At 42.9% G+C, this 57,671-nt stretch carries 40 protein-coding genes and 1 tRNA gene (2 of these 41 cut by a window edge); 22 read left to right on the top strand and 19 right to left on the bottom strand.

From position 1 onward, the window contains the following. The 6 genes from VK179_12640 to VK179_12615 all read left to right on the top strand — a co-directional run. Positions 1-1,474, top strand: partial view of a penicillin acylase family protein gene (locus VK179_12640; protein HLO59585.1) — the 3' portion only. The gene continues 929 nt to the left of window position 1, outside the view; the window shows 1,474 of its 2,403 coding nt (coding positions 930-2,403); its start codon lies off the left edge, out of view; it ends in the stop codon at positions 1,472-1,474. Beyond that, complete coding sequence (locus VK179_12635; protein HLO59584.1) at positions 1,471-2,136, top strand: HAD family hydrolase; 666 nt, start codon at positions 1,471-1,473, stop codon at positions 2,134-2,136. Before VK179_12640 ends, VK179_12635 begins: the two co-directional genes overlap by 4 nt. A 65-nt stretch (positions 2,137-2,201) precedes the next feature. Then, complete coding sequence (locus VK179_12630) at positions 2,202-2,894, top strand: glycosyltransferase family 2 protein (GenBank protein HLO59583.1); 693 nt, start codon at positions 2,202-2,204, stop codon at positions 2,892-2,894. 43 nt (positions 2,895-2,937) lie between these two features. Next, positions 2,938-3,831: an archaetidylserine decarboxylase gene (asd, locus tag VK179_12625; GenBank protein HLO59582.1), complete on the top strand. Its 894-nt coding sequence runs from the start codon at positions 2,938-2,940 to the stop codon at positions 3,829-3,831. A 109-nt stretch (positions 3,832-3,940) separates the two neighbouring features. Beyond that, positions 3,941-4,828, top strand: coding sequence for a PIG-L family deacetylase (locus VK179_12620; GenBank protein ID HLO59581.1), 888 nt, complete (start codon positions 3,941-3,943; stop codon positions 4,826-4,828). A 31-nt stretch (positions 4,829-4,859) separates the two neighbouring features. Next, entirely contained in the window at positions 4,860-7,682 is a 2,823-nt protein-coding gene (locus tag VK179_12615; protein ID HLO59580.1) for an insulinase family protein, read from the top strand. Positions 7,683-7,827: 145 nt separating this feature from the next. Here VK179_12615 and VK179_12610 read toward each other — a convergent pair whose 3' ends face one another. From VK179_12610 to VK179_12600, 3 genes are all read right to left on the bottom strand, one after another. Next, entirely contained in the window at positions 7,828-8,577 is a 750-nt protein-coding gene (locus VK179_12610) for a superoxide dismutase (GenBank protein HLO59579.1), read from the bottom strand. A 250-nt stretch (positions 8,578-8,827) separates the two neighbouring features. Beyond that, the gene (locus VK179_12605; protein ID HLO59578.1) at positions 8,828-9,295 is read right to left on the bottom strand and encodes a hypothetical protein; all 468 of its coding nucleotides are present in this window, start codon (positions 9,293-9,295) and stop codon (positions 8,828-8,830) included. A 31-nt stretch (positions 9,296-9,326) separates the two neighbouring features. After that, complete coding sequence (locus tag VK179_12600; protein HLO59577.1) at positions 9,327-10,223, bottom strand: DMT family transporter; 897 nt, start codon at positions 10,221-10,223, stop codon at positions 9,327-9,329. Between the two features lie 269 nt (positions 10,224-10,492). On the opposite strand from VK179_12600, the gene VK179_12595 reads away from it, so the two are divergent. Then, positions 10,493-12,637, top strand: coding sequence for a hypothetical protein (locus tag VK179_12595; GenBank protein HLO59576.1), 2,145 nt, complete (start codon positions 10,493-10,495; stop codon positions 12,635-12,637). Positions 12,638-12,763: 126 nt separating this feature from the next. Here VK179_12595 and VK179_12590 read toward each other — a convergent pair whose 3' ends face one another. From VK179_12590 to VK179_12565, 6 genes are all read right to left on the bottom strand, one after another. Beyond that, positions 12,764-16,192, bottom strand: coding sequence for an efflux RND transporter permease subunit (locus VK179_12590; GenBank protein ID HLO59575.1), 3,429 nt, complete (start codon positions 16,190-16,192; stop codon positions 12,764-12,766). Between the two features lie 18 nt (positions 16,193-16,210). Further along, a complete protein-coding gene (locus VK179_12585) occupies positions 16,211-17,326 on the bottom strand; it encodes an efflux RND transporter periplasmic adaptor subunit (GenBank protein ID HLO59574.1) in 1,116 nt (371 codons plus the stop codon). A gap of 29 nt (positions 17,327-17,355) precedes the next feature. Next, entirely contained in the window at positions 17,356-18,702 is a 1,347-nt protein-coding gene (locus VK179_12580) for a TolC family protein (GenBank protein HLO59573.1), read from the bottom strand. Positions 18,703-18,728: 26 nt separating this feature from the next. Then, positions 18,729-19,352: a TetR/AcrR family transcriptional regulator gene (locus VK179_12575; GenBank protein ID HLO59572.1), complete on the bottom strand. Its 624-nt coding sequence runs from the start codon at positions 19,350-19,352 to the stop codon at positions 18,729-18,731. Between the two features lie 153 nt (positions 19,353-19,505). Next, complete coding sequence (locus tag VK179_12570) at positions 19,506-20,216, bottom strand: carbohydrate-binding family 9-like protein (GenBank protein ID HLO59571.1); 711 nt, start codon at positions 20,214-20,216, stop codon at positions 19,506-19,508. A gap of 164 nt (positions 20,217-20,380) precedes the next feature. Next, a complete protein-coding gene (locus VK179_12565; protein ID HLO59570.1) occupies positions 20,381-22,468 on the bottom strand; it encodes a S9 family peptidase in 2,088 nt (695 codons plus the stop codon). 367 nt (positions 22,469-22,835) lie between these two features. On the opposite strand from VK179_12565, the gene VK179_12560 reads away from it, so the two are divergent. Next, positions 22,836-23,909 (top strand): PfkB family carbohydrate kinase, encoded by a 1,074-nt coding sequence (locus tag VK179_12560; GenBank protein ID HLO59569.1) that lies wholly within the window; start codon positions 22,836-22,838, stop codon positions 23,907-23,909. A 3-nt stretch (positions 23,910-23,912) separates the two neighbouring features. Here VK179_12560 and VK179_12555 read toward each other — a convergent pair whose 3' ends face one another. Beyond that, complete coding sequence (locus VK179_12555; GenBank protein HLO59568.1) at positions 23,913-25,235, bottom strand: YihY/virulence factor BrkB family protein; 1,323 nt, start codon at positions 25,233-25,235, stop codon at positions 23,913-23,915. A gap of 67 nt (positions 25,236-25,302) precedes the next feature. On the opposite strand from VK179_12555, the gene VK179_12550 reads away from it, so the two are divergent. Both VK179_12550 and VK179_12545 read left to right on the top strand, forming a co-directional pair. Then, positions 25,303-25,683 carry a response regulator gene (locus VK179_12550; GenBank protein HLO59567.1) on the top strand — a complete coding sequence of 127 codons (381 nt, stop codon included), beginning with the start codon at positions 25,303-25,305 and terminating at the stop codon, positions 25,681-25,683. A gap of 62 nt (positions 25,684-25,745) precedes the next feature. Continuing rightward, the gene (locus VK179_12545) at positions 25,746-26,444 is read left to right on the top strand and encodes an amino acid racemase (protein ID HLO59566.1); all 699 of its coding nucleotides are present in this window, start codon (positions 25,746-25,748) and stop codon (positions 26,442-26,444) included. 188 nt (positions 26,445-26,632) lie between these two features. Here the strand turns inward: VK179_12545 and VK179_12540 are convergent, their stop codons facing one another. Beyond that, positions 26,633-27,322 carry a uracil-DNA glycosylase family protein gene (locus VK179_12540; GenBank protein HLO59565.1) on the bottom strand — a complete coding sequence of 230 codons (690 nt, stop codon included), beginning with the start codon at positions 27,320-27,322 and terminating at the stop codon, positions 26,633-26,635. A 232-nt stretch (positions 27,323-27,554) separates the two neighbouring features. Here VK179_12540 and rsgA point away from each other — a divergent pair, with 232 nt between their 5' ends. Continuing rightward, the gene (rsgA, locus tag VK179_12535; protein HLO59564.1) at positions 27,555-28,616 is read left to right on the top strand and encodes a ribosome small subunit-dependent GTPase A; all 1,062 of its coding nucleotides are present in this window, start codon (positions 27,555-27,557) and stop codon (positions 28,614-28,616) included. Between the two features lie 193 nt (positions 28,617-28,809). Here rsgA and VK179_12530 read toward each other — a convergent pair whose 3' ends face one another. Next, entirely contained in the window at positions 28,810-30,186 is a 1,377-nt protein-coding gene (locus VK179_12530; GenBank protein HLO59563.1) for a T9SS type A sorting domain-containing protein, read from the bottom strand. A gap of 191 nt (positions 30,187-30,377) precedes the next feature. Between VK179_12530 and VK179_12525 the strand changes: the two genes are divergently transcribed. Together VK179_12525 and VK179_12520 are read left to right on the top strand one after the other, a co-directional pair. Continuing rightward, positions 30,378-30,908 (top strand): YceI family protein, encoded by a 531-nt coding sequence (locus tag VK179_12525; protein HLO59562.1) that lies wholly within the window; start codon positions 30,378-30,380, stop codon positions 30,906-30,908. Positions 30,909-30,958: 50 nt separating this feature from the next. After that, positions 30,959-32,287 carry a right-handed parallel beta-helix repeat-containing protein gene (locus VK179_12520; protein ID HLO59561.1) on the top strand — a complete coding sequence of 443 codons (1,329 nt, stop codon included), beginning with the start codon at positions 30,959-30,961 and terminating at the stop codon, positions 32,285-32,287. On the opposite strand, the gene VK179_12515 is transcribed toward VK179_12520, so the two are convergent. Genes VK179_12515 through VK179_12505 form a run of 3 tightly spaced genes read right to left on the bottom strand, consistent with a single transcriptional unit; the run spans position 32,271 to position 34,614 of the window. Further along, entirely contained in the window at positions 32,271-33,404 is a 1,134-nt protein-coding gene (locus tag VK179_12515; protein HLO59560.1) for a hypothetical protein, read from the bottom strand. The two genes, VK179_12520 and VK179_12515, sit on opposite strands and share 17 nt — an antisense overlap. Positions 33,405-33,419: 15 nt before the next feature. Beyond that, the gene (gene ribH / locus VK179_12510; GenBank protein ID HLO59559.1) at positions 33,420-33,911 is read right to left on the bottom strand and encodes a 6,7-dimethyl-8-ribityllumazine synthase; all 492 of its coding nucleotides are present in this window, start codon (positions 33,909-33,911) and stop codon (positions 33,420-33,422) included. Positions 33,912-33,924: 13 nt separating this feature from the next. Then, positions 33,925-34,614, bottom strand: coding sequence for a tetratricopeptide repeat protein (locus VK179_12505; protein ID HLO59558.1), 690 nt, complete (start codon positions 34,612-34,614; stop codon positions 33,925-33,927). A 153-nt stretch (positions 34,615-34,767) separates the two neighbouring features. Here VK179_12505 and VK179_12500 point away from each other — a divergent pair, with 153 nt between their 5' ends. Next, the gene (locus tag VK179_12500) at positions 34,768-38,874 is read left to right on the top strand and encodes a PAS domain-containing protein (GenBank protein HLO59557.1); all 4,107 of its coding nucleotides are present in this window, start codon (positions 34,768-34,770) and stop codon (positions 38,872-38,874) included. A gap of 368 nt (positions 38,875-39,242) precedes the next feature. Further along, on the top strand, positions 39,243-39,998 hold the full coding sequence (locus VK179_12495) for a DUF4142 domain-containing protein (GenBank protein HLO59556.1): 756 nt from the start codon (positions 39,243-39,245) through the stop codon (positions 39,996-39,998). A gap of 158 nt (positions 39,999-40,156) precedes the next feature. Here VK179_12495 and VK179_12490 read toward each other — a convergent pair whose 3' ends face one another. Next, positions 40,157-40,780 carry a GyrI-like domain-containing protein gene (locus VK179_12490; protein HLO59555.1) on the bottom strand — a complete coding sequence of 208 codons (624 nt, stop codon included), beginning with the start codon at positions 40,778-40,780 and terminating at the stop codon, positions 40,157-40,159. 221 nt (positions 40,781-41,001) lie between these two features. Between VK179_12490 and VK179_12485 the strand changes: the two genes are divergently transcribed. Next, positions 41,002-41,075: transfer RNA gene (locus VK179_12485), tRNA-Arg, on the top strand. A gap of 230 nt (positions 41,076-41,305) precedes the next feature. Here VK179_12485 and VK179_12480 read toward each other — a convergent pair. Continuing rightward, positions 41,306-42,160 carry a hypothetical protein gene (locus tag VK179_12480; protein HLO59554.1) on the bottom strand — a complete coding sequence of 285 codons (855 nt, stop codon included), beginning with the start codon at positions 42,158-42,160 and terminating at the stop codon, positions 41,306-41,308. A 170-nt stretch (positions 42,161-42,330) separates the two neighbouring features. Here VK179_12480 and VK179_12475 point away from each other — a divergent pair, with 170 nt between their 5' ends. Continuing rightward, the gene (locus VK179_12475) at positions 42,331-42,630 is read left to right on the top strand and encodes a YciI family protein (GenBank protein HLO59553.1); all 300 of its coding nucleotides are present in this window, start codon (positions 42,331-42,333) and stop codon (positions 42,628-42,630) included. Positions 42,631-42,680: 50 nt separating this feature from the next. Here the strand turns inward: VK179_12475 and VK179_12470 are convergent, their stop codons facing one another. Together VK179_12470 and VK179_12465 are read right to left on the bottom strand one after the other, a co-directional pair. Beyond that, positions 42,681-45,362: a PAS domain S-box protein gene (locus VK179_12470; GenBank protein HLO59552.1), complete on the bottom strand. Its 2,682-nt coding sequence runs from the start codon at positions 45,360-45,362 to the stop codon at positions 42,681-42,683. A 6-nt stretch (positions 45,363-45,368) separates the two neighbouring features. Next, positions 45,369-47,171, bottom strand: coding sequence for an ATP-binding protein (locus tag VK179_12465; protein HLO59551.1), 1,803 nt, complete (start codon positions 47,169-47,171; stop codon positions 45,369-45,371). Between the two features lie 254 nt (positions 47,172-47,425). Between VK179_12465 and VK179_12460 the strand changes: the two genes are divergently transcribed. The 5 genes from VK179_12460 to VK179_12440 all read left to right on the top strand — a co-directional run. Further along, positions 47,426-47,872, top strand: coding sequence for a hypothetical protein (locus tag VK179_12460; GenBank protein HLO59550.1), 447 nt, complete (start codon positions 47,426-47,428; stop codon positions 47,870-47,872). Positions 47,873-48,068: 196 nt separating this feature from the next. Then, positions 48,069-55,625: an SDR family NAD(P)-dependent oxidoreductase gene (locus VK179_12455; GenBank protein HLO59549.1), complete on the top strand. Its 7,557-nt coding sequence runs from the start codon at positions 48,069-48,071 to the stop codon at positions 55,623-55,625. A gap of 313 nt (positions 55,626-55,938) precedes the next feature. Further along, positions 55,939-56,493, top strand: a complete 555-nt coding sequence (locus VK179_12450; GenBank protein ID HLO59548.1) for a Crp/Fnr family transcriptional regulator — start codon at positions 55,939-55,941, stop codon at positions 56,491-56,493. Between the two features lie 318 nt (positions 56,494-56,811). Beyond that, complete coding sequence (locus VK179_12445) at positions 56,812-57,276, top strand: DUF4405 domain-containing protein (GenBank protein HLO59547.1); 465 nt, start codon at positions 56,812-56,814, stop codon at positions 57,274-57,276. A 98-nt stretch (positions 57,277-57,374) separates the two neighbouring features. Then, positions 57,375-57,671: the 5' portion of a nuclear transport factor 2 family protein gene (locus tag VK179_12440; GenBank protein ID HLO59546.1), read on the top strand. Its footprint extends 168 nt past the window's final position; only the first 297 of its 465 coding nucleotides appear in the window; the start codon lies at positions 57,375-57,377; its stop codon lies off the right edge, out of view.

Below are 57,671 nucleotides of genomic sequence, written 5' to 3'. Positions count from 1 at the left end.
CGGGCATAATGACAGCATTGCGTGGGGCATGACCAATACATATGTGGACAACCTTGATTTCTACAGGGAAACAGTTAATCCCGGTGATACTGGTGAATATAAATACATGGGCAAATGGCTTAAATTCCTGAATAAGAAGGAAGTTATAAAAATCAGCGATGGCACGCAGGTTGAAAAAACAATCCGTTTTTCTCACAGGGGACCGGTGGTTTCCTCCATTAAAAATTTTGGTACGGATGTAATCACCATGCATTGGGTGGGAGATGAAATGAGTGATGAGTTTAAAACGGTGCTGATGCTCGACAGGGCCAATAACTGGGCTGAATTTAAGGACGCCCTGAAGACATTCAATTCCCTTAGTCAGAATGTGGCTTATGCCGATGTAAAAGGGAATATTGGCTTGTTTTGTGCCGCCGGTATTCCGATCCGAGACCGGGAAATTCCATTCGGCATTTTACCTGGTGATACAGATAAATACGACTGGAAAGGCTATGTTCCTTTTGAAGAGCTACCATATATGTTCAACCCGCTTTCAGGTTTTGTGGCATCTGCCAACAACCGCACGGTTCCAAGGGATTATCCGTATCACATAGGAAGCTGGTATTCGCTGCCCGACCGGTTCAGTCGCATAACCGAGATGCTGACAGCTAAGGAAATACTTTCGGTTGAAGATTTCAAAAATATCCAGCTCGACCAGAAGTCGAAACTGGCCGAAAAATACATGCCTGCTTTTGTCGATGCCCTATCTGGTTTTAAGCCTAAAGATGAGGTGGAGAAGAAGGCGCTTGAAATGCTTAAAACATGGAATTACACCATGGCAGCAAACAGCAGTGCACCGACTGTTTTTGAAACCATGTATCTGCAGCTTTTACACGGAGTATTTTCAGATGAGCTCGGAAATGACCTGTTTTTGAGCCTGAACGGAGTTACATCCATAAGCAGGAATGCTTTTGACCAGATGATGGAGACAAGGGTATCTGCATGGTTTGACGATATCTCCACACCGGATAAAACAGAAACCTTTACTGACATGGTTACCCTTGCTTTCACAAAATCCGTCGGGGACCTGAGGGTGAAAATGGGTGAGGATACCGGTTTATGGCAGTGGGGAAAAATTCATCATCTCTTACTGCAGCATCCGTTGGGTGTGAAGGACATACTGGATAAGGCCTTTCATCTGAACCGCGGCCCATTTCCCGTAGGCGGCAGTTTTCATACCGTATCCCCTTACAGTTATGATCCAAACAATCCGTATGACTCAAAAACAGGTTCATCTCACAGGCATATTTTCGACCTGAGCGATTGGGACAAGTCGCTCACCGTTATTCCTACAGGAAACTCAGGAATTCCGTCAAGTAAACATTATTGCGACCAGACTGATTTATATGTGAACGGGCGTTATCATGCCGATCATTTTACACGTGATAACGTTATTAAAAATGCACAGTACCACATGACTTTCAGTAATAAATGAAGAACAGGAACACTTACGCCGCAATAATTTTTGACCTCGACGGTACCCTGGCCGACACACTTGATGATATAGCCGGTTCCATGAATTATGTACTCAGATTGAACGGTTACCCGGAAAGGCCTGTTAATGATTATAAACTTTTGGTAGGACGGGGGCTCGACAACCTGGTTAAACAGGCGTTGCCTGAAAAGGACAGGCAGGAAAAGGTAATCCGTGATTGCCTTCATGAAATGATTGAGCATTATGATTCCAATTGCATCGTAAAAACCAGGCTGTATGATGGAATTAAGCCCATGCTGCTGAAACTCGCAGGCCGGAATATAAAAATGTCGGTTTTCTCAAATAAGGCTGAACCTCTTACAATAAAAATAGTTGAGCACCTGTTGCCTGATATCGGTTTTCAGCATGTTATGGGCGCTGGTCCTGATTTTCCGAAAAAGCCTGATCCTTCAGGAGCCTTGCATATCTGCCGGAAGATGGCTGTCGATCCCAGGAATACTGTATATGTGGGAGATTCAGATGTCGACATGATAACTGCGAATAAAGCAGGAATGTATGCAGTTGGTGTATCATGGGGTTTCAGGAGCAGAGAGGAATTAAAAACCAATGGTGCTGCAATAATCGTTGATAACCCCGAACGGATATCTCATTTGTTCCTGTGATCCTGCAGTCAATATGAACTGATGCCGTTGATAGATTGTTTCTTTCAGGAAACAAAGGCAACGTTATGCGATCAGGAAAAACCTCATGTATTATTCCCTTCTGGAACGAAGATCTGTATTTATTTGATGTTTTGTATGAAGTTTCAAGGGTTAGGAATATTGATGAGGTGATCTGTGTGGATGACGCCTCAGACAATAATAATTATCTTGAAATCAAACGAAAACATCCCGGTTTTTGTGTCATCCGTCTTCCTGAAAATTCAGGTAAAACCGATGCGATCAGGGAAGGACTTAAATATGCAGACGGCGAATATATTTTATTGCTCGATGCCGATTTGCAGCATCTTGTCCATACTGAAATAGAGCAGGCTGTGAATGCCGTAAAATCAAACCCTGGCATCGATATGCTGATCCTGAGAAGGGTAAGAGCTGACCTCCTGATCCGCATGTACAGGGGTGATGTCTTGTTTACCGGCGAACGTATCCTGCGAAAATCCGATCTTCTGAATGTACTTTCAGGCCAGGTAAAGCGGTGGCAGCTTGAATCAGCTGTCAATACATGGATGTACGAGAAAAATAAAATAGTCTACTGGATGGCCCAATCAGCCATAAATACCGATAAAGCAATAAAATGGGGATTGTTCCGCGGCCTTGTAAATGATGTCCGCACTTTTGGCGATATGATGTTTGCCACGGGATTTAATAATTTTGTGAGACAAATCCTTTTTTATGCAAAGGATGAATTAAAGGTTAATTAGCCGGATTATGTTATTTTTGTGAGCAGTACCCGATCACTGCAACATGATTGAACATAAAGTCTTTAACCGTAGCACTCACCAACTGGAATCAGAAATTTCCGGCAACACAGGCGGTTTGCAATTCCTCTATAATTCCCTTCCCGGGAAAATACTGAACCCGTTTATCGCCCGGCACTTTGTTTCGCAAACCTATTCGAGGTTCGTAAGGAGCAGGCGAAGTACCATGAAAATCGGGTCTTTTATAAAAGAATATAACATTGATATTTCCGAGGTTCAGGATGAATTACATTCTTTCAGAAGCCTGAATGATTTTTTTATCCGAAAGCTTAAACCTGAGGCTCGACCGATAGACCATGAGCGCACACACCTTATTTCACCAGCCGATGCAAGGCTTCTTGTTTTCAACCTGGCTGAAAAAAACACACTTCCTGTAAAAGGGTACTGGTATGAACTTGAGGAGTTCATCCAAAGTAAAAAGCTGGCGGATGATTATGCCGATGGCTGGTGCTTTGTATACAGGCTGGCTCCGTGCGACTATCATCGCTTCTGTTACATAGATGACGGCCGGCAGGAAAGTGTAGTGCGCATCAAGGGTGCTCTTCATTCAGTCAATCCGATTGCCCTGTCTTCTGTTGATGCCCTCATGTCGAAGAATTACAGGGAAATGACAATTCTTCAGACCCGTAATTTCGGGAAAGTCTTACATTTTGAAGTGGGTGCGCTGATGGTCGGAAAGGTGATTCTTTTGAACCGGTCTGCCTATGGGTTTCGAAAAGGAGAGGAAAAAGGCTGGTTTGAATTCGGGGGTTCCACAATAGTACAGTTTTTCAGGAAAACTGTCCTGTTACCTGATGCCGATCTAACTGAATTATCGTCCAGAGGAATTGAAACCCGCGTGAAAGTGGGAGAAAAAGTCGGAATGGCTTTGATTCCTTAATGGCAGCCTCTTAACAGGAGTTTAAAGAGCAAATTAACCTTTTAAATGTTAAATTTGTTTTTCCTTAACTGACCCTATATATTTTCAAATATTCTAAAAAACTAGATCTATGAAAAAAACAGCAGTCATTTTTTTACTTCTGGGATTGGTATTCAGTGTCTCATCAGTATTTTCACAGGCAAAGCCGGAAAATAAGCTCCACGTAATCATAATCGGAGCTCACCCTGATGATCCTGATGAAATGGGAGGTACAGCCTATAAATGGGCACAGATGGGTTATGATGTAATGATGGTTTCTCTTACAAACGGTGATGCAGGGCATCAGAGCATGAAAGCTGATGTGCTGGCTAAAACTCGACGCGAAGAAGCCCGCAGAGCAGGCCAGGTAATCGGTGTAAAGTATATTACTCTTGATAATCATGACGGGCAGCTGATGCCAACCTATGAAAACAGGTTACAGGTAATCCGTCTGATCCGCGAACAGAAGGCCGACATTGTGATTTATCCGCGTCCCTACGACTATCATCCCGACCATAGGTATACCGGTGTTCTTGTAAATGATGCCGCTTATATGGTTACGGTTCCTACCATTTTGCCCGAAGTTCCATTCCTTGAAAAAAATCCCGTATTTCTTTACATGAGTGACGGCTTCACACATCCTGAACCTTTTAAAGCCGATGTGGTTATCGATATTGATGATGTAATAGAAAAAAAGATTGATATGTACCACCAGCATACATCACAAATGTATGAGTGGCTTCCCTTTAACAGGGGGATCCTTGACCAGGTTCCTAAAACCGAAGCCGACCGCCGTGCATGGCTTGGAACTCAATACAAATCGAACTGGGATGCCGAACCTTACAGAGCTAAACTTATTGAAGAGTATGGAAAGGACAGGGGCAGCAAAGTTAAATACTGTGAGGCTTTTGAGGATTCGGAATACGGAACAAGGCTCACCAAAGAAAACATTCATCATTATTTTCCATTTCTTCCGTAATGCATACTGAAATAAATAATTCCACACCTGAATGAAATCATCCAAAAAATATAATGCCGGGCAGATTCTGTCAATCTGCCTGGCTTTATTTGCCTCATTGGCATTTGCATCGGCGCAGGATCGCCTTGATCAGCCGATACCGGTTGATAATAAGATCCGGATTGGTAAACTCGACAATGGTTTTACATATTATATAAGGCAAAATGGCAAACCCGAGAAACGAGTGGAATTGCGATTGGTTGTGAAAGCCGGATCTGTACTTGAGGACGAAGATCAACGCGGCTTGGCCCATTTTACCGAACATATGGCCTTTAACGGCACTAAGAATTTTGCAAAAAATGAGCTGGTGCACTACATGCAGTCCGTAGGAGTACAGTTCGGTCCCGAAGTGAATGCAAGCACCGGATTTAATGAAACCAGCTACATGCTTACTCTTCCTACCGATTCTGCCCATATCCTTGAAAAAGGATTCCAGATTATGGAAGACTGGGCTCACAATCTCACCTTTGATGATGCGGAAATAGATAAGGAGAGAGGGGTCATCACGGAAGAGTGGCGACTGAACCAGGGACTCAGCCAGCGGTTGCAGGACAAGCTTTTCCCTGTTCTGTTTGAGAATTCAAAATACGCAGTCAGAATTCCCATTGGAACCAGGGAAGTTATTCAGGGTGCTCCTCACGCAACACTTAAGAAATTTTATTCCGACTGGTACCGGCCTGACCTGATGGCTCTCATTGTGGTTGGTGATATTGACCCGGATGCCGTTGAGAAAACTATTAAGGATCATTTCAGTTCCCTTAAAAATCCCGAAAACAGCAGGCCAAGAACAACAACTCCCGTTCCTGACCATGAAGGAACTAAAATGCTTATTTTTTCCGATAAGGAAATGCCTGTTGTTCAAACCGTTTTATTCTGTAAGCTCGAACACTTTAACCAGACGCTTCAGAAGGATTACCGCAAAATGATGATGTACCAGATGATTGCCGGTATGCTCACTCAACGGATCAATGAACTCAGGGAAAAACCGGATCCGCCGGTTATGGCAGGCCAGGTCTCCTATGGTTCGATGGTACCCGAAAAAGATATGTTCCAGGTAGCAGCTGTTGTTCCCGAGAATGCAATAACCAGGGGAATTGAGGCCATGGTAACCGAAACAGAGAGGGCTGTACGGTTTGGATTTACTCCGGGGGAAATCAGCAGGCAAAAGAGCGAGATGCTTACTTCTTATGAAAATGCCTATAACGAGAGAGGAAAAACTAATTCAGCCAATTATGCATCCGAGTATGCCCGTAATTTTACGGTAGATGAACCCATTCCCGGGATCGAATTTGAATATGAATTTGTAAAGCAATATATTGACGGAATCACTCCTGAAGAAATCAATGATCTTCTTAAGCAAAGTCTGAAGCAGGATAACCGGGTGCTTGCCATCCTGGCCCCTCAGAAAGAAGGTCTTGTTTTGCCAGACGACAATACGGTTGAGAAGGCCATCGGGCAGGCGCAGAGCGCTGAGTTAACAGCCTACGTGGATAAAATTTCAGGCAGCCAGCTGATTAAGAACCAGCCAAAGCCTGGCCGCATCCTGCTGACAAAGAAGGATGAAGCCATTGGCACGGTTGAAATGAAGCTTTCGAATGGTGCCAGGGTAGTGTTGAAACCCACAGATTTTAAGAACGACCAGGTTCTTTTCAGTTCTTATAGTCCCGGCGGTTATTCACTTTACAGTCTTTCTGACCATGAATCGGCCACAATGGCTGACGATATCGTATCGGAATGCGGAGTCGGGGATTATTCCTCAAGCGACCTGACCAAGTTGCTTGCCGGCAAAAACGTGTCAGCCAGTCCTTATATTGGTGAGTATTTTGAAGGAGTTACCGGATCAGCGGTACCAAAGGACCTTGAAAGTATGTTCCAGCTGGCATACCTCTATTTTACAGCCCCTCGCAAAGACAGCGTAATGTATGAATCGATCATGTCGCTTCAGAAATCGTATTATAAAAATGCTCTTTCTGATCCGGATACCTACTTTGGTGACCAGTTTACAAGGGCAAAAACACAGAATAATCCGCTGGCAGATGTAATTCCTGACGAAAAGGAGTTAGCCACCGTCAGCCTGGATAAGATTATGAAGGTATATAACGACCGGTTTGCAGATGCTTCGGATTTCACATTCTTTATTGTAGGTTCTTTCAAAATTGACAGTATAAAGCCGCTTATCGAAAAGTACCTGGCCAGTCTCCCTTCGCTGAAACGGGGTGAAAACTGGAAAGACATGGGTATCAGGCCACCGTCGAAAAAAACTGACAAACCGGTTTATAAGGGTAATGACCCCAAGAGCCGGATCGGACTATATTTCGAAGTGCCCGTAACCTGGAGTACCCAGGAGGATCATGTTTTTGAATCACTTGGTGATTTGCTCGACATCCGGTATGTGGATGTGATCAGGGAAGAACTTAGCGGAGCCTATACGATCAGTGTAAATGCCGATATGGGAATGGTTCCATATGCAAGGGCGTTTATCAGTGTGATTATTCCATGCGCACCTGAGAATACTGATAAACTTACAAAAGCGGCCATCGATGAGATCAGAAATATTCAGGAGAACGGTGTTAAGCCCGAGGACCTTGTAAAGGTCAAGGAAGCCCAGCGCCGTAGCCTTGAAAAAAATCTGAAGGAGAACGGCTACTGGCTCGGTCAGCTTCTTACAGGATACCGGTATAACGATCCGGAACTCATAACCCGGTATTCAGGCTGGATTGAATCACTCACTTCGGAACAAATACAGGAAGCCGCCAAAAAGATTGATTTGAAAAAGTACGTGAGGGTAGTGCTGTATCCGGAGAAGAAGAAATAAATAGGAACCGTCATTGCGAGGCCCGATTCCTGCGGGCCGAAGCAATCTGCCCGAACATGCATAGCGATGCAAAGATTTATCGCCCTGCCTGTTTTGGCAGATTGCCTCGTCGCAATGAACTTATCAATAAAAAAAATAAGAATTATCAAGCTCCTCGCAATGAAGAGCTTCTGCTAAAGAATCTTCCGCTTGTCACATACCTTTTTGAAACCACTTCTTTATTCAGATGGTTCCAGAAGGCATTAACATACTCTGTAGTATTTGAGTACTGGTTAGCCGCAGTGGCATGATCCCAGGTATCAAGGCAAAGCAAAGGAAAACCCCTTTCTTTGCTTGTATTCATAAGAGGATTATCGTTTCCTGAAGTGGCCGTGACGAAAAGTGAACCGTCTTTTCCGGAAACAAGCCATGCCCAGCCAGAACCGGATACACGGTTTGCGGCATCGGCCAATGCGGTTTGCAATCCTGCTTCAGAATCAAACGACCGGTTGATCATATAGGTTAATTCAGCCGAGAATGCAGTATTCTTCCGGGGTGTTATCACTCTCCAGAATAATTTGTGATTAAAATATCCGCCTCCGTCAAACCGGATGGATTCAGGCAATTTAGAAATCTTTTCAAAAATTTCGTGAATTGTCTTGCCCTGTAAGCCGTTCTCAGAAACTGTCCTGTTAAAATTTGCAGTAATGTCGCTGTATATGGAAAAATGACGATTCAGAACCTCTTTGTTCATAAAAGGTTCAAGTGACACGATGGAATAATCCAATTCAGGTATCCTGAAAATGCCATCCCATTTTTTGCGAACCCCGGCTGCTTTAAGAGGTGAATTGAGACCTTTTGCAGCAACACCCGCAGTGCCCAGCAATAATGACCTTAAAAATGTTCTTTTATCCACTAAAGAATAATTTAATGGTGCAGCATTAAATTATTACAAAACTACTACAAAAAACAATATAACGTTAAAAAGTTATCAATAGTATTGAAAATGAAGGAATGAAGGAATGAAGAAATGAAGAAATGAAGAAATGAAGGAATGAAGGAATGAAGGAATGAAGAAATGAAGAAATGAAGTTATCATTCTTTCATTCTTTCATTCTTTCTTTTCATTCTTTCATTCTTCATTTTTCATTCATTCTTTCATTTCTTCATTCGTTCTTCATTAATTCCCTGTCAATCATCCTGTCTACACGGGCTACCGATTTACGCAGGCCTGAAAGGATAACCGGATTTTCATTCGGAAGTATCACCACCCCATCTTCCCACCATTGAGCAAAGCGGGCAAAGCCTGATTTTTTCCTATATACGATTTTATCCGGTGAATCTATTGTTTTTACATATTGCAGATTTTCAAGTACTTTTTCGAAAACAGCACGGTTCTCGGCAAATGTGCCGTTGAGATGGCGTTTTACACGGGTGAAAGCAACCAGCGGATAAAGAAATGAATAAACAACAATCAGGATCGTCAGCGGCATGTAATGCTTGTCGGTAAACGCCTCAAAAAAATTGACGGTTGGCTTTTCATGTGTAAGCAAAGGAACAACAACCAATACAACTGTAAAGATTACAGCCATATATAAAATGAATTTAATAAATCTTCTCAGGTAATCGCTCATAGTTTTATTATTTAATTTGTCAATACAGTTTTTAAAGGAAGAAAAGGGTCACGCCCGCAAGGCTTATCAGTGTGCCGATGATTTCTCGGAGTGTGATTTTATGTTTAAAATACCACACACTCGGCGGTATGATGAAAATAGGAACCATGGCCATAATGGTTGATGCTATTCCCGTTGAGGTATAGCGGATGGCAATGAGCGAAAAGGAAACTCCCAGGAAAGGCCCGAAAAAAGCTCCGACTGTCACATGTGTCATAGCTTTTTTGTGCTTAAGCGCTTCAAAAACAGGGACCCATTTTTTCATCAGGGTAATGATTATAATAAGTCCGATAATTCCCATAAAAACCCTGATTTGTGTGGCGGCAAATGGACTGTACTGTTCCATGCCGTACTTGCTGAACACAATGCCCAGGGCTTGTCCCAACGCACCGCCAAACGCATACAGAAGTCCCAGCAAAGGTTTGCTCGATTTGAATTTCCTGCTTTCCTTGTCCCTGTGAAGCATGGCTACAACAATACCGAGCATTGTGATCACAATTCCACTGATGGAGATCCATCCCAGATGTTCATCAAGTAAAAACCAACCGAAAATGGCAGCCATGGGAGGTGCCAGGGTCATAACGAGCATGGCAAACCATGAACCGATAATCGTGAATGATTTCAACAGGAAAAAATCGCCGATTACAAAACCGATAAGGCCTGAGATTGAAAGCCAGATCCAGTTGTGGGCTGAGGCATCATACGGGAAAGGAATGCCGCGTACAACCAAGTTCAGCAGGCTTAAAAAAGTAAATCCTATAACCAGCCGGATAATATTTACCGGTATTGAACCTACTTTCCGGCTGGCCGATTCAAAGGCAAGTGCTGTGATCGACCAAAAGAAAGCCACAATGAGAGCGGCAATTTCACCGTAGTGATGAGAAATCATTTCGTTTTCAAAGGCCGTAAAGATATAGAGAATTTGGGGATAGAAGGAAAGGATTCGTTATCTTTAATTCGACGAATTGAGAATTGATTTGTTAGTATAGGCTATATATGCTGGATGCTGGATACTGGACGCTGGATACTGGATACTAGATACTGGATACCTGCGGTCCCTATAGTCCCTATCGTCCCTAAGGTCCCTGAAAATCAACACCGAACGCCGAACACTGATTTACGATTTAAGAAGTTTTACCAACAGACCAACAGACTAAAATGACCATTGTAAAAAATATACCGATCTTACTTTTCACTTTTTTCACCGCTTGCACCCACCTTCAGCCCGTTGAAAAAATCGATCGCAAGGCGCTTGTAGAAAGACATATTGTGAATATAACCACGGTCGATTCAGTGTCTTCACTTACTGTGGGCAATGGCGGATTTGCATTTACAGTTGATTTTACAGGACTGCAGACTTACCCGGAGTTATATGAAAACGGGATTCCTCTCGGCAGTTATTCAAACTGGGGCTGGCACAGCTTTCCGAATATTCATAATTACAATATTAACGAATGCCTGAAAAATTACAATTACCACGGTCGTAAAGTATCCTATAATGTCGAGTGGAATAACACATCCCGAAAGGAAGCCGCCGCTGATTATTTCAGACAGAATCCGCACAGGGTACACCTCGGAATGCTTGGCCTAGATCTGATACATCCCGACGGAAGCCCTGTAAACCCCCGTGACATTGATTTTGTCAGCCAGTCGCTTAACCCGTGGAGCGGAAAAATTGAAAGCGCCTTTATTGCTGAAGGATACGCTGTGAAAGTGATTACCTATGCCCACCAGGAAATGGACGTGGTTTCGGCAAAAATTGTATCTCCTCTGATTTCAAAAGGTCTTCTCAGGGTAAGAATCCGGTTTCCTTACCCATCGGGGCAGCATACTGACGAAGGCTGCGACTGGACCCGGCCTGAGCGTCATATATCCCTGCCTCGCTATGCAACCGATACCTCGGTTATAATAAACCGAAGGATGGATTCAACATTTTACAGCGCTAACCTGGCTTGGAAGGGGAAAGCCCGGCTATTGAAGAATGCAGCACATGATTTTATAATTGTTCCGGATTCTCTTCGGGACTCATTTACCATCAGTTGCTTATTTTCACCGGAGGTGACAGAAACATCCGTTCCTGATTTCGAAACCACCGAGCGCAATAACCGGGTTCTCTGGGAAGCTTTCTGGTCGGCCGGTGGGGCGGTCGATTTCAGCGGAAGTACTGACCCGCGGGCTGCTGAGCTGGAACGACGGGTTGTGCTGTCGCAATATCTTACTAAAATACAGTGCTCCGGAATACTGCCACCCCAGGAAACAGGCCTTACATACAACAGCTCGTACGGCAAATTCCATCTCGAAATGCACTGGTGGCAGTCGGCACATTTTGCACTCTGGCAACGCACTGCATTGCTCGAGAAAAGCCTGGGATATTACCTGCGAATTTCGGAGAATGCATTTAACACGGCAGATCGCCAGGGTTTTCGCGGATACAGGTGGCCTAAAATGACTGATCCTTACGGTAATGACAGTCCTTCAGATATAGGAAGCTTCCTGATATGGCAGCAACCTCATGTCATATACCTGGCAGAATTGTGCTACCGCAGCAAACCGGATGTTGAGACGGTGAGAAAATATGCAGGTCTTGTTTTTGCCACGGCTGATTTTATGGCTTCATATGCCTGGCGCGACAGGGTAAACAATCGGTTTGTACTTGGACCGACCCTTATTCCTGCACAGGAACGATATCCTCCTGAAACCACACTGAATCCTTCTTTTGAGCTGGCTTACTGGTATTATGGTCTTGCCACCGCACAGAAATGGCGGGAACGGCTGGGAATACAAAGAAACCAGGAGTGGGACAGCGTGCTGGTTCAGTTATCGCCTTTGCCAAAATCGGGTAATATTTACCTTGCCACTGAAACGGCCCCTGATTCTTATACTAATCCGAGGTTTCTGACAGACCATCCTGTTGTGCTCGCTGCTTATGGTATGTTGCCGCAAAGCAGGCTTGTGGATACAGCAGTGATGAGAAAAACATTTGATTTTGTGTGGAACAACTGGAACTGGAATGAAACCCGGGGATGGGATTTTCCGATGGTTGCCATGGCAGCTACCCGCCTTGGTATGCCTGAAAAGGCTGTTGATGCGCTTTTTATGAAAACCGGATCCAATACATGGCTTCCGAACGGCCATAATTACCAGAACGACCGGCTGAGGGTTTACCTGCCCGGCAATGGCGGTTTGCTCACCGCCATTGCCATTATGTGTGCAGGTTTTGATAATTCCCGTACCGATCTTCCCGGTTTCCCTAAGAACGGAACGTGGAAGGTCAGATATGAAGGAATAAATAAATTACCATAAAAAGCAAAGGCGCAGTTATAAACTACGCCTTTTGGCTCTAAGCTGTGTTATTAAATCAGACTCTGACAGGTCCTCCGGACTCTGTCAGGTCTTACTCCTTACTCCCTACTCCATACTCCTTACTCCCTACCGGGCTCTCAGCGCTCTCCTCTCTTCTCTCTCCTCTCTCCTCAGCCTCCTGTGATGTGATCTGCGCCACATATTAATCTTCGCTACCCACAGAATCTTATACATTACGGGTATAAACAGAAGAGTCAGAACTGTCGCAAACGACAAACCAAAAATGATTGTCCATGCCAGGGCCCCGAAGAAATCCTTTGTGTCACTTCCGATATGTAGCTGCGGGCTTAAATCAGTAAGCAGGGTGGCGAAATTAATATTAAAACCGATGGCCAGCGGAATAAGACCCAGAATGGTGGCTGTAGCGGTCAGCACAATCGGAGTGATCCTGACTTTTCCGCCCTGTACAATGGCTTCGCGTGTCCGCATACCGCCTTCCTTCAGCCTGTCGGTGAATTCAACAAGCAATATTCCGTTACGTACCACAATACCGGCCAGTGCAACAATACCCATACCTGACATGATGATGGAATAATCCATATTAAACAGCGTGAATCCGAGGATTACACCGATAATACTGAAAAGGATTTCCGAAAGGATAATTACCGGTTTGCTTTTTGAATTAAACTGGGTTACGAGAATGAACAAAACCAGGAATATGGAAAGCAGCAAAGCTTTACCGAGAAATACCATGTTTTCAGCCTGGTCTTCCTGTTCCCCTGTAATGGATATTTCAATGGATTCCGGTTTTTCAAATTTCGGAAGAGCCTGGCGGATCTTTTGGTTCACCGCGTTGGAGTTATAACCCGACAACAGGTTTGACGACAGCGTGATTACCCGTTTCAGATCCTTCCTTTTGATACCCCCGTATGTGTTCTGGTATTTTATCGAAGCCACAGAGGACAACGGAATGCTCTTGAGGCGTCCGCTTGCCATATCCATAAAAGTTATCTTCAGGTTCATAAGCCTGTCGATATTCTCACGCTGGTATTCGCTGTAACGCAATTGTATAGGATACTGATCTTCTTCTTCACGGAATTTGGATACTTCATTACCAGTTATGGCCGTTCTGAGTTCCATTCCGATCTGACCGGTTGTAATCCCCTCCCGGTTGGCACGCTCACGGTCAATATTAACTATCAGTTCAGGTTTGAAGGTTTCAAAGTCCGATTTGAGGTCTTCTATACCGTCTATTCCTATTGAATCAATAAAACGCGACAATTTATCCGTTGTGGCGATGAGCTCATCCAGGTTTTCACCCGAAACCTCAATGTTTATGGGCTTGCCGACAGGCGGGCCATTGCTTTCCTTGTTAACTGTTATTTCGGCACCTGCAATATTCCTGACTTCTTCCCTTATTTTATCAACATAGGGCGTCGTTTTCTGACCATGACGTTTGGCGAACTCCACAAAGTTTATTGAAATCCTTGCCAGGTTAGAATTAGCCTGGTCACCGGAAGCAAACATTTCAGAAGTGGCATTCTTGGCAACGTTTGTGATTACCGATTCAACGATCGGGTTGTTTTCGCCCAGAACTTTGTTCACTTTGGATTCGACGACCCTGGCAACGGAGTCGGTAACATTCACTTCGGTACCGATTGGCATTTTTATTTCAACATAAATCGACATGGGATCACCCTCCGGGAAGAAAAGCACATTGGGTTTACTCCATACAAAAATGAAAAGACTGAGGACAAAGAGCCCTATCAATTCCCACAGCAGCCTCTTCGGCCGTTTTCCTTTCAGTGCCCAGCGCAATGCCTTTTCATAATTCTCAAGCATACCCGGAATAACGCGTTGCTGGAATTTAAGCAGTACTTTCCACATCCAAAGGTTGTGAGCTACATAACTCAGGGCAATGAATACACCCAGGTTGGCTAAACCCATGAAGAACTTCATTCCGGCGAATCCCGGTATATAAAATAATGCTGAAATAAGGAAAATGATCAGACCGGTTTTCAGAATTTTCCTGCGGTCTCTTACTTCCCCTTCTTCTTCATCAGGTTTCATAAATGAAACAGCAAACACGGGATTAAGAAGGTATGCTATAAGCAGTGAAGCAATCAGGGTGGTGATAAGGGTAATCGGAATATAATACATGAATTTACCCACTACACCAGGCCAGAAAGCAAGCGGAATGAACGGCGCAAGTGTAGTCATTGTTCCTGAAAGAATCGGAACAAATACCTCACCGGCCGCTGCTTTGGCTGAATTTTTAATATCCATGCCCGTTTTTTTGAAAATCCGGTGCGTGTTTTCAATTACTACAATGGCATCATCCACTACAATACCAAGGGCAAAAATGAATGAGAACATCACAAGCATATTCAGGGTGAACCCGTATACAGGTAGGAAAACATATGCCAGGGCCATGGATAGCGGAACAGAGAACCCCACGAAAATCGCATTGGTCAAACCCATAAAGAACATCAGCACAATCGTAACCAGGATAAAACCGATTATGATGGTGTTATTGAGTTCCTTAAGAATGTTCTTTGTGAAATATGACTGGTCGCCTGAGATCACAATATTCAGATCTTTAGGCAAATCAGTTCCTTTCATGTCATCCAGGATGACATTAATCTGGTCGGCTGCGTGAATCAGGTTTTCACCACTTTTTTTGATCACATTCAGTGTTACCACATTTTTTCCGAATAACCTTGAATAGCTTTCGGCCTTTTTGTGAGAATCCTTTATTTCGGCGATATCTGAGAGCCGGACAATGGCTCCGCTTGAAGAAGTAAGCGTGATGTTTTTGATCACATCGGCGTTTACAAATTCACCTACAACCCTCACCGAGCGGCTCATTCCTTCCATATCGATGTTTCCGCCGGAAATGGTAACGTTTTCGCTTTTAATGGCGTTTTCAATATCCCGGAAAGTAACCATAGCGGCCTGCATCTTGTACATGTCCACATTAACCTGGATTTCCCTGTCGAGTGCACCTACAATATCCACGCGGGTTATTTCAGGAACCTGTTCAATCCGGTCCTGCATAAGGTCAGCGTATTCCTTTAGATTATCCAGGCTGTAATTACCCGAAATATTGATATTCATAATCGGAATATCCGAGAAATCGATTTCAGCAACAGTCGGATCATCAGTGAGATCATTAGGAAGGTCGCGTGCTGTTTTGTCAACGGCATCCTTAACGCGCTGTTTTGCCTCCACTATATCCGTACCGGCGTTGAATTCAACAAGGATCATTGAAAAATCCTGGACTGAATTGCTCGTGATCGTTTTCATGTCTTCGAGCGATTTCATATTCTTCTCCAGCGGCCTTGTAATGAAGTTTTCCATATCCTTTGGCGATGTACCCGGATAAATGGTCGAAACCGCCACATAGGTAAGTTTTATTTCAGGTATCTGTTCCTTTGGAATCGTGGCATAACTGATGAACCCGAAAATTGCAAGGATGATAGCCAGCATGTACATGCTGGTCTTATTGTCAATCGACCAGCTTGTGGGCTTAAATTCTTTGTAGTTTCCTATCATGATAACGGATTTTTTGGGTTAAAACCTTACCGATTCACCTTCGTTCAGGTTAAGATAACCTCCGGTAATTAACTTTTCGCCGGGTTCGAGACCTTTAACAATCTCTGCCAGTCCATTGTAAACCTGTCCGGTCTGAACCTGTTGCTTCCGGGCTATATACTTGTTATTTTCCTCTTTGGCCACAAGCACAAATTCTCCGTTGTTGTCATTTCTTACAAGGTTTACAGGGATTACAAATGCATTCCTGGAATTGTAATCGTTAATTTTCAGAACAGCCACCATGTTGGCTTTCAGATCCTGGCTTCCTGTTTTCAAACGGGCCTCAACAGTAAAGGTGCGGTTTGTGGGGTTTATGTATTTGCTGGTAAAGCTGACATTGGCATTGATTTCTTTCTTTATATCAGGAAGATAAACAATAACCTCATCGCCCACGTTGATTTTGTCGGTATAGGCTTCGGCCACATCGGCAGTCACCTTCAGGTCGCCGAAATTCACAACCCTGAATGCCGGCATCTGCGGAGAAACTGCCTGGCCAACTTTTACCATTGATTCTTCAACATTACCGGTTATCGGTGATGTGATCCTTGTCATGTCGATTTGCTTTTGCAGACCTGCAATTTGCGATTCAAGCGACTCCTTGGCTGTTTTAGCCTGGAGGTATTGCATTTCAGAACCGATCTGCTGCTTCCAGAGATTTTCCTGTTTCTTGAATGTTTCAACTGCCAGGTCGTAGTTTGTTTGAAGAGCTTTTAACTGCTCCTGGTAGGCGGCATCATTCATGCGGGCAAGTACCTGCCCGGCACTAACGCGTTGACCAACACGGGCTGTAACTTCAACCAGGTTGCCCATCATTTCGGGATAAACGGCCACATTCTGATCACCGTCGAGTTTTCCCTGCACCTCAATATAATGTTTGAAGCCGGCGGCTTTTACTTCCTCAATGGCTACGAATGTAGATTTTGCATTTATACTGTTTGAATCTCCCGAAGCGGCAATTTCTGCTTCAAGTTTTTCTATCTGTGCATTGATTTTGTCTCTTTTGCTTTTTAATGCTTCGAGCTGGGCTTTTTTATCGCCGCCACCGCATGATGCAATAATAAAAAAGGTCAGAAGGATTAATACTCTTGTTTTCATGGTTGTGTTCATTTTTGTGTTGTTCATTTTTATTGCGCTAATAATGTCTCTAGTTTTGCTTTAGCGGATACGTAAGAAAGCACTGAATTAAAATACAGGCCTTCGGCATCCAGGTATTGTGTTTGTGCCTGGTTAAGGTCAAGGCTTGAACCGACTCCTTCAGAAAATTTCGTAACCGATTTCTTGAATATTCTCAGTGAAAGATCCCTGTTTTCTTTTTGCATGGTGTAAATATCCCTGGCGGATAAGTATTCCGATAAGGCAGTCTCATATTGTATCATCAGGCTTTCAGCTGCCATTTCGGTGTTTGTTTTAGCTTTCAGATATTCAATTTTTCTCTGACTTACCTGAGATAAGCGCTGTCCGCTGCTCCATAATGGGAAATTAAGCGTCAAACCGAAAGTATTGGCAGACTGGTCATTGAATAAATTATTGTCAAAGTCTTCATACCTCTGGTAGAAACCGGAAATTGTAGGAAGGAACTGCGATTTTTGCGCCTGCAAATTCAGTTTGGTAAGGTTTTCCTGGGTAAGCAGGAGCCGGTAGTCAATATTATTTTCAAGCCTGAAGGAATCCAGGTTTTGAGTGTTCATCAGGAAGCCGTCAACAAGCGGTTCAATACGGTCAGTTAACTCAATCGGCTGATCGATGGGGATTCCCATCTGAAATTTAAGAAGCCTGTCAATCAAATCAATCTGCCGGACCGATACCGATAAGCGGGTTTTAATATTGGACTCCAGAATTTTGAGCTGATCCACATCGGTTGATTCAAGAAAACCGTTCTGATAATATTGTTGGGTTTGGAACAGCGTTTTCTGAACCGTTTTAAGAGTGGAATCAAGAATTTCCTTGGCTTCACGGGTGATGAGCACCATGAAATAAGTATTCGTAATGTTCTCTGCAACACCTGTTTTCGACTTTGTCTCAGCAAGTTCGGATAATCCCGAATACACTTTTGATGCTTTCAATCCGACAAGATACTGACCGTTGAAAATAAGTTGAGAAACCTGTATATTCATGAAGAAGCTTGTCTTCAGGTCATCAGGGTTGAAGTTGCCGAAGGGACTGCCTCCGCCGCCTCCTGTTGTATCACCGCCTGTAAACAGCTGGCCTAAACCGGCAAGTTTGGGTGAATAGCTGTATGAACTGTTTAACACTGCCTGCGGTAAACCGGCAGCTGTAGTTTCCCATATTTTCTTTTTGGCAATTTCAACATCGCGTGCAGAATTCAGCAATACCGGACTGTTTTTAAGTGCGTACTGCCTCGCTTCTTCAAGCGAAAATTTCATGGATTCATTGTTCTGCTGAACCTGTGACTGAACAGGAAGGACAATGCATAACATGATCATCATGTACAGATAAATAGTAACTTTCATTAGATAATGGTTTAACAGTTTAAACTTTACTTGTTTTGGCGCCCAAACGATTTTAATTCATCGTCAAGAACCTTTAGACCTTTTTCACTGACAATCCCCCTAAGGTGATAATTGAAAAATTCCATTGAAAATGCCGGTTCCAAAAATTCAGCTACCGTTATGATCTCGCTTTCAAACATGCTGTCAAGATGGGATTGTGCAATTTTGGCAACAACTTCAGCATTGAGATCCGACCTGTACAACCCTTCGTTCTTTCCGCGAACCAGGTTATCATGTATAAACCGGAGCATGTTTTCTCTTCTTACTTCCCTGAGCCGTTTATGAAGGTCAGGATAATATTTCCTGAGATCAAACTCGGCAACAGCACTGTATTCCCTTAGCATAAAACTCACACATCGCGAAATTTCAGCAATCTGTTCAATGGCATTCAGATTCTCGCTGCAACTCTGCATTAAATGCGATTGATGCGATGATATTTCAAGCTCCACTACCTTGCTTACCAATTCATCTTTGTCCTTCACATACTGGTAAAGCGTCTTTTTAGAAATACCAAGCTCACGCGAAACATCATCCATGGTGATGCTCTTAATGCCGTATTTTCTGTATAAAGCAAGAACCCTTTTTAATATAACCGACAGTTCTTCGTTCATGCTGCAAAAATAAACTAAAAAAACTATAGAAACAATTTATACGAAAAAAGTTTCCAATAGATTTTAATGAGAAAATTTTTACCGTTTTTCGTTGCTGTAGGCGCAACTTTCGAACTGAATTTCAACAAGGGCAGGAGGTAAAAATCACTCCCTTTATTCAAACTGTATACTTCCGAAATTCCTGTAATCGTGGAAGTTCACGTTTACAGGCATCCACATCCAGTCGCCCGGTGTTTCATCATAGTCAATCCTGTAGAAATTGGCACGCCATTTATCTCCCGATACCGGAGACTTTTGAACCATCGGTTTCATCAATTCAAAGGGAATGAAAAATTCACCGACCCATTCGGTTACCTGGTCACTCTCGTCTTTTATGATCTTCGCTTCATGCCTTGTTAACCGGTTTCCATTGTAATGCCAGGGAATCCATCCAAGAAATTTGCCGTCATAATTGGGAACCATCAGAACAAGCTCATAATTCAGGGGCGATAGTTCATATTCAAAGTATACAGGCAGCGATTCATCAGCCCAGAAAAAAGCCTCCACCACATCTTCATTGTACAGGTCAAGGTTCTCACCGCGTAATGTGGCAGTGATTTTCCTGTCCTCGCAGTGATAAAGGCAATAGATTCCCGTGACGGAATATAGTATTTTAAACCGCGTTTTGTAGGGCGATTTCGACTGGTTCTGCACCAGGTCGGTCCAAGAAGTTTTTTGCCACTCATTATTGCTTCCGTCGCCTGTCAGCGCGAAATCACTGCATTTGCTCACCTTAAGCACGTGATCAGCAGGGTTACCCGACTGACCGAATCCGCTCTTCATCATAAAAGCTGCGATTAGAATGGTTAATACTATTTTAGACATATCTTATTGTATAATACTTCCACAATTGCCAGGCGAAGTCTCCGACTTCGTCTTACCGTTCTGATCATTTTGAATCTTCATTACCAGACTCTGACAGGTCCTCCGGACTCTGTCAGGTCTTACTCCCAATCACCAATCACCAGTCACCAGTCACCAGTCACCAGTTACTGTTTCAGCCACCGATCAAGCCACCCGAAAAACTCCCTTTGCCACAGAATGCTGTTTTGCGGTTTAAGCACCCAGTGGCTTTCATCCGGATAGATAAGCAGTTTGCTGGGGATGCCTTTTAATTGTGCGGCATTGAAAGCCTGCAGGCTTTCGGTATAGGGAATCCTGAAATCATTCATTCCGGACACCAGCATGATCGGCGTGTCCCATTTATCTACATAAAGATGGGGTGAATACTTTGTGTAGCTTACAGGCTTTGGATTATCCCATGCATAACCACCCAGGTCATGATGAACGAAAAACATTTCGTCAGTGGCAGTCGATTGGCTTTCGAGGTTAAACATTCCGCAATGGGCTATGAATGCCTTGAACCTTTTCTGGTGATGACCGGCAAGATAAAGTACCGAGTAACCGCCGTAACTGGCACCCACGGCTCCCAGGTGATCAGAATCCACATAGGATTCCCTGCTTATCGCATCAATAGCGCTGAGATAATCCTTTATGTTTTGTCCGCCGTAATCACCCGATATCTGGGCATTCCAGTCCTGGCCGAATGTAGGCAATCCCCTGCGGTTGGGGGCCACCACTATATATCCTTTTGAAGCCATCAACTGAAAATTCCACCTGAATGAAAAAGATTGCGACACGGCGGATTGCGGTCCCCCCTGGCAAAAGAGCAAGGCAGGGTATTTTTTGGTTGAATCAAAATCAGGCGGAAGAATCAGCCACACGAGCATATCCTTTCCGTCTGTTGTTTTTACCCATCGCTCTTCAACCTTTGCTGTTTTTATGGCATCATAAATATTTTTGTTGGTGTGAGTAAGCTGGGTTTCTTTGCCTGATTCCGGATCAATCCGGAAAAGCTCGTTCGGCATAATCATACTTGCCCTGGTACCAACCAGGATTCCGTTACTATAGGCCAGGTTGGTGTAATCATGAACACCCTTTGTTACCTGCCTGAAGGTTTTTGTATCGGCATTAAATTCAAAAACCTGGTAGGTGGCTTTTACACCGCTTATGAAAAAGATCTTTTTACTGTCATCTGTCCACGAAAAATGTGCGGCGTTCTGGTCGAGATCAGCAGTAAGATAAGTCTTTTCCTTTGTATTGAAGTCGTATACGAATAGCCGTTCCTTATCCGCTTCATATCCGGGTGTTTCCATACTCATAAAGGCCAGCCGGGAACCATCGGGCGAGAAAACAGGGTACTTTTCATAACCGGGCATTCCTTCGGTTATATTTACAGTATTGCCGCCCTCGTCATAAACATAGATATCGGAATTGGTGCTTTCACTGTAGGCCCTTCCGGTAAGCTTTTTACAGGTGTAGGCCAGTTTTTTTCCATCCGGGCTCCATGAGATTTCTTCTATTGAAAAGTAAGGTGAAAGAGGAGAATCAAAATGCTCTCCTTCCATGATATCCTTTCCTGTCTTGATATTGCCATCCTCAAAACGGGTGATAAAGATGTGGCTGTAAGAATAATCGGTCCATGAATCCCAGTGCCTGTACATCATATCCTCGAACACCATTCCTTTGGCAAGGGGAAGATCGGGATAGATATCCTCGGTGGTGGAATCCATTTTCACATCCTGAGTATAGAAAACATTCCGGCCATCAGGTGCAAAGCCAAATGCATTCACGTCGCCCGGAATATCCGATACAACATGGGCATCCGAACCATCCCGTTTCATTGTCCATATCTGCATCCGATCATCCGATTTGCAAAGAAAGGCCACCTTATCGTTATCAATCCACCGCGGATTGGCACAAGATCCCAGGTTGGATGTAAGGTTTACCGGCTCTCCGCCGTTTGACGGAACCGAATAAATCCAGGTATGCCTTTTATCGGTCTTTGCGTCGTACCTTGTTACTGTGTACAGAATGGCGCTGCCATCCGGTGAGAGTTCCATTTCACCAACACGTCCGAATTTCCAAAGTATTTCCGGTGTAAAGCGGGCATTGGTAATCTCTTCGGGAGTAAGCTGGTTTGAAAAATCACCTTCGGCCTGGTTGCCGTTTTTATCTACGGTATTACAACTAGTAATCAGCATAATCAGAATTACGGGAATAATAACTTTTTTCATAAAATAAGAAATGGTTCATAAAGGTAAAAGTTTTGAGCGAACTTGAGAAAATGAACTGTATTTTCGGGGTTTATTTTCGGGGTCGGACCAAACTAAACCATTCTTGAACAGAGTATTAATGCCAATTTTTGGGCAAATATTGACCTTAGAGGCCTGTTTTTGGGCATGTTTTTGACCTTCTAAGATTTAATGTTCAAATGTGTGAAATCTTACAGACCTGTTTTTGATACCAAAAATGAGCCTCTAAGATCGAAAATGCGTTCATTAAATGAGTTAAAAAACTAGGCAACAAACAATTAGTCTGGTCCGACCCCGAATACAGCAAATCTCTCAATTCATTATCTTTACGTTCTGAAATTTTTAAATAATGAAACTCCGCAGTGAATTTAAATGGTCTTTGATAGTGCCTACCAGCATGGGTATCAGGATAACACCGGTTAACGGACAACCTGTTCAAAGTAGTGAAATGTTTCACATGCAGGCCACAAGCGCTGAATCAAACGTGGCCAGTATTTCTTCGTACCTGGGTCTTCCTGTGAAAGTTCTGACTACTTTTGTGAAAGACAGTCCCATAGCCGCATTTATAAAAAGCAACCTGGCGGCAAGGCATATGGCCTATGAGGGAAGGGAAGTACCACAGGGTGATCCCTGGGGTTACAGGCACCAGTTCAACATAGCCGACAGCGGCTATGGATCCAGGGGTCCCCGTGTTCTGAATGACCGTGCCGGTGAGGTGGGAAGAACGCTGAATGTAAAAGATTTTGATCCGGAAAGGATTTTCGGATCCGAAGGGGTGCAGATCTTTCACTTGTCGGGGCTCATTGCCGCGCTTTCCAAAGAAACAAGCACATTTTGCCTTGAACTGGCAAGGGCTGCAAAAAAGCATAACACCCGCATTTCATTCGATCTGAATTACAGGGCTTCATTCTGGAAAGGCCGCGAAAAGGAACTCAGGGATATTTTTACGGAAATAGCCGGAATTTCGGATATACTGGTTGGCAATGAAGAGGACTTTCAGCTGTGCCTCGGCATTGAGGGTCCCGCGGCGGGTGGCAAAGAACTTGGCTCGAAAATCCAGGCATTCAAAGGTATGATCAGCAATGTGAAAAAGGCTTTTCCAAATGCTTCCGTATTTGCCACCACACTCCGTCAGGTTATCAGCTCCAACTCGCATATGTGGGGCGCTATCATGCTTGAAGGCGATGACTGGCATGTAATAGAACCGCGTGAAATTGGTGTGCTCGACAGAATAGGCGGAGGTGACGGATTTGTCGGCGGTTTACTGTATGGCATACTTAAAGAATGGGAGCCTGAGAAATGGATCAGGTTTGGATGGGCAAGCGGCGCACTGGCAACTACCTTCTTAACCGATTATGCTCAGCCTGCTGATGAAGAGCAGATCTGGAGTATCTGGGAAGGTAATGCCAGGGTGAAAAGGTAGACTTCAGATTTCCTTAAGAAGAGTGTTCTCCGGTGAATTGTGTATGTCCTCATAGAAGGAATCCACAATTTTGTTGATCTTCCTGAGTTGTTCGGTTTCTCTTTCAAACGGAACGGTTTGTCCCAGGTTCTCAAGTTTACTGATCACATAGCTCACTGTTATTTTGGATGTATCAACAGCCGGCTGGTAAGCCACTTCGCGGATCTCGGGATTCATGGTCTCTGAGATAATCCGCGCAGCAAGCAGATCGTAAATAATTTCACGGACTATTCTTACAGGAATATTCAGATCTTCAGCAATTTGAGCTGAATCCATCGCATCACGCCCGTCGGTGAAGTTCCTTACAATCTTGTGCATGACAAGCAGCATAAGCACCCTCCGGTCTTTATGACTTACATTTAATTCCTCTGCTTCCTGTTCATAGTGGGTTGCATTCTGGTATGCATAGGATATTTCAGCGCCAAATAACACAATCAGCCAGCTCCATTCAAGCCACAGCATGAACAGGGGAAGAGCGGCAAAGGTTCCGTAAATGGCTCCGTAACTTGACAAGGCCGACTGAAAATTTACATATCCCCACTGAAGCAGCTGGAAAAGTGTGCCGGCAATGATACCGGCTGATAATGCGGGTACAAACTTTACCTTTGTATTGGGAACTACGATGTAAATAAGCGTAAATACAAACCAGATAAGGGTATAGGACAGAACGGAAACCAGGATTTTAAGTATAGAATCGAGGTAATGAAGGAAAGGCAGCTTGTCGGAAATGACATCCAGTTTGGAAACATTGAAACTGCTTGCGATGATTAAAAATACAGGAGCTATGATCATCAAAGAAATGTAATCGGTGAACTGCCGGGTGATAACACGTGATTTCTTCACCTGCCAGATGTTGTTAAAAGAGCTTTCAATATTACCGAAAACTTTTACAACCGACCAGAACAGGATGATCACTCCAATACCGGTGATATATCCTGTGTTAATGTGCCCGAGGTAATGATCGACAAAATTAAGCACAACCTTCAGCACTTCCTGTTGTCCTCTTAACCGCTCGGTAAGCAATTCGGCAAGCTTTTCCTTAAGGCCGAATCCCTGCGCAATACCAAAAACCATGGCCAGGATGGGAACAATCGATAACATGGTATAAAACGACAGGGCTGACGAACGAAGCTGGATCTTATCCTTGTAAAAGCCTCTGAAGGCTAGAAAAAGGATTTTTCCCTGCCTTATAAAAAAGTTAATTACAGGATGTTTGCCCTTTGTGGATATTTTCCAGATGTCTTTCTCGAAAAACTGGCTGATCTTGGTTATTATATTTCTTTTCATACTTCTTGCGCTTGTTAAAAGTACGATTTTTAATATATATTTACGCTGATTTGAGCATTTGGTTTACATGGCAATACCCAATCTGTCTGATAAAAAAATTCTCATTGTCGAAGATGACGATATGAGTTTCCTGTATCTGAACCAGCTTTTCCTGCTTACAAAGGCTTTTGTACAAAGGGAAAAGACAGGAACCGGGGCCCTTTCTGAGTTCAAAAATGGCAGCTATGACCTTGTGTTGATGGATATTCAGCTGCCTGATATGGATGGAAAACAGGTGACCCGCGAAATCAGGAAATTTAACACAGAAGTACCAATTATCGCTCAGACTGCATCAAGAGCCATTGATGAAAGGGATGTGATCATGCAATCGGGATGTACCGATGTACTGTCGAAGCCCTTCAGTATGAATGAAATTTTCAGCCTTATAGAAAAGTACCTCTTGCGATGACCCGTAAAATTGTCGAAAAAAAGTCCGTACTTAGCCGGTAAAACCAACACCATCTTAATGTTATGAGAAAAGCGGGACTAATAGGAGGAATGGGACCGGAGTCGACCCTTGATTATTACAGTGCCATCATCAATGCGTTCAAGAATGACAAAGGGATTATGAATTATCCCGAGATGATCATTTACAGTGTAACCCTGTCTGAATTTCTCGACCTGATGCAGGAGAAGAAATATGACAGGGCAGTGGATCTGCTTGTTGAAAAACTTGAGGCTCTCAAAAGAGCCGGTGCTGATTTCGGGGCAATTACGGCCAATACGCCGCACATGTTGTTCGACCGGATCAGGGAACGTTCGCCGTTACCGCTGATCAGCATTGTGGAAGCCACTTGTGAAGAAGTCAAACGAATGGGATTGAAAAATCCGGGTTTGCTCGGAACCGGCTTCACAATGAACGGCACATTCTACCAGGATGTTTTCGGAAAACATAATATACAGGTAATTGTCCCCGAACCGGAAGACCGGAAAGTGATAAACCAGAAACTGTTTTCCGAGATCGAGCTCGGTATATTCAGGGATGAAACCCGTGATTTGCTTGTCGATTACATCCGGAAGATGGTTAAAGAAAACCACATCGATTCGATGATCCTTGGCTGCACCGAATTTCCGTTGATCCTTACGGCGCCGGAATACGCCGGCATTCCCATGCTCAACACCACTCAGATACATGTGAATGCGATTGTGAAAAAGATTAAGGAGGTTTAGAAGAACCGTTTGGTAACGCCGTCATTGCGAGGAGCTTGACATATTTTGATTATAGCAGGATTTTAATGTCGACGAAGCAATCTGCACGCACTGGCAGTACATAACCAGATAGATTCCTTTTTGCCAGGGTGTGCCTGTGCTGGCAGATTGCTTCGTCGCTTAAGATTTTGACTATAATCAATTATCTTTCAAGCTCCTCGCAATGACGAACTGTATTTCTCCACATACTCCTCCTTCTTCTTTGCTTTGTACTGCATAATGTACCGCGGGTGTTCGAGCGTTATGATGGTTTTGAAAAAGCCGTGTTTTTCATTGATTTTCCTCAGAAACGCATCATTCTTGCCTGTTCCGAGGCAATAGCCTACTTCACGGTCGATTCGGAAATCAAGCTGCTGTTTGAGCGTTTCAATAATGAAATCATATACCACATCAGTTAATTCCCGGCTATCATAATAGTTATAATTTACAAATTTTCCTTTTTCATTCTGCTTAATGAAACCAAGAGGACAAATGGCGCTGATGAAGAACCGGCTGTAAAAAGAAGAAACTCCGCCACAGGCTTCGATCATATTATAGATAAAAACGGATGATGGTTCGAAAGACCGGAAACCGTTGAAAGGAATGCCGCAATTGTCATTCAGCCTGATCGTATCGGTAAAAGGAATGCCTGTAATTCCTGCACCAAAACGGCCCGGATTGATACCCAGGAGGATTCTCCGCGGATTTGTGTCATTGAAATACTTCATGTAGAACGCCTCAGCAAGTTCGGAAGCACCGCTTTTTTCCCTGAATGGATTCATAATACGGATACCATCGGGAAGCGATTCACTGAAATCAACACTCCTGTAAAACGACAAAACCTTTTCTGCAAACGTCATAGCTTAAAAAGTGGAAAATTAGCGATATTTATTTCTATATTTGCAGTCTATGTTAACCATCCGTTTGGATATCTGCTAGTATAAGTTTGTAATTCTTCCGGAATACAAACTTCACAATTCGTAAATCGGTGTTCTTCAATCGATATTAAATGTATTTATAGTATTTGAAGACAACTGTATTACCAATTACCAGTTACTAATCACAAGTCACTAATCACTAATCACTATTCCCATGATTCTCGAACAATTCGGATGGAATGATTTTTTCAATAACCATTATATTAAAAACACAGATCCTGCCTTTAAACCGGCAAGAGTAGTATCTCTGAAAGGCTTTAAATACCACCTGGCAACCGAAAAAGGCGAACTTCCGGCCGAGCTGTCAGGCAAACTGATGTACGCTTCAGCACCGGATGAAATGCCGCGGGTGGGCGACTGGGTATACTACCTCGATTACGAAACACAGGGTTACATTATGGAGGTTTTCCCAAGATTGAATTCACTTTACAGGAAAAGTCCCGGAAACCGCAGTGAAATACAGGTTCTCGCAGCAAACGTAGATTATGCCCTGATTGTCCAGGGCCTTGACCGCGATTTTAACCTGATGAGGCTCGACAGGTATATTGTACAGGTTACAGGATGCGGAATTAAACCGGTTATTGTCCTGAATAAAGAAGACCTTGTTGAAGACCGGGAAGTATACCGCCATGAAGTGGCACGACTGCAACGGGATTATCCTGTGATATTCTGCAGTACGATTAACCGGTCTGAATTCGAACGGTCGTTTAAACCGGTATTGCAGCCCGGTAAAACACACATTATGATCGGTTCATCAGGTGTGGGCAAGAGTTCTATAATCAATACGCTGCTTGATGAGGTATTTCTATCGACACGTGAAATCAGCGATTCCACTGCCAAAGGAAAACATACGACAACAACCCGTGATCTATTTATGCTGCCTGATGGCAGCATGATCATTGATACCCCCGGTATGCGCGAATTCGGCATCGCTCTTGAGGATGAGATCACTTCTTCGGGTATGTTTCCGGCCATTGATGCACTTGCAGTGAACTGCAGGTATGCCGACTGCCGGCACCAGAATGAAAGCGGGTGTGCTGTGTTGGAAGCCTTTCAGAATGGCACCCTGGATGCAAAAATCTATAACAGCTATGAAAAACTTCTGAAAGAGCAGCAGCATTTTGAAATAAAAATTGAGGATAAAAAGCGCCTCGGCAAACAATTCGGCAAAATGATCCGTGAGGCGAAGGAGTATCGCAACAAGTATAAGTATTAAGAAAAGCTCGTCATTGCGAGGAGCGTGATGATAAAGCGGCCAGATTGCTTTGTCGACAAAACCTTGTGCTATAATCATTTATTTGCCCGGCTCCTCGCAATGAAGGCTCTGTCAAGGTTGGTAAAAAAAAACCTGCCCGGCAACCCGGGCAGGTTTTGATTGGATACTATAAGATCACAGAACAGAAATCAACCTATTCTTTCAGGAATTTCTTCTGACTTGAACCGGATTCGCTTGTGAATTTCAGTATATACATTCCCGGTTTCAATCCGGAAACATTCATCTTCACCAGTCTTTCGGCTGTAGTCAGGTTCCGGTGTAATACAAGTGCTCCGGTTAAACTGTAAATACTCAGGCCGGTACCGCCCTTATTGAGGCTTACAGTAAGTTCATCCTGTACCGGGTTGGGGTAGGAACTGAAATCCTTTTCACCGTCAGCATCGGCTACACCTGTAATAGGTCCGCCAAGTCCGATATCGGTATAAACCGTGTCATACAGGAACAGGATGGTTGTATCGGCTGTCAGGTTTGTCAATTGAATTCTCCAGGCATGGTCAGTTGGTGGTGCATCATATGAACCATTGGCATTTACATCACTGTAGAAATCGACGTTGACATTCTGGTTTACGGTCACATTATTGAATACAACCGTAAAATCGTTGCTGTCCAGCGCAGTTATCAGTGTACTATCCATAAAGTCATTTGTCTGCGGATCCCTCAGGTAAACATAGAAGTTCTGACCGACCGTGCTATCAAATCCTGTAAAATTGATTGTAAGATTCAGGGTCGAATCCGAGCCTCCGGTGGTATCATCAGCGGGGAATATGTCGACAAAGTCAGTGTTATGAGCAAAATCAACAACCGTGTCGCCCATCAGATTCATGAGTTCAATACGCCATGCATGATCAACCGGGGGAGCATTGTAAGTGCCGCTGCTGTCGAGGTCAGCCCAGAAATCGATATTGTAGTTCTTACCTCCCTGAACGGAATCAAATACGACGGCAAAGTCTGATGAATCCACAGGTTCAATGGCAAGGCTGTCCAGTTTGTCACCATTAGAGGCATCTCTTACATATACATACAGATCCTGTCCAACATGCGGAGCAAAACCGGTAAAGTTAATGGCAACCTCAAAGAGGCTTGTGTCAACACCTGTTGTATCACCGCCGCTTGTATCCGGTGGCCAGGTAATATCAACATAATTGGTATCAAAATTCCAGTTAATGGTTGTATCACCCTGGAAGCTGTCAAGTTCCACTCTCCATGATTTGTCGGGAGGCGTATTAAATCTTCCGTTACCGTCGGCATCCACATAAAAATCAAGAAAGTAGTTGCCCGGTGAAACAGAATCAAAGCCCAGCATAAAGTTGGTGGTATCCACAGGCATTACCATTAAACTATCACTGGATACACCCGTCTGCGGGTTTCGCAAATATAACGTGAGGTTTTGTCCTTTGAGCGAGGTGTCGAGCCCCACAAAATTTACTTTCAAAGAATCCTGCGCCCACAACTGTGACGCCAACGGAAACCCACTTAAAACTAACAAAAACGTAAGGTAATTTTTTCTCATGGCTTATGAATTTAGTTGTTTCTTTAACAATCGAAAATTGAGAACACGAGAGTAAGTCCAACTTTTTAACATTTCTTTAACAAACTAACGGTTTAATGTAATAGTGTGATTGACACTTAATTGCAAAGCTAAAACTACTAAAAAACAACCCCCTGGTTCATGTGTTATATTTCCAACAATAAATGAAACTTATGAAAACAACCTGGGTAATCGATCCTGATCACAGTGAAATTTTTTTCAAGGTGAAGCACCTTGTTATTGCCACTGTCACAGGAAGTTTTGAACGCTTTGAAGGTAAAATGGTGACGCAATCGGATAATTTTGAAGACGCCGATGTCGAATTTTCAGCCGATGTGGACAGCATTAATACAAATGCACCTGACAGGGACAAGCACCTGAGGTCAGACGATTTCTTTGATGCAGCCCACAATCCCAAAATATTCTTTAAATCGAAAAGCTTTAAAAAATCAGGCGATGCCTATAAACTTACCGGGGATATTACAATCAGGGGTATAAGCCGTGAAGTAGTGCTCGACGTGGAATACGGAGGTGCTATGAAGGATCCATGGGGAAATGATAAGGTGGGTTTTGAGCTTACAGGAAAATTAAACCGAAAGGATTTTGGACTGAAATGGAATGTAATGACCGAAGCCGGCGGTGCTGTGGCCGGTGATGAAGTGAAGTTGCAGCTTAGCGTTGAACTTGTAAAACAGGCGGCCTGATAGTTGATTTTTATCCGTGCATCCATTACATTTGATATAAAACAGCACGGATGAGAAAATTCTTGCTTTACCTGTGGATAGCCGGTATCATTACCGGTTGCGATCCAGGTGCGACTACCGTATATTATCTCGATTCCCAAAACGGCAATGACAGTAATCCGGGACTAACTCCCGGTCTTCCCTGGAAAAGTCTTTCCAGGACGAATGAGATCGTTCTCAAGCCCGGCGACCAGGTTTTGCTGAAGGCTGGTTCCCGGTTCAGCGGAAGCCTGACTTTTAAAAATGCAGGTGGCTCTTTGAAAGCGCCGGTTATACTGGGGGTTTATGGTAAAGGCAAGGCTTATATCCAATCGTTTGATTCAGCTGCCGTAATAATCGAAAATGCATTCGGATTTGTTTGCCGGAACCTCGTGGTCACCGGTTCAGGGCGACTTAACAGTAATAAAACCGATGGTTTATTCATAAAAGGAAGCCGGAACATTGAAATTGACAGTGTGGAAGCATCAGGTTATCTTTATAGCGGCATTCATGTGAAAGGCGGCAGCCATATTAAAATAGCAGGAGTATACGCTCATGATAACGGATTCTCGGGCATCTATGCTGAATCGGGAGAGCCGGAATACGGAACTGACGGAAGCAAATTCAAAACCATGCATTCGGTTGAGATTGGGAACTGCAAAGCTGAAAATAACCCGGGTTGTCCTGCCATCACTGATAATCACAGTGGCAGCGGTATTTTGATTGCCGGTGTGGTAAATGGATATATTCATCATTGTGAAGCCATGAATAATGGCTGGGATATGCCAAGGGAAGGAAACGGTCCTGTAGGCATCTGGGCCTATATGTGCGACAGTGTGGTGATCGAAAACTGTTTTTCGCATGACAATAAAACCTCAGAGCACGGCAAAGACGGGGGAGGGTTTGATTTCGACGGTGGCATACGGTATTCGGTGATGCAGAATAATATTTCCGCGAATAATGAAGGTGCAGGTTATGGTATCTTTCAGTATGCCGGTGCAACTGAATGGAAAGGCAATGTGATGAGGAATAATACAAGTTATAATGATGGAGTTAAAAACAGCCGCAGCGGCATTTTTATGTGGTGTGATCCTGTTGCACAACCCATGCGCGACTTTGAGGCATATAATAACACGGTGGTTACCTGTTTTGAACATGCCGTATCTTTTGAACCCGGCGATTATGAAGGATTTATATTCAGTAAAAACGTTTTCCTGATCAATGGAAATCAGGATGGATTTATCTTCGGGAACTTTAAAGGAGCGCGGTTTTCGCAGAACATTTATTCTGCCTTCAATATGCCGGCATCAGTTGAATACGATACAGCCGCTGTGCTTATACCGTTTAAAAACCTGCGTTGATCACAGGATTGGCATAGATTTTAAGCAAAAGCTCTTTTTGAAGGGATTTGTTACCTGTGAAAACCGATAATTCTTTATGGATATAATTTTCAAACTGCTTTTTGTCTTCGGGACTATAACGGTCTGACAGTGAATTTGTTCCATTCAACATGTCAAAGGCGACCAGGTTAGACGGCCAGAGTTTGTAATTCCTGTATATTTCAGTATCAATAAGCGAAGCCAGCTGATTGATCTTTTCATTCATACCGGCTGATTCCTCTATTTCATCAATGAAAGTATTAACAGGCCGGCATGCGGCAAGGTGAATTCTGCCTTTCGGCTGGGTAATTCCCGCAATAATGCTCATCAGGTCCTCATTGGGTTGTTTCTGATAAGGTATACCGCTGGTAACGGAACTCATTTCCTTTACTTTAAAGGCGGCACACGGTTCATATTCATAGGATATGGAAAGAGGAACAATGTTCAGCTCCCTGAAATCATCATAGAAATTGCACGATCCGGTTATATTGAACATTTTCAGAAGGCCTGTCTCGGTTTTGTCAGCTCCGTCCTTTGTCCGGCCGTTCCGTTGTGCGATCCAGGCAGAAACTTTCTTGGATGTAATGGTAAATCGGATATACTCTGACAGAATTATCGAATTCCTGAAAAACTCCATCCGGTTTCCGCCCCGGTTTACCTTGAACATCCTGTTTACTTTTCCCAGGTCAATTATAAACTGGTTTGTCATCAGGTTGCTTCCGAATGTGATCTCTGAAGTTTCATGCCCGAAATCCAGCAGGATAACCTGCAGAATGGCTGAATCCAGGACGATGTCCCTGTGATTGCCCACAAAAAGATAGGGAGTACCCGGAACGAGGTTTTCAAATCCGCTGGTGGTAAGTCCCCCTGAAGTCTTGTTCACAATGGAACAGACAAGAGGATGCATAAACTGTTTTTGAAAATCAAGTGCAGTCTGAATCCCTTTCAGGGTGGCTATAATTTCGTCTTTGTTTTTATCGGGGAAAAGAAAATCGAGGATTTTTCCGAATTCAGGAACGGTCACAATGCGGTTCAGCGCCTGGTTGATTTCAGGATCATAGTAAGGCCGGATGTCTTCAAACTCTTTTTCTTCATTCATATTGATCCGGATTCTCTATTCGAAATCCTTTTTAAGGGCAACCATTTTAATGGCGGTAATGGCAGCTTCGTCGCCTTTATTGCCATGTTTTCCGCCTGAGCGGTCTTTTGCCTGTTCCAATGTGTGGGTTGTAAGGACGCCAAAAATAACCGGAATATTATAAACCATGTTCAGCCGGGTAATGCCCTGGGTGACACCGTCACAAATGAAATCGAAATGACGGGTTTCACCCTGAATAACGCAGCCCAGGCAAATGATGGCATCAAACTCTTCGGTATCCGCAAGCCATTGTGCCGCCAGGGTAAGCTCAAAACTACCCGGCACATGTTTTATAACAATATTTTCTTCTGAAGCGCCATGCCTGATAAGCGAATTAATAGCCGCATCACGCATGGAAAAGGTAATTTCATTGTTCCATTCAGCTACCACAATGCCGAATTTCATGTTTCCGGCATCCGGAATGTTTCCGGGATCGTAAGAGGACAGGTTTTTAAGAGCGGTAGCCATGTTCGCCCTCAGATTACTTCATTTTAATTTGAAGTTCAGTGATATACTTGTCAATTACACGTCCCTCATCACTGGCCGGATAGTTTTTCTTGATCAGGTTAAAAGCTTTCATAGCCTTATCGTACTGGCCAAGGTCCTCCAGGACAAGTCCTGCTTTTTTAAGGTATATCGGTGAAGTAAAAGAATTCTTTTTCCTGGCGCCGGCTTTCATGTAAAAATCAGCAGCTTCCTTCTTGTTGCCAAGTTCCATGTTGCAGTCGCCAATGGCACCCAGGGCAACAGTGGCTACCATAACATCCTCGGCATCGAATTTTTCAAGTTGTTCGATTGCGTCTTCGAACTGACCGGTGCGCATGTAACAGATACCGGCATAATAATGGGCCAGGTTGGCTGCTTTTGTCATGCCGTAATCATCAATTATATTCAGAAAGCCTTCATTCTGGCCATCACCGTCAAGGGCAAGTTTAAAAGAATCCTTTTCAAAATAGTTCTCGGCAATGTACATGGAGGCCAATGCTTCCTTATTGGAAGGCTCAAGATAAAACTTCTTGTAACCCAGGTATCCGCCGACTACTACCAATATGGCAAGAATGATGATGGTGAGGCTCTTTTGATTTTCCTCGATATATTGTTCTGTACGACTTAGTGCGTTTTCAACGCTTTGAAATCCACCGGGATTCTGCTGTTCAATCTTTTTACTCATTAGTGAAAAAATTTTTTTCTGACAGATCGCAAATGTAATGTAATTTCTTTATTTTCTGAGAACCGACCTCTATTTTTTTGTATTTTGGTAACACCTGAACAGCTAATCTCGTAAATCCTTTGATTGAATTTTCGCAAATAAAAGCATAATGCTATGAACAGGTCAGCAGAAGACAATGCCATGATTGCACCAAAAAAGCTTTTGATGGTTGTTTTTAATCCGCGAAGCTGGAGCATCAAATGGAAAGCAAGGTTTAACTTTCTGATCAGAGCGATAGTAGCCATTGGACTGCTCCTTCTTTTGGTAAACCTGCTGCAGCGAAGAATTGTACTTCGCGAAGCGGCTGACAAGCTTTCGTTACTGTCACAAACGAAATCACAATATATTGATGATTATTTCGAAGGCCTTACCCGGCAATTGAGAGTGTTTGCCTCCGATGCCCGCAATGTTGACGCTTTCACCCAGTTTAATGAATCCTTCCTGAATATTGAAAACGATAACTACCTTTCTTCTTCAGTTACCGGTCTTGACCGGCTCAATACCCTTGTTGAAGGGTATTATAAGACTGAAATTGCCGGTGCGCTTGATATAGAGAATGCAACCAATGTGAAAGCGCTTCTTCCCAATGATACAAAACAGCGAATATTTCAGTATTTATATATTGCGGCCAATCCCAAACCTTTTGGTTTGAAAGGCGCTATGAATAAAGCCGAGGATGGAAGCACCTACAGTTCGGTTCATGCTACCGTTCATCCTGAAATGATCAGTTTTGCCCGCCAGGCAGGGGTTTCGGATATCCTGTTTGTCGATTATAAAACCGGGTATGTCATCTACTCACTAAAGAAAAACCTTGATTTTGCGACTAACCTGTTTGAAGGTCCTTATAAAAACAGCGGACTGGGTATGGCATTCAAAAATGCCGTTGCCCTTCAGCAGTCCGGTGAAATTGCCTATACGGATGCATCAGTTTATGCACCCTCTTTGTACAAATCAGAAAGTTTCATTTCAACACCGGTGTTCAGCGGAAGCCAGTTGCTAGGAGCCATTGTATTTGCTGTTGATGACAATACGCTCGACAGGCTCGTGGCCTATGATCATGAAACAACAGGCACCACAGCAAGCCTGAAATCCATTATAATCGGTACAGATTTTCTTTACAGGAACAATGACCCTCAATATGCAACCAACAAAGAAAAATACACTGCAAGGCTTAAAAAGCATTCCTCCGTCTCTCAAATGGCAGCGGATGTGAAACGGTATGGCAGCACATCAATGGTACAGGGTGTTGATCCCGAAACTTTTTCAAAGCTGATCAGGGGTGAGCAGGGTCTTATAAATTACAGGACCGAAACCGGGGAAGAAGTGTTGTGCAGCTATATTCCGCTTCATATAGGCGATCTGAACTGGATGCTTCTCACCCAGGTTGACCAGTCGGATGCACTGGCCTCTCTTCATCGGTTCATGGTAATTCTTGTTTTCATAACCCTTGGCATAGCTCTGATTTTGGCTTATTTGTCAGGAATGATAAATAAGTCAATTACAGGAAGGCTTGCAAAGATTAAAAACACTGTAGCCTCATTGACAAGAGGAGAAAGCATTGATACGCTGAATTTGGATTCAGAAGATGAGATTGGTTTTATCAGCAACTCAGTGGATATTTTGAATGAAAGGCTTAAAAATACAGCATCCTATATTAATGAGCTGAGCAAAGGCAATATTGATGAACCGTTTCCTGTTTCGGGCGAAAAGGATGAGTATGGGCATACTCTCAATAAGGTAAGGGAAAGCCTGATCATGAGGAGGCTTGATGAAGAAAAGCGTGCCATTGAGGATGAAATCCGAAACTGGACAACCCAGGGAATTGCCATGTTCAATGATATTTTGCGTATGGATACGGGTGACCTGGAAAAACTTTCGCTGAATATCATCCGCAATATAGTGCAATATCTTTCAGCCAACCAGGGCGGCTTGTTCCTTACCGAGGAATACGACGAAGGAAGACAGCACCTCAAGCTGGTTGCGGCCTATGCATATGACAGGGTTAAATACCTGAATAAAATTGTAGAAGCAGGTGACGGACTTATCGGAAACTGTCTCCTTGAAAAGAAAACAATACTTACAAATAAGCTTCCTGCCGATTATATGAACATTACGTCAGGTTTGGGCGGATCGAAAGCTAAATGCCTGCTGATCGTTCCGTTGAAAAAAGATGAGGAAGTGCTGGGCGTTCTGGAAGTGGCTTCATTTGAAGATTTCAAACCGCATGAAGTTGAATTCCTTGAGAAAATAGCGGAAAGTATTGCTGCGGCACTGATAACGGTTAAGCTGCATCTCCAAACCACCCAGTACCTCGAAAGGTTCCAGCAGCAGACCGAGGAGATGAAAGCGCAGGATGAAGAGTTAAGGCAGAATATCGAAGAATTACAGGCTACCCATGAGCAGATGGAAAGGCTCAAGGAAGAAGAGAATGAGCGGAATCAGAAGATCATGAAGGAAATGGAAGATTACCGGAAACTGCTGATTTCTCTTATTAATGAAATTCCCGAAAAGATTTTCCTGAAGGATGATGAAGGCCGGTTTGTCATTGCCAATAAGCCTGTTGCTGATAATTACGGCCGTACTGTGGATGAAATCCTCGGGAAATCCGACTTTGATTTTTACCCCCGTGAAGAGGCTGAGGAATACCACAGGCAGGAAATGGACATCATCAGGTCGGGCAAGAGCCAGAGCTATGAAGAAGGGGATCCGTCGCGTTATGATGGGCTTATAGTGAGGACAGTTAAAAAGCCGTTCTATATTGAACACCTGGGTGTTACAGGCTTGTTCGGAGTGCAATTCGACATTTCGGATATCAAGCATAAAGAATTTGAAGCCACGAAAATGGCTGACGAAATAAAAGCCAAGCAAAAGGAAATTGAAGAGGCAAGCGTAGAGCTGATGAAAGAAAAGGCCCTCCTCGATGCCTTATTGACAAGTGTTCCCGAGCACATTTATTTCAAGGATAAAGAGAGCCGTTTCCTCCGTTTCAGCAAATCGATGATGAAACTGTTCAAGGTGGATAAACCGGAAGACCTGATGGGCAAATCGGACTTCGACTTTTTCTCAAAAGAACATGCACAGCCCGCTTATGACGGTGAACAAACCATCATAAGAACCGGTAAAGCAATTATCGACCTGGAAGAGAAAAACCTCATGCCCGACGGAAGCTATACATGGGTTAACACAACAAAAATGCCGTTACGCAATGCAAATGGTGAAATTATTGGAACTTTCGGGATCAGCAAGGATATCACGAAAATCAAACGACTGCAGCAGGATGCTATTGAAAACGCTGAAGAACTGAAGGCTCAGGAAGAGGAACTGAGGCAGAACCTGGAGGAAATGCAGGCCACACAGGAAGACCTGAGGTACCAGCTTGAGATGAATGAGAAAATTCAGGAAGATCTGAATAAAGAAAAGGCATTAATGGATGCCCTGATGGATAATGTTCCTGAATGTATTTATTTCAAAGATAAGGACAGCAAATTCATTCGTTTCAGTAATTCGATGCTGACCCTGTTTGGATTGAATAAAAAGGAAGAACTCTTAGGAAAATCAGATTTTGATTTCTTCTCCGACGAACATGCAAGGCCTGCTTTCGAAGATGAACAGAAAATCATAAGGACCGGAAAGGCTATCATTGATCTGGAAGAAAAGGAAGTTCTGGCCGACGGTCGTTTCAACTGGGTTAACACAACCAAAATGCCATTAAGGGACACCGAAGGAAACGTCATCGGTACATTTGGCATCAGCAAGAACATTTCTAAGATAAAGAACATGGAAATGGATGCGCTTGAAATGACGAAAGCCATAGAAAAGAATCGCAAGCTGCTGATTGATGTTTTGAATAAAGTACCCGCGAAAGTCTTTCTGAAAGATGAAAACGGTAAGTTTATTGTTGTGAATGATGCAGTGGCTTCTGTGTATAACAAGCGGGCAGAGCAGATTATCGGTACAAGCGACTATGATAATCACCCGGATGAGGATGTAGACAGCTGGCGCAAGCAGGAGCTTGAGATCATAAAGAAAGGCGAGACCACTTATATACATAAGGAAAACCAGCAGGGAAAGATTAGGTACCTGAACACTATGAAATGTCCCTTTGTGCTGGCCACGACCGGTGAAACGGGACTTCTTGGCATCCAGGTTGATGTAACCGATCTGAAGATTCTCGAAGAAGAAGTTCAGAAGCTTAAAACAGAAATTAAAAAGAAAGTTTGAGATATGAGGTTTGAGGTTTGAAGGCTTCGCCGTTTGAATTTTCACGTTTGAAAGCTTCGCTGTTTGACGCTTCGCTGTTTGAAGGCTTCGCTGTTTGACGTTTCGCGTTTGACGTAGTTAAATCTTGTTTGAAATCATTTCAAACTTCTTCCTCAAACTTCTTCTTCAAACTTCTTCCTCAAACTTCTTTTTCAAACTTTCAAACTTCTTCATCTGTTGCATCCTTCTACACCTGTTGCCATTCTTCCCCATTCGGGGGAATCGTTAATTTTTATAAATCATTGGTTAACAATAAAATGATTTAAAAGCTTTGTTATGTACGGTTTTTGAACAATAGACACCAAACTAAATAATAAAGCGTTATGGAAATGAGAAAGAAAAATTGGCTGACGTATCTGTTAATACCCGCACTGGTAGTGGCGATTTCCTGTAATAAGGATGATGATAATGATAACAATAACAACAACAACGGCAACGGGAATTCGAATGGAAAAAATGAAAGCGTGATCAAACAGATTGGTGCATCAAATCTGGCTGAGATAACCCTTGGCCAGCTTGCTACTCTTAAGGGAGGTGATACACTCGTTAAAGCGTTCGGAGCAATGATGGTAAGAGATCATCAGAAATCACAAAGTGATTTGGATTCTTTGGCTAACGGCAGAAATATTGATCTCCCGGTTAATCTTGACACGGTTAACGGTGCTTTACGGGATAGCCTGACAGCGCTGAATGGTGGTGATTTCGACAAGAGTTACATTAAAAGTCAGATTATGGCTCACACCAAAGTCAAAAACATGTTTCAGGCTATTAAGGACAGCACACAGGATGCCAGTCTGAAAAGCTATGTGAACATGTATCTTCCGGATATTAACGAACATCTTGCCAAAGCTGACAGCATTGCAATGGCACTTGGTATTGATACTACCGGTATGGGTAATGATACCACAGGTGTTGGAAATGACACAACAGGTGTTGGTAATGACACCACAGGTGTTGGTAATGACACAACGGGTGTAGGAAATGACACAACCGGAGTAGGGAATGATACTACAGGTACGGGCAATGACACAAGTAATGTAGGAACTGATTCTTCGGTATTGAATATGTATATAAGAAGAAGGTAAACTTGCAGACCTGACAGTGTCGCACCTGTCAGCGTCGTTTTCTTGGAACTGTAAGCTTGTAAAAATTTCACCTAAATTCACTCAAATTCCGGATGTGTCTCATCCGGAATTTTTTTTTGAACTGACCTGACAGAGTCCGGTGGACCTGTCAGAGTCGTTTAGTATAATTTAAACCGCAGTATTGTTCTCAGCTTCTCCGTTGCCACCTTTCTTGCGTCGCTGAGGTATATTTCCCTGTGAGTTTTACAAAGTCTTTTGAGTTTTTCCTTTTCAGCAAATTGTTCCATAAGGGCAAAGGAAGCCGGTTCGCTGTCGTAACTGCCCAGGTGGAGCATCTGGATGCACGGACCTTCGGTGATAATTTCGAATTTAACAGCATCCAGTAATTTATGAGGCTTTGTTTTTTTGGTTCTTTCGAGAGTCAGGGCTGCATAGGTATCATCCACAAAATCGGGTTGGCGGATCATGAGTGTGAAAACGAGCTCATTCTTATCAATTGTACCGTTGTATGATTTCTTGCCTTCTTCGGTAAGGTCCCACACCCCTTCAAGTGGATACACGGTATAATCGAAATAGCCTGCAGGAGCAATTCCTTTTTTAGGGCTCATTTTGATGGCGTAGGAGAGGGCATAGAGAACCGAAATGTATTCGCCGAAGAATTCATCGTTAGGATTTCCTTTTCCGGTAACAGTGAAAAACTTAAATGCCGGCAGGGTAACCAGTTCGGGTTTGTTTTTCGGTGAATAATACTGTTTTTCAGCCGTTTTCCATTCGTGTTTCATGGTTGAGGGTGTTAATTAAATAAAAGTAGTTCATTTTTCATTCTTCATTTTTTCATTCTTCATTCTTCATTCTTCATTCCTGGGACCTATGCGACCTATGCGACCTATGGGACCGAAGGCATCCAGCATCCAGCATCCAGTATCCAGTATCATCTTTTTTCACAATCACATATCACTCAATCCAATTTTTATTATTTTTGCCTGCCCGAAATTTAACAAATGGTTCCGTAGCTCAGTTGGATAGAGCAACAGCCTTCTAAGCTGTGGGTCGCGCGTTCGAATCGCGCCGGAATCACAAAAATAAAATAAGCTGCCCTGACAGGCAGCTTATTTTATTTTTGTGATCACGAGCGGGCATGGCGTGCTGGCCTGTGGGTGCGAGTAATCACTCCTAATCATCCTTTTATATAAATGGCTTAGCTTTTTTTGTGATCACAAGCGGCCATCGCGTGCCGGCCTGTGGGTAGTGGTTTCTTAGAACAGTGTTCCGGAATCGAAAACATGAATTGATTCATTAAGCCTAAACTAATTTGGAAATCTTTTCGCTAAGTCATATATAACATCAAGGGTTGTAGAATCTAGGAGCATTACCCTATCTGTAAAAAATTTAATACTTTCATTGTTATTATATTCCTGAATAAATTGATCATAATTATCGAAATACATTATTCTTGCAGCAATTAGTAAAGAATGTTTTAAAGTAAAAAGTGAAGAATTGTTATCTTTCTTCACTTCATATTTTAATAAGCATTCTTTAAGTAAAGTCTGCAAATTCTCATTTTCAAGTAGGGAAAGGATTTCATATTGAGCGATTAAAATTTCAATAAAAGCAAATGAAAAAGAAGTACTACTGCCATCACCATTAATCGAAGGATAATTATTGTGGATGCAGGAAGGATCCATCAATTCATATCGTTCAGTAAGTACGGACGCAGCATCACTTCTCTTGAGAAGTTCTTGAAATCCATTAAAATGACTCTCTATAATATTAAAAGCTCTCTGATAATCATCACTAAAATATAGATCCGAAAATCTTGGATAATGTAATGACGTTTCAACCAGCCCTTCAGTAGATATACTTTTTAATATCTGATTAGGGATCTGCAGTACCGAATCCATTTCTTCACTGGTATTTAATAATGCCCATTCTGGTGATCTTGGTAATATTGGATATTTGTAAGTATCCCTCGGTTTATTAAGATAACATATAGGATCGACAGTTGATTTTGAGCACCCCTGGATACACGTATATAGCATTATTAGTATAAGGGTTTTGAAATTCATAATTCCCTTAATAATCTGTAATGTTTTGGTCATGCCTAGATCCGAAGTAAAATGTATTCTCTTAAGCTCAAATTTAACCATTTCAGGATCATCCAAATTACCGGAAAAATCCGTTCTGTGTTAAACTTTTTTTCTATCTTCATTAAACGCAATGAAGTTAGATGAACTCCAAATCATTTTCAGAAATGAAAGCAATAGGCCTCCTGTTTGCTGGTACAATAAGTTTGGGGTGTGTTACAGGTTTTAGATAATTAAATCATTAACTCATGGAGAAAAAATATTTTGTTCTGTACCTGCTGCCATCAAGGCCTGATTTTGCAGAAACAATGACCGATGAAGAGAGAGCTGTTATGATGAAACATGTTGAATACTGGACTGAAATCATGAACCAGGGCAAGGTCCTTGCCTTTGGTCCGGTAATGGATCCGGAAGCGGTTTACGGACTGGGCATTATTTCGGTTGAAAGCGAAGAGGAAGTTAAAGAATTTATCACAAACGATCCTGCTTCCAGAATTAACCGGTATCAATACTTCCCGATGAGGGCTATTGTGCCAGGGAAACCATAAAAATCTCAGGCATTTGCACTTATCTGGATTTTGCTTTTGAATCCCCCTGTTTATTCCAAATACTTCCTGATCTTATTCATAAGAACCTGCCGGCGAATGGGTTTTGAAACATAATCATCAAAACCTGCATCTTTAATTTCCTGCAAATCCTCTTCGTTGGCATATGCAGTAACCGCTATAACCGGAAGTTCCGGATAATGTTTCTTTATAATTCCTATGGTATCCATGCCGTTCATTACAGGCATCATGATATCCAGCAACACCAGGACAGGCAATTCACGCTTTTCAAGCAATCTGACGGCAACCTGCCCGTTTTCCGCATGAATTATATTATGGGTCAGGGATTCCAGAAAGTTTTCTATTAACAGGTAGCTGTTAAAGTCGTCTTCAACAACCAGTATAGATTTGCTTTGAAAAGCCGCTAATTCGGAATCGGAATTCTCATTAACGCCATCAATCACCTGAAAGTCTTTTACAGGCTTAAACGGTATCGTAAATCTGAAAAGTGATCCATTCCCCGGTTTGGATTCAAGGGTTACACTGCCTCCAAGCAATTCGATATATCCTTTCGATAACGCTAAGCCTAATCCGATCCCGCCGAATTTTCGGGTAGCCGAATTGTCGAGTTGCCTGAATCTTTCAAATATCCTTACATGATCTTCCTCGGGTATTCCGATCCCGGTATCTTTTACAAAAAATTCAATAATATCCATATTTACCTCATAGCCAAATTGTACTTCTCCCTGCGCTGTAAATTTCAACGCGTTACCAACCAGGTTGACCATAATCTGCATGAGCTTAACCGGATCAGTCAGAACGACTGACTCCCTGCTGAGTAGTGCTGTCTTATAGCTTAATTTCACGGCCGGATTATTATGACCAACATTAAACTGGTTGAAGACAGTGGCTACAATTTCATTTAGGTTCGTTTCCTGCTCTATATACTTTTCCTGGCCCGCCTCCAGCGTGGAAAGAGAAAGAATTCCCGATATGATGGCAAGCAATTGGTTATTACTGGCATCAATAATATTCATGAATTCGTCTTTCTTTTCCTGCTGAAAATCTGAATTCGCCAGCAGGGAGGAAAAGCCTATTATGGCATTCAGAGGAGTCCTGATCTCATGGGATATATTATGCAGAAAGGCTGTTTTCAAACGATCACTTTCTTCAGCCTTTTCTTTTGCATGGATCAGAATTTCTTCAGTATTCTTTCTTTGGGTAATGACATCAAAAACAGTAACAAAATAATCCTTCTCCGGACTATAAACGGAAACCGAAAACCATTCCTTCAAACTTTCAACATACATTTCAAACCGTTCATGTTTACCGGTTTTTACAACTCGTCCATAGATCTCAAAAAGCCGGGAATCAGATTCTCTTATTCGCGGGATTACTTCGGAAACCCTTTTACCGATTACATTTTTAAGACCTGTCAGATTTTCAAAAGAATGATTTACCTCCAGGTACACGAAATCCACCGGAATGTCATCTTCAAATATCATTTTGCAGAGAGAAAAACCCTCTATCAGATTTTCAAACAGGGAGCGATATCTTTTTTCATTTAGTTCAGCAATTTCCTTTGACTCCATCAGGTTCTGAAGCATGAATATTTTCGCTGAAATATCTTCAGTTACAAGAATATAATTGGCAATTTTTCCCTGATGATCCAACAACGGAGAAATATTAAGACTCTCCCAGTAAAAGGTGCCGTCCTTTTTCCGGTTATTATATTCTAATTGCCACCTTTCACCAGCTTTAAGCATATTCCACATTTGATCATATTCATCATCCGGTATATGACCACGGTTAAAAATCCTGGGACTTTTTCCTGACACCTCTTCAAGTGTATACTGGGTTTGTACTGTGAATTGCCGGTTGACGAATTCTATTTTACCTTCCGAATCAGTGATCACTATTGATACAGGACTCTGCTCAATGGCTTCATTCAATAACTTGATTTTCTTTTCGGCCAGTTTATTCTGAGAAATATCTTCCTTGACAGCAACATAGTGTGTCACCGTGCCGGATTCATCAATTATGGGAGAAATCAGCGCCGATTCAAAATAGAAATCGCCGTTTTTTTTAAGATTCTGGAATTCTCCTTTCCATGTTTTGCCAGATGAAATCGTATTCCATAAGTTTTTATATTCCGATTCAGAAGTATAACCTGAACGCAGAATCCCCGGTTTTTTTCCAACCAGTTCATCGAAGGAATACCCTGTAAGTGCAGTAAATTTTGGATTTACATATTCTATTAATCCTTTCGTGTCGGTTATAACAATGGATGCCGGATTCTGGTCAATAGCCATGAATACGATGCGCAGCAGCTCTTCAGCTTCATTTTTCTTCCGGATCAGCGCATGTTTTTCGCAGGCTCCTGCAATAGCGGTACCAATCCGGGTAAGATGTTCCTTTAAAACATAGTCATCTGCACCATGTTTCATAATGTCAACTGCAATTTCCTCATTCAGCGAACCGGTAACCAGAATAAAAGGTATTTCAGGAGCCACATCGTTCCGGTATTCAAGCGCCAGCATACCATTATAAGTTGGTAATGAGTAATCCGAAAGAATGATATCGGGTTTAAACTTTAAAACGGCATCCTTATAGTCATTCTCCGTTTCAACAACCAGATGGGTATACTGAATATTATTTTTGCTTATTTCATATTTAAGAAGATCAGCATCGGATATAAGATCTTCCAGGATTAATATTTGCAATGGATTATTCATAAATGGTTATGTTGGAATGGAAAAATAAAATGATGCTCCTTCATCTAACTTACTTTCAGCCCAGACTTTCCCTCCCATCCGGTTAACTGCTCTTCTGACGATGGCGAGTCCGACTCCCGTACCTTCAAAGTCTTTTTCTGAATGCAGCCGTTGAAAAACAGCAAATAGCCGGTCAATATATTTGCTGTCAAAACCAACACCATTGTCTTTTATATAATAGACGTTATAAGATTCAGACGACAAACTGCCAATTTCAATGCACGGATTTTCCTTTTTAGAGGAATATTTTATCGCATTATGGATCAGATTCACCCAGATCTGATATATCATGGGCGCATCAGCATGACACACGGGCAGGTTATTTATGATGATGTTGTATCGGTTTTTAGTTTCTGAAGTCAATTCAGATACTATGGACTGAACCATTGTTACCATATTAACAGAACTGAACCGGATATCCTGTTTGCCTATCTTTGAGAAAGTGAGCAATGCGACAATCAGATTATCCATCTTACGGATATTGTACGTAATTGAATTCATGAGATTCAGGCCTTCCTCATCCATCGAAGAAGCATACTTTTCACCTAAGATTGAAGTATAACCAGATAAAGCACGAAGCGGCGCTCTCAAATCATGAGAAACCGAATAACTGAATGCTTCGAGTTCAGCAGTCTTTTCCTCCAGTTCCAGGGTCCTCTGGAATACCCTCCCTTCCAGTTCAATATTGAGTCTTTTAACTTCGTCTTCAGCTAACTTCTTTTCTGTGATATCGGAAATAAAACCTTCAAGCGCCACCAGTTGATTTTCATTGAAAACTGCTCTGCCACGTTCCCATACCCATCGTAGCCTGCCCGATGCTGTATTAATCCGGTATTCAAGTGTATATGGATTTTTCGCTTCCACAGCCGATTGAACTTTATTCCGTATTTCCTTCAGGTCTTCTTTATGAATGAGAGAACTATACAGCAGTTTAGAATCTCCTGTAAAATTCTCTGAAGGGTAACCGGTAAGGTTGTAAACGCCTTCACTGATATATTGCAACGTCCAGTCCTGATCATTGGAACGCCGGTAGACTACTCCATTGAGATTATTATTTAAGGTATATAACTTCCTGGTGCTTTCTTTTAATTCGGTTTCTTCACTTTCGAGGATGGATTGGAGCCGCCGATTATACATCAGAACCAGGGAGAACGTAAGCAGGATAAGTAAAGCCTGGTAAGAATAGATTACCACCTTTTCAAAATTACCAGACTCCAGATAATTATTGGTCTGATTCTCAGAAATAAAAAATACAAGTATGCGGATTACATTAACAACACAGTATAACGCAAAGACAAGGCCGACTCCAAAAGTAGTTTTTTTCAGATGTGAAGGACTACGATACCACACCAGGATGCTGCATTGCGAGCATATGATCAGCATGGCAATGCTGATATTCAGATCTCTTAAGTCCAGGTCAGGATGAATAATTCCGGCCCAGTAATGAAACACTGTAAACCCGGCCAGTACTATGTAATTATGAATATTCCGGACTTTTATATCCAAAAACCTCTGTAGTCCGATCAAACCGAAAAGGGTCCCGCTGATCACAAAAACATTTGCGACTACGATAGAGATCCAGTCCGGTATAATCCCCCTGAGAGTGATGAATACTAACGAGAAAGTCTGCAGGCAGAAATTAATAATCCAGAATCCGGTTCCCTTAAAACGATTCTTGTTCTGTGCGAACAGGTAGACGATTACAATAACACTGACTATGTCGCTGATCAGGAAACTGAACAGAATAGTGCGCATATCAATAAAATCCATGAAAGAAAGCTTTTACAGTTGCAAACTAACAATCTTTACTTATTACCTTTATATGTGAAGGAAGCAGGTAGGGTTTCATAATAAAAATAAATAAAAATTCCGAATGCCGGTGATCCGGTTGAATTTTTAATATGCATGCATTGCATAATTATTATTATTCAATTATTTCACACGAAGAACAATGAAGTTTTCAGAATTTTATTATTTTTGAAACTGCACCCAGTTGTTAATGAAATTCCTAATAAACATATTTTATGGTAATATTTGAAGATGCAAATGTAAAACTTGACTTCGTTCCTGAAATCCCTGCTATTATTTGGAAACCGTTGAGGTACCTTGCCGGTGATACATGGAGAAAACCCTTTGTTACCGGAATGGATTTCATGGAGGAAAAAATCAAGTCTATGCCCAACCTGGGATGGATTAATGACGCAAGACTTCTCAAAGTTGTCAAACCGGATGATCTCATGTGGCTTAACTCAAATGTAAACGATCGGGCTTATCGTTTCGGAGCCAAAAAAGTGGCGTTTGTGTTACCTGAAAGTGCGTTTGGCAAACTGGCAGTTAAATTTTACGTGGATTACACAAACAAAAGGACTGACAATCAATTCCAGATCAAGGCATTTAGTACCTTAAATGACGCGCAAAACTGGATAAGTTCTTCAGTTAGTGTTGAAGTAAAAGACGTCAATATTTCATAAGCGCGTTTTAAGTTCCTTTTTTTCCATCCAACCCCCACACCCGTTTTTTTTGACCGTGAGGTTTTCATACCTCACCCTTAGAAGTTTTATCCTTAACGGAGAGTTCTGATTGATTCTCCTTTAAATCCGTTTTGTAAGAACGAATAAGGGATGATATTGCGGCAATGACAAAAGTTAAACTAAATATTTCAGTTTTATGAGCAAAACTAACAAACCTGACAAAAGCTGTAAAATAGCCGTTATAGGTATTGGCTGTATTTATCCCGGTGCACACAATCCCCTCCATCTGTGGGAAAACATCCTGTCACGACGACGCCAGTTCAGGGAAATGCCCGATGTGAGACTTCCCAATCACGATTATTATGATCCTGATCCGCTTGTTTTAAACAAGACATACCAGAATAAAGCAGCAGTCATTGACGGATATAGTTTTGACTGGCTGGATAAAAAAATACCAAAACAGACTTTCGAAAGCACGGATATTGTTCATTGGCTTGCTCTTGACACGGCATTGCAGGCTATTGAAGATGCCGGTTACAGCAGGAATAATTTACCGGGTGAGAAAACAGGAGCTATCCTGGGAAATACCCTTACCGGTGAATTTACCCGGTCAAACCAGATGTTGCTTCGCTGGCCTTATGTAAGAAAAGCGCTTCGCGAATCGGCAAAAAAGAAAGGATTGTCTGACATGGTGGATGAACTCGAAAGCACCATGGAGGCCTATTATAAATCGGTGTTCCATCCGGTTACCGAAGATACGCTGGCAGGCGGACTTGCCAATACAATCGCCGGCCGGATATGCAATTACCTCGATGTCCATGGAGGAGGATATATTGTTGACGGGGCATGCTCATCCTCGCTGCTGGCTATTGTTACGGCAGCCAATTATCTTGAATTGCACCAGATGGACATGGTTATTGCCGGCGGAGTTGATATAAGCCTGGATACTTTCGAATTAATCGGTTTTGCAAAAACAGGGGCCCTCACTTCTGATGAAATGCGGGTTTATGATATAAACGGCAGGGGATTTCTGCCCGGAGAGGGTTGCGGAATGGTAGTATTGAAGAGGCTTGAAGATGCTATCCGCGATAACAACCCGGTTTATGCGGTTATTGATGGCTGGGGTATTTCGTCCGACGGCAAAGGCGGAATCACGGCGCCCAGTGTGGATGGACAATCAAGAGCCCTTATCCGGGCCGGAGAAAAAGCCGGAATTGATCCGGTGGAACTGAGTTTTATTGAAGGACACGGAACCGGCACAAAAGTCGGCGATAAGGTTGAAATTGAGGCCATCACCAATGCCCTCCAGCGCAATGGAGAATTACAATCAAGGCATTGCGGTGTGACATCATTTAAATCAATCGTCGGACATACCAAAGCTGCTGCAGGAATAGGAGCTTTTATTAAAACAGCAATCGCTCTGAACCGCAGAATCATTCCTCCCACTGCCAATATTAAGGAACCAAATCCTGTCTTTGTTGAAAAAGCCAGGTGTTTATACCCTGTCATTCATGGAGAAGTAAAAAACCCATCTGATGAATTGTATGCAGGGGTATCTGCCATGGGTTTCGGTGGAATCAACAGCCACGTGATCCTTCATTCCGGAAGCCGGCCGTTCGTCAAACTCGAACCGGTGCTGGAAGAGAGAAAACTTATGGCCTCTGTGCAGACTCATGAATTGTTCCTTTTTACCGGCCATACCAGGGCGGAGGTGATCGAATCCCTGAAGGTCAGCCGCCATAATGCAAAAGGTATCAGCTATGCAGAACTGTCTGACCTTGCCTGTTTTCAGAACGAAAAAATTGATTTTACCGGGGAATACCGTGCAGCTATTATAGCTGAAACGCCATTTAACCTGGAAAAGAAAATTGATCTGTTGATTACCCGATTGAATGAATCGGATGATTCATCGATAATCCGGCTGGAATCCGGCACAGTTATCGCCGGGCAAAAAAAGGAAAACCTGAGAATAGGAGCTGCTTTCCCGGGCCAGGGCTCACAACGGATCAACATGGCCAGGAAACTGGTGGAGCGTTACGACTGGGCCAGGACAATGGTAAAAACAGCTGCAGATCTGTTTGAAAGGGATAATTCATCTGATCTACGTTCATTCATTTTTCGTGATCAGGAAAGGGCGTCTGATAAGGACCAACTCAAATACTGGCAGTCGCAGCTAAAGCCAACCGATATTGCTCAGCCAACTATTACACTCGCTTCACTATTGTGGTTCGAATACCTTAAACGCCTTGGCATTCGCGTATCCTGTGTTACAGGTCACAGCCTGGGAGAATTGATGGCCTTTCATGCAGCGGGTCTTTTACCTTTCGATTCGCTTCTGAGTCTTTCCATATTCAGGGGAAAATCGATGGCAGTAAAAGGTTCAGGTAGTATGGCCAGTCTCCAGTGTTCTGCGGTTGAGGCTCAAAAATTTATTCAAAGGGTGAAGGAATATGCAACTATTGCCAATATCAACGCCCCGCAACAAACTGTAATCAGCGGAACATCCGCTGCCATTAAGAATATTCTTCAATTAGCCTCAGAAGATCAGATCTCAGGTGTTGAACTTCCGGTTTCTGCTGCTTTTCACTCCGATCTGATTGCCGATGTGGCCGGCGACCTTGCAGGTTTCAACCTGCCTCACACATCGCAGAAAAATCCGGATATTGCGTTAATCAGCAGTATGAACGGAAATATCCTTACGGAATGCAACGATTTGAATACGTATTTTGCATCCCAGGCTACCAGTCCCGTCGATTTTATAAGTTCAGTAAACACCCTGAAAAAGAAATGTGATATTGTCCTCGAAATAGGCCCGGGAAGAGTTCTGAGCGGATTGATTTCTTCTATTGATCCTGACCTGCCTGTATTTCCTGTTGAACCAGTCGCCGAAGATGACCTTTCGCTGAATGTTTTGTTGGGTGCTGTATTTGTATCAGGTAGTCCTATCAATACCGAAGAATTATACAAGGACCGGTTGATCCGTCCTTTTATTCCGGCAAGTTTGAAAAATTTCATTGTCAATCCCCTCGAAAAGCCATTCCCCGAGGTTGAGGTTCCACATCATGAAAGCAGGGAATCTTTCCATGAATTGCTGGATATGAAACCCGGAAATGAATTCAGGAATTATCTGAAGAAGAGGGGTTCCTTCATTCGTGAAATGGTGGATACCGATTACAGGCATTTTAAAGAGATGCATCCGGCCGGAGAAGTAAATGAGCCCAAGCCTGTATTGCATACCAAACCGGTTTCAGCACCTCAGCAGAGTGATACTCCTGAAGTACAGCAGCTTGTGTACAGAAGAATTCATGAAATGACCGGGTTTAACCAGGAAACTTTAAATGATCAGCTACGGTTGCTGGATGATCTCAACCTGGACAGCATAAAATCGGCTACACTGGTAAACGGTATTGCCAAAACACTTGGAATTCCCGGCAAATTAAATGTATCATTGCTATCAAATGCACCAATCGGCGAATTGATTCACAACCTCCAAACGGTAATCGGGCCTGGATCTCAAAAGGTTTCGAATCAGCAGAATTCTGCCGGGAAAACAACTTCACTTACAGATGAAATTTACCTGGAACTGGCACGTCGAACCGGTTTTCCGCGGGAAGCCTTATCCGGTGAAAACAGGCTTCTCGATGATCTGAACATGGATAGCATAAAAGCTGGATCCTTCATTTCACACCTGCAGAAAAAATTCAATATTCAAAAACGAATAAACGCCGGAACGCTTGCAAACTCTACAATTAACCAGATCATTAAGGAGTTTTCAGATAATACGACTCCTGAGGGTGTGAACGAGAAAGGCAATGATTACACTACAGATTGGGTTAACTCCTATACGGTTGAATTACAAGAGGAATCATTACCGGTTGAAGAACAGCATTTTAATGAATTCTGGAACGAGAAATGCCTTGTGATTCTTCATGATGAAGATATAAATCCGGACCAGTTGAATCTGATCACCGGAAAGCTTCCTGTAAGAGTAATATGGGTTAAGTCCGCTGAAATGAATACGCTTGCCTCATTTCAAAACTGCTGCATTTTAGTTCTGGTACCCCGGGATCCGCTGAATGAATCAGCCATCAGGAAAACCGTCAGGTTACTCACTACATTAACGTCCCGCCTCGATGAAATGGAAATGATCGGCTTCCTGCAGTTCAACGACGGGTTATTTGTGAAGAATATCCACGGGGCGAAGCAGGTTCCCGGCGCAGGTGTGGTATCATTCGCGGCCAGCCTGCATCATGAAAGACCGGAGTTGATGATCAGGGTTGTGGAAACCGATAAAAGCATTCAGCCGGAAACCGGAATCAGGTCAGTCATGCAGGAGTTTCTTACTGAACAGCGTTTTGATGCGGTCGGATATGATGCCTCTTTACTCAGAAGACGGATGGCCTACAGGGCATTAGCGCATGAGAATGTAAATGATATTGCGGATGCTCCATCATCGGGCGATGTTTTTGTCGCCACCGGCGGTGCAAAAGGGATTACGGCAGAATGCATGTTCGCACTGGCAAAGGAATCAAAATGCAAAACGGCTCTTTTAGGCAGTTCCGCGGTAACATCTGAAATTGAATCGTTGCTTGACCGGTATCGCAAAGAAAATCTCGAGGTCAGTTATTACCAGTGTGATATTACAGATGCACTGACTGTAAAGAATGCAATCAGCGATATCTGTAAAAAATATGGCACTATTACCGGTGTTTTACATGGTGCAGGAAGGAACGTCCCGGCAAAGGCCGAAAGGGTCGCATATGAGGACGCGCTGAAAGAAATGGCGCCAAAAATCTCCGGGTTTTTTAATCTTCACGAGGCGCTCCAACAATTCAGCATTAAGCATTACATAGCGCTCACTTCGATTATCGGGATTACCGGAATGCCCGGAAACAGCTGGTATGCTTTCTCCAATGAGAACCTCGATTTGTTTCTGCGTTCAACTGTTGCGAATTCAAAAATTCAAATACGTACAATCGCTTACAGCATATGGGACGAAATCGGTATGGGTGTAAGATTGGGCAGTAACAGTCACTTGGCATCCAGGGGAATAGGCTCAATCAACCCTGAAGCGGGTATCAGGGAATTTCTTTTCTGGGTCAACCATGAAAATACCGATCAGCAAATAGTGATTTCAAGCCGGATGGGGGGACTGGATACATGGAATACGATAAAACCCATGATAACGGCAAACCGGTTTCTTAAGGATATCCGGTCTTATGAACCGGGCAGGGAAATTTCAGCCAGGGTGGAATTGGATGCATCAACAGATCTTTACCTGAATGATCACAATTATTCAGGTTCCTTGTTATTTCCAACCGTGTTCGGTTTGGAAGCCATGGCCCAGGTATCGTGTTTCCTGGCGGGAGTTTCAAAACCTGCAGGATTTACTATTGAAAACATCTCGCTCAGACGGCCGGTTGTGGTTCCTCCTGTAGGAAGCATGGAAATCGGGTTATCAGCCCGCCTGATGGAGAACGGTCAACCGGGCAATGAGAGTATCCGAATTTTTGCAGGGATCTCCACTGAAGATTCCGGTTTCACCGAATTCCATTTTTCAGGCGAATTCACCATCCACACTGAACCAATTGAAGTTTCAAAGCCGGTTCAGCTTCCCGATGAATTTCTGAAAATCAGTCCAGAATCCGACCTTTATTCCTGGCTGCTGTTCCAGGGTCCGAAATTTCAGCATATCGATAAAATGGTTTCCCTCGACAGGGAAGAGGCTGCTTTCATTACAAAAATGAACGGCAGTGATGGTTCCCAGGAAGCCTGGAGTGAGGAGATCCGTTCTCCTATGATTGCCGGCAATCCTTTACTGAGGGATGTTCTTCTCCAGTCGGTTCAGATTTACCTTACCGGGAAGAAATACCTCCCGGTATCCATAAAAAGATGGGATATTTATGATACGGGTGTTCTGAATAACAGGGGCCTGGTCAATAGCGCCCTGGTTGAACAATCGGAGAACAGGGCTCTTTGTAATGTGGAATTTGTTTGCAACGACAGGATTGTGGAGAAGATCACAGGCTATGAAGTCAAGGCTCTTGAATCAACGCCGCAATATCCCGATGCAACAAAGATTGCAGCGTTGGATACACTTTTCAGGGAAAAGTTGAATGCTGAAATGGACCAGTATGAATCGTTTATCGATGGTAAACTTCATATAAATCTTTATAAACATGATAAGGAGTTTAACAGAACAGACAGGAATGAAAGGCATGAAATCGAAAACGGTGTATTCAGTTCCTGGATCAATACTTTTCAGGATATTGAAAAACCCTGCACGATAGCCTGGGCTCCTAACGGAAAGCCTGTTTTAGAAAACAGACAGGTGAATATTTCACTGTCACATAGCCGCTCCGTTCTGATGATGACTATGGGAGCCGGAGACCAGGGATGTGATATCGAGTATATATGCAATCGCGAGAGGGAAGAATGGGAGCAACTCACCGAAGGTAAATTTTCAACGGTGCTGGAACAGCTCAAAAACATTGATCATGATGATGATGTAAGCTTTACCAGGATATGGTGTGTTAAGGAAGCACTGATCAAATCACTGGGTATGGTTCCGCTGGATATACGCATCGAAAAAACAGAAGGAAAAGGAGTTTTCTTCCGGGTGCTGGCGACAGGGAATGAATCCAGGACGGTCCTGACGTTCCCGGTTGAATTGTTGCCATCCAATACGGTAATCATTTCGACCCTTGTTACGTTGAAAAAGTCCGATAACGAAGAGTTAAGGACTGCTCAGGTATCAACTGAAGTAAACTTTAACAGGGACCTGGGCGCTTTCACACATACTTTCCTTACTACATTTCGGGATTGCCGTGGATTTTACGGTAAAACGCATTTTACGAGCTTTATCGACTGGATGGGAAGCCTCAGGGAACTGGTGCTTACCCCTATCGGAAAAGAAATGCTGAACGACCTGGGGTCAGGCGAATACGGAATGGTGACCAATGCGTCAGAGATCAGGATAAGCCAGGAAGCCGGAACCCTGGACCAGGTAACGGGGAATCTCCGGATCACGGATCGCTCGGATCTTCCGAATAGTCTCATTGATCTGGAATTCATGTTTTACAAAAATGAAAAGGGAAAGAAGAAAGTGCTGGCTGATTGCAGTCTTTCCACAACCTGGGTGAAAATTGAAGACAGGGGAGTGGTTAAAAAAGCACCTATTCCGGGATATTTCATTGAGTTTTTAAAGAAGTACAAAGCAACCCATTCACCGGAACAGGGTATATTCAGCAAAAACGACTTCCCGCAGATGGACCTTGCAGGTAAACCGGTATACAAAACGGATAATCAGCTTCGGCCACCGGTAGTACTGCATGAAAATACTTTTTCCACAGGACTTTCCCACAGCAATACAGTGGGTAACTTATATTACTCGAATTATTATGTATGGCAATCACTGATGATCGATGAGTACCTTTATCAGCGCATCCCGGATATTATGACCGGAGCCGGAAGAAAGGGCGAGTTTCTGACGCTGCACAGCACCGTAAACCATCTGCAGGAAGCCATGCCATTCGAAGATATAGCAGTTTCCATGTACATCCGGGAATTAACCGGTAAAGGCATAACCTTTTATTTCGAATACTTTAGTGTGGCCGGAACGACCAGGCGCAAACTGGCCTACGGTTCCAATTCGGTTGTCTTTTGCAAAAGAACCGATGAAAACAGCATTCCTGTAATGACTGAGTTACCGGTACAGCTGGTTGGTGAAATCACCAGGTTGGTGACAATCTGAATGCGGGTCGCGCGTTCCAATCGTGCCGGGATCACTAATAAAAGGGCGACCCATGGTCGCTTTTTTACTTTTGGAATGGCGTACATGAATAAACACTGATCAAGATGAGCGACATTATGGTTATTCTTTCAATTCTACCATAATGTCGCCCCTAACGGTGCTATTTAAATAGCCAGCAACTTGATTTAACAGTGTGAATCTGATTTGGAATAGCTAATATGATATATTTGGCTACCTTTCGGATAAGCTTAAAAAAAGGTAGATCTTCTGTCAGATTATGAATAGATAATGAACAAATCAGGCCGGTGCAATTATGTTTGATAAACTGGTTGAAATAATTAAAAACAACAAAGAGATCTGGTCGCAAATTGAAGATTCATTTGTTGAGATTTCGATACCATCAAAAACCGTTTTATTGCATGATGGTGAAATATCGCATCATATTTTTTGTATTAAAAAAGGCTGCCTGAGACAATGGTTTAATAAGGACGGGAAAGATATTACATTACAATTCTTTTTTGAAAACCAGCCTGTTGCCTCTATTGATAGTTTTTTAAACAATGAACCCAGCCTGTTCACCATTGAAAGTATTGAACCTTCAGTAATCGTTTTAATCAGCAGGGAAACTTTCAAAAAGATTAATGAAGTTTTTCCGGAAGTAAGGGATGGTTTTAATGAATACCTGTTTCAACGTTTCAGAAATTACGCCCAGCTTTTTCTGTCGCGTATTAAAGACTCACCCAAAGAAAGATATGAAGACCTGGTTAAAAACCATCCTGAAATCATTAAGCGGGTTCCGCAACATTATATAGCTTCGTATTTAGGGATTACGCCTATTTCGCTCAGCCGGATAAGAAACCGGAAGTAAGTCCATTTCTTAACAATTGTTATCGTTTGATCGTGATTTTCTGAGGATTTTTGCTCAAAATAATCTAACATGAGACAACGATTCGTTAAGCAAACACATACAAACACCGCGTTTGTCATCCTTGATACAAATAAATGCGAAGCATGCTGGAAATGTATGGACGTATGTTCTCAAAATGTCATTGGCCGGATCAATCTGCCGTGGCATAAACATATCATATTCCGTAACGGCATTGCATGCACAGGCTGTAGGAAATGTATGAGAGTTTGCACGACTGGTGCAATAAGGAAACACGACAATGAATAGGAGGGTACTCTCATGGATAAAAACATAAATCGTTTCATCATCAACCCGGGATTACTCATTTTTGGCATGGCATCTGTATTTTCAGGAATTTTCATCCAGGTGAACTATCATATGGGTCAGCATGGTGATCGGACATTAAATGAAACAGGAATTACCTACAGCGATTGGTCCGCATTTCATAAGATTTCAATTGTTGCATTTTCTGCATTTATATTGGTTCATATTTACAGGCATTGGAAATGGTACAAAGGAGTGATTACAAAGAAACTCATATCAAAAAACCAACAGGTTCTGGTATTATCTTTACTTTTTATCCTTGTTGCGCTTACAGGATTGATCCCCTGGTTTATTGATTTATTGAACGGCGATCAAATCGTGCGGGAAAGCTTCATTGAAATTCACGATAAGCTTGCCCTAATTCTTTCTGTATATCTTATCCTGCACATCGTTAAAAGACTGAGGTGGTTATTTAAATGAAAGCACCTGGATTGCATTCTTTAGGTGGTTTGCCCCCTGGCTACCATGCCGTCGGAACTTTTTTTGTCCCTGAGTGTTAAGGTGTAAAAGAACCTGCCATGAAATACAACCTTGTTGTTTTTTGTTTCATTTTTTCATTTTTACCCATCATAATTTTCGCTCAAAATGAAAAAAACTGTGAACAGCGTTTTCAGCAAATCGAAGCCAACAAAAAGATGGTAACTGAATTTTACCAGCAACTTTTTGGCGATAAAAACCCGGAAGTAATTTTAAAATACCTGGCTGAGGATTACATCCAGCATAACCCTGCACTTCCCGACGGACGTAAAGCATTGTATGATGCAGTGAAAGTCTGGTTTAAAGATGCTCCAAAAGAAAAAGTTGATCTACAGCGG

This window comes from Bacteroidales bacterium (genome assembly GCA_035299085.1).
GTDB lineage: Bacteria > Bacteroidota > Bacteroidia > Bacteroidales > UBA10428 > UBA5072.
This window is presented reverse-complemented; position numbering and strand designations above follow the sequence as displayed.

Excerpts from the sequence above, each read along its gene's own strand:
- VK179_12635 (HLO59584.1), top strand. The coding sequence starts at position 1,471 with ATGAAGAACAGGAACACTTACGCCGCAATAATTTTTGACCTCGACGGT.
- VK179_12630 (HLO59583.1), top strand. The coding sequence starts at position 2,202 with ATGCGATCAGGAAAAACCTCATGTATTATTCCCTTCTGGAACGAAGAT.
- asd (HLO59582.1), top strand. The coding sequence starts at position 2,938 with ATGATTGAACATAAAGTCTTTAACCGTAGCACTCACCAACTGGAATCA.
- VK179_12620 (HLO59581.1), top strand. The coding sequence starts at position 3,941 with ATGAAAAAAACAGCAGTCATTTTTTTACTTCTGGGATTGGTATTCAGT.
- VK179_12615 (HLO59580.1), top strand. The coding sequence starts at position 4,860 with ATGAAATCATCCAAAAAATATAATGCCGGGCAGATTCTGTCAATCTGC.
- VK179_12605 (HLO59578.1), bottom strand. The coding sequence starts at position 9,295 with ATGAGCGATTACCTGAGAAGATTTATTAAATTCATTTTATATATGGCT.
- VK179_12600 (HLO59577.1), bottom strand. The coding sequence starts at position 10,223 with ATGATTTCTCATCACTACGGTGAAATTGCCGCTCTCATTGTGGCTTTC.
- VK179_12595 (HLO59576.1), top strand. The coding sequence starts at position 10,493 with ATGACCATTGTAAAAAATATACCGATCTTACTTTTCACTTTTTTCACC.
- VK179_12590 (HLO59575.1), bottom strand. The coding sequence starts at position 16,192 with ATGATAGGAAACTACAAAGAATTTAAGCCCACAAGCTGGTCGATTGAC.
- VK179_12585 (HLO59574.1), bottom strand. The coding sequence starts at position 17,326 with ATGAAAACAAGAGTATTAATCCTTCTGACCTTTTTTATTATTGCATCA.
- VK179_12580 (HLO59573.1), bottom strand. The coding sequence starts at position 18,702 with ATGAAAGTTACTATTTATCTGTACATGATGATCATGTTATGCATTGTC.
- VK179_12575 (HLO59572.1), bottom strand. The coding sequence starts at position 19,352 with ATGAACGAAGAACTGTCGGTTATATTAAAAAGGGTTCTTGCTTTATAC.
- VK179_12570 (HLO59571.1), bottom strand. The coding sequence starts at position 20,216 with ATGTCTAAAATAGTATTAACCATTCTAATCGCAGCTTTTATGATGAAG.
- VK179_12565 (HLO59570.1), bottom strand. The coding sequence starts at position 22,468 with ATGAAAAAAGTTATTATTCCCGTAATTCTGATTATGCTGATTACTAGT.
- VK179_12560 (HLO59569.1), top strand. The coding sequence starts at position 22,836 with ATGAAACTCCGCAGTGAATTTAAATGGTCTTTGATAGTGCCTACCAGC.
- VK179_12555 (HLO59568.1), bottom strand. The coding sequence starts at position 25,235 with ATGAAAAGAAATATAATAACCAAGATCAGCCAGTTTTTCGAGAAAGAC.
- VK179_12550 (HLO59567.1), top strand. The coding sequence starts at position 25,303 with ATGGCAATACCCAATCTGTCTGATAAAAAAATTCTCATTGTCGAAGAT.
- VK179_12545 (HLO59566.1), top strand. The coding sequence starts at position 25,746 with ATGAGAAAAGCGGGACTAATAGGAGGAATGGGACCGGAGTCGACCCTT.
- VK179_12540 (HLO59565.1), bottom strand. The coding sequence starts at position 27,322 with ATGACGTTTGCAGAAAAGGTTTTGTCGTTTTACAGGAGTGTTGATTTC.
- rsgA (HLO59564.1), top strand. The coding sequence starts at position 27,555 with ATGATTCTCGAACAATTCGGATGGAATGATTTTTTCAATAACCATTAT.
- VK179_12530 (HLO59563.1), bottom strand. The coding sequence starts at position 30,186 with ATGAGAAAAAATTACCTTACGTTTTTGTTAGTTTTAAGTGGGTTTCCG.
- VK179_12525 (HLO59562.1), top strand. The coding sequence starts at position 30,378 with ATGAAAACAACCTGGGTAATCGATCCTGATCACAGTGAAATTTTTTTC.
- VK179_12520 (HLO59561.1), top strand. The coding sequence starts at position 30,959 with ATGAGAAAATTCTTGCTTTACCTGTGGATAGCCGGTATCATTACCGGT.
- VK179_12515 (HLO59560.1), bottom strand. The coding sequence starts at position 33,404 with ATGAATGAAGAAAAAGAGTTTGAAGACATCCGGCCTTACTATGATCCT.
- ribH (HLO59559.1), bottom strand. The coding sequence starts at position 33,911 with ATGGCTACCGCTCTTAAAAACCTGTCCTCTTACGATCCCGGAAACATT.
- VK179_12505 (HLO59558.1), bottom strand. The coding sequence starts at position 34,614 with ATGAGTAAAAAGATTGAACAGCAGAATCCCGGTGGATTTCAAAGCGTT.
- VK179_12500 (HLO59557.1), top strand. The coding sequence starts at position 34,768 with ATGAACAGGTCAGCAGAAGACAATGCCATGATTGCACCAAAAAAGCTT.
- VK179_12495 (HLO59556.1), top strand. The coding sequence starts at position 39,243 with ATGAGAAAGAAAAATTGGCTGACGTATCTGTTAATACCCGCACTGGTA.
- VK179_12490 (HLO59555.1), bottom strand. The coding sequence starts at position 40,780 with ATGAAACACGAATGGAAAACGGCTGAAAAACAGTATTATTCACCGAAA.
- VK179_12475 (HLO59553.1), top strand. The coding sequence starts at position 42,331 with ATGGAGAAAAAATATTTTGTTCTGTACCTGCTGCCATCAAGGCCTGAT.
- VK179_12470 (HLO59552.1), bottom strand. The coding sequence starts at position 45,362 with ATGAATAATCCATTGCAAATATTAATCCTGGAAGATCTTATATCCGAT.
- VK179_12465 (HLO59551.1), bottom strand. The coding sequence starts at position 47,171 with ATGGATTTTATTGATATGCGCACTATTCTGTTCAGTTTCCTGATCAGC.
- VK179_12460 (HLO59550.1), top strand. The coding sequence starts at position 47,426 with ATGGTAATATTTGAAGATGCAAATGTAAAACTTGACTTCGTTCCTGAA.
- VK179_12455 (HLO59549.1), top strand. The coding sequence starts at position 48,069 with ATGAGCAAAACTAACAAACCTGACAAAAGCTGTAAAATAGCCGTTATA.
- VK179_12450 (HLO59548.1), top strand. The coding sequence starts at position 55,939 with ATGTTTGATAAACTGGTTGAAATAATTAAAAACAACAAAGAGATCTGG.
- VK179_12445 (HLO59547.1), top strand. The coding sequence starts at position 56,812 with ATGGATAAAAACATAAATCGTTTCATCATCAACCCGGGATTACTCATT.